This window comes from uncultured Campylobacter sp. (assembly GCF_938030145.1).
Lineage (GTDB): Bacteria > Campylobacterota > Campylobacteria > Campylobacterales > Campylobacteraceae > Campylobacter_B.
The window spans coordinates 115344-171876 of record NZ_CALHGM010000008.1 but is presented as its reverse complement, the minus strand read 5'-3'; the positions used below and the strand labels follow the sequence as shown (position 1 = coordinate 171876).

At 47.9% G+C, this 56533-nt stretch carries 59 protein-coding genes, 1 tRNA gene and 2 pseudogenes (2 of these 62 only partly in view); 46 read left to right on the top strand and 16 right to left on the bottom strand.

The window, feature by feature from the left end; all coding sequences use genetic code 11:
* From gltX to Q0323_RS02060, 7 genes are all read left to right on the top strand, one after another.
* Positions 1-684, top strand: the final stretch of a protein-coding gene (gltX, locus tag Q0323_RS02090) for a glutamate--tRNA ligase (protein WP_298051002.1). The gene continues 696 nt to the left of window position 1, outside the view; the window shows 684 of its 1380 coding nt (coding positions 697-1380); the start codon falls outside the window, past its left edge; it ends in the stop codon at positions 682-684.
* A 1-nt stretch (position 685) separates the two neighbouring features.
* The gene (locus Q0323_RS02085) at positions 686-1942 is read left to right on the top strand and encodes a malic enzyme-like NAD(P)-binding protein (RefSeq protein ID WP_298051000.1); all 1257 of its coding nucleotides are present in this window, start codon (positions 686-688) and stop codon (positions 1940-1942) included.
* Positions 1943-1987: 45 nt separating this feature from the next.
* The gene (locus Q0323_RS02080; protein ID WP_298050997.1) at positions 1988-3436 is read left to right on the top strand and encodes a nicotinate phosphoribosyltransferase; all 1449 of its coding nucleotides are present in this window, start codon (positions 1988-1990) and stop codon (positions 3434-3436) included.
* The gene (locus Q0323_RS02075; RefSeq protein WP_298050995.1) at positions 3429-3800 is read left to right on the top strand and encodes a hypothetical protein; all 372 of its coding nucleotides are present in this window, start codon (positions 3429-3431) and stop codon (positions 3798-3800) included. Before Q0323_RS02080 ends, Q0323_RS02075 begins: the two co-directional genes overlap by 8 nt.
* A gap of 76 nt (positions 3801-3876) precedes the next feature.
* Complete coding sequence (locus tag Q0323_RS02070; protein WP_298050992.1) at positions 3877-4569, top strand: MqnA/MqnD/SBP family protein; 693 nt, start codon at positions 3877-3879, stop codon at positions 4567-4569.
* Positions 4566-5924 (top strand): NADP-specific glutamate dehydrogenase, encoded by a 1359-nt coding sequence (gene gdhA, locus Q0323_RS02065; RefSeq protein ID WP_298050990.1) that lies wholly within the window; start codon positions 4566-4568, stop codon positions 5922-5924. Before Q0323_RS02070 ends, gdhA begins: the two co-directional genes overlap by 4 nt.
* Positions 5925-6304: 380 nt before the next feature.
* Positions 6305-7036, top strand: a complete 732-nt coding sequence (locus Q0323_RS02060) for a DUF4197 domain-containing protein (RefSeq protein ID WP_298050989.1) — start codon at positions 6305-6307, stop codon at positions 7034-7036.
* A 464-nt stretch (positions 7037-7500) separates the two neighbouring features.
* Here Q0323_RS02060 and Q0323_RS02055 read toward each other — a convergent pair whose 3' ends face one another.
* From Q0323_RS02055 to Q0323_RS02010, 10 genes are all read right to left on the bottom strand, one after another.
* Positions 7501-7773 carry a hypothetical protein gene (locus tag Q0323_RS02055; protein WP_298050987.1) on the bottom strand — a complete coding sequence of 91 codons (273 nt, stop codon included), beginning with the start codon at positions 7771-7773 and terminating at the stop codon, positions 7501-7503.
* Between the two features lie 64 nt (positions 7774-7837).
* A complete protein-coding gene (gene imm45 / locus Q0323_RS02050; protein WP_298050985.1) occupies positions 7838-8635 on the bottom strand; it encodes an Imm45 family immunity protein in 798 nt (265 codons plus the stop codon).
* Between the two features lie 187 nt (positions 8636-8822).
* Entirely contained in the window at positions 8823-9338 is a 516-nt protein-coding gene (locus Q0323_RS02045; RefSeq protein WP_298050982.1) for a hypothetical protein, read from the bottom strand.
* Between the two features lie 281 nt (positions 9339-9619).
* Entirely contained in the window at positions 9620-9943 is a 324-nt protein-coding gene (locus Q0323_RS02040; protein WP_298050979.1) for a hypothetical protein, read from the bottom strand.
* Between the two features lie 29 nt (positions 9944-9972).
* Positions 9973-10248 (bottom strand): Imm53 family immunity protein, encoded by a 276-nt coding sequence (locus tag Q0323_RS02035; protein WP_297900395.1) that lies wholly within the window; start codon positions 10246-10248, stop codon positions 9973-9975.
* Positions 10249-10338: 90 nt separating this feature from the next.
* Complete coding sequence (locus Q0323_RS02030) at positions 10339-10680, bottom strand: hypothetical protein (protein WP_298050976.1); 342 nt, start codon at positions 10678-10680, stop codon at positions 10339-10341.
* Between the two features lie 128 nt (positions 10681-10808).
* Entirely contained in the window at positions 10809-12161 is a 1353-nt protein-coding gene (locus Q0323_RS02025; RefSeq protein WP_298050974.1) for a coproporphyrinogen III oxidase family protein, read from the bottom strand.
* A 69-nt stretch (positions 12162-12230) separates the two neighbouring features.
* Positions 12231-12578 carry an AzlD domain-containing protein gene (locus Q0323_RS02020; protein WP_298050972.1) on the bottom strand — a complete coding sequence of 116 codons (348 nt, stop codon included), beginning with the start codon at positions 12576-12578 and terminating at the stop codon, positions 12231-12233.
* Positions 12578-13336, bottom strand: a complete 759-nt coding sequence (locus Q0323_RS02015) for an AzlC family ABC transporter permease (protein WP_298050969.1) — start codon at positions 13334-13336, stop codon at positions 12578-12580. Before Q0323_RS02015 ends, Q0323_RS02020 begins: the two co-directional genes overlap by 1 nt.
* Before the next feature lie 221 nt (positions 13337-13557).
* The gene (locus Q0323_RS02010) at positions 13558-15120 is read right to left on the bottom strand and encodes an inorganic phosphate transporter (protein WP_298050966.1); all 1563 of its coding nucleotides are present in this window, start codon (positions 15118-15120) and stop codon (positions 13558-13560) included.
* Positions 15121-15293: 173 nt separating this feature from the next.
* On the opposite strand from Q0323_RS02010, the gene Q0323_RS02005 reads away from it, so the two are divergent.
* The 15 genes and pseudogenes from Q0323_RS02005 (at position 15294) to Q0323_RS01935 (ending at position 30673) form a co-directional block, all read left to right on the top strand.
* Entirely contained in the window at positions 15294-15683 is a 390-nt protein-coding gene (locus tag Q0323_RS02005; protein WP_298050963.1) for an NAD(P)H-quinone oxidoreductase subunit 3, read from the top strand.
* On the top strand, positions 15665-16174 hold the full coding sequence (locus Q0323_RS02000) for an NADH-quinone oxidoreductase subunit B family protein (protein WP_298050960.1): 510 nt from the start codon (positions 15665-15667) through the stop codon (positions 16172-16174). Before Q0323_RS02005 ends, Q0323_RS02000 begins: the two co-directional genes overlap by 19 nt.
* Entirely contained in the window at positions 16174-16962 is a 789-nt protein-coding gene (locus Q0323_RS01995; RefSeq protein ID WP_298050958.1) for an NADH-quinone oxidoreductase subunit C, read from the top strand. Before Q0323_RS02000 ends, Q0323_RS01995 begins: the two co-directional genes overlap by 1 nt.
* Positions 16962-18188 (top strand): NADH dehydrogenase (quinone) subunit D, encoded by a 1227-nt coding sequence (nuoD, locus tag Q0323_RS01990; protein WP_298050955.1) that lies wholly within the window; start codon positions 16962-16964, stop codon positions 18186-18188. Before Q0323_RS01995 ends, nuoD begins: the two co-directional genes overlap by 1 nt.
* Positions 18185-18415 (top strand): NADH-ubiquinone oxidoreductase subunit E family protein, encoded by a 231-nt coding sequence (locus Q0323_RS01985; RefSeq protein WP_295151097.1) that lies wholly within the window; start codon positions 18185-18187, stop codon positions 18413-18415. The genes nuoD and Q0323_RS01985 overlap by 4 nt, the downstream gene beginning before the upstream one ends.
* Positions 18412-19119, top strand: a complete 708-nt coding sequence (locus Q0323_RS01980) for a hypothetical protein (protein ID WP_298050953.1) — start codon at positions 18412-18414, stop codon at positions 19117-19119. The genes Q0323_RS01985 and Q0323_RS01980 overlap by 4 nt, the downstream gene beginning before the upstream one ends.
* 1 nt (position 19120) lies before the next feature.
* Positions 19121-21829 carry an NADH-quinone oxidoreductase subunit G gene (locus Q0323_RS01975; RefSeq protein ID WP_298050951.1) on the top strand — a complete coding sequence of 903 codons (2709 nt, stop codon included), beginning with the start codon at positions 19121-19123 and terminating at the stop codon, positions 21827-21829.
* A complete protein-coding gene (gene nuoH, locus Q0323_RS01970) occupies positions 21826-22821 on the top strand; it encodes an NADH-quinone oxidoreductase subunit NuoH (RefSeq protein WP_298050948.1) in 996 nt (331 codons plus the stop codon). Before Q0323_RS01975 ends, nuoH begins: the two co-directional genes overlap by 4 nt.
* Positions 22822-22831: 10 nt before the next feature.
* Positions 22832-23416, top strand: a pseudogene (gene nuoI, locus Q0323_RS01965) (NADH-quinone oxidoreductase subunit NuoI); the annotation flags it as partial.
* 596 nt (positions 23417-24012) lie between these two features.
* Complete coding sequence (locus Q0323_RS01960) at positions 24013-24540, top strand: NADH-quinone oxidoreductase subunit J (RefSeq protein WP_298050945.1); 528 nt, start codon at positions 24013-24015, stop codon at positions 24538-24540.
* A 1-nt stretch (position 24541) separates the two neighbouring features.
* The gene (nuoK, locus tag Q0323_RS01955; protein WP_005869753.1) at positions 24542-24865 is read left to right on the top strand and encodes an NADH-quinone oxidoreductase subunit NuoK; all 324 of its coding nucleotides are present in this window, start codon (positions 24542-24544) and stop codon (positions 24863-24865) included.
* Positions 24858-26705 (top strand): NADH-quinone oxidoreductase subunit L, encoded by a 1848-nt coding sequence (nuoL, locus tag Q0323_RS01950; RefSeq protein ID WP_298050943.1) that lies wholly within the window; start codon positions 24858-24860, stop codon positions 26703-26705. The genes nuoK and nuoL overlap by 8 nt, the downstream gene beginning before the upstream one ends.
* A gap of 7 nt (positions 26706-26712) precedes the next feature.
* Complete coding sequence (locus Q0323_RS01945; RefSeq protein ID WP_298050941.1) at positions 26713-28242, top strand: NADH-quinone oxidoreductase subunit M; 1530 nt, start codon at positions 26713-26715, stop codon at positions 28240-28242.
* Positions 28232-30016, top strand: coding sequence for an NADH-quinone oxidoreductase subunit N (locus tag Q0323_RS01940; protein WP_298050939.1), 1785 nt, complete (start codon positions 28232-28234; stop codon positions 30014-30016). Before Q0323_RS01945 ends, Q0323_RS01940 begins: the two co-directional genes overlap by 11 nt.
* A 54-nt stretch (positions 30017-30070) precedes the next feature.
* Positions 30071-30673 (top strand): hypothetical protein, encoded by a 603-nt coding sequence (locus Q0323_RS01935; protein WP_298050936.1) that lies wholly within the window; start codon positions 30071-30073, stop codon positions 30671-30673.
* Positions 30674-30820: 147 nt separating this feature from the next.
* Here the strand turns inward: Q0323_RS01935 and miaA are convergent, their stop codons facing one another.
* Positions 30821-31726 (bottom strand): tRNA (adenosine(37)-N6)-dimethylallyltransferase MiaA, encoded by a 906-nt coding sequence (miaA, locus tag Q0323_RS01930; protein ID WP_298050934.1) that lies wholly within the window; start codon positions 31724-31726, stop codon positions 30821-30823.
* Positions 31727-31822: 96 nt separating this feature from the next.
* Between miaA and mqnP the strand changes: the two genes are divergently transcribed.
* The 18 genes and pseudogenes from mqnP (at position 31823) to trxB (ending at position 45225) form a co-directional block, all read left to right on the top strand.
* Positions 31823-32692 (top strand): menaquinone biosynthesis prenyltransferase MqnP, encoded by an 870-nt coding sequence (gene mqnP / locus Q0323_RS01925; RefSeq protein WP_298050932.1) that lies wholly within the window; start codon positions 31823-31825, stop codon positions 32690-32692.
* A 9-nt stretch (positions 32693-32701) separates the two neighbouring features.
* Entirely contained in the window at positions 32702-33061 is a 360-nt protein-coding gene (locus Q0323_RS01920; RefSeq protein ID WP_298050929.1) for a hypothetical protein, read from the top strand.
* Positions 33062-33141: 80 nt separating this feature from the next.
* Positions 33142-34107 (top strand): GTP 3',8-cyclase MoaA, encoded by a 966-nt coding sequence (moaA, locus tag Q0323_RS01915; RefSeq protein ID WP_298050926.1) that lies wholly within the window; start codon positions 33142-33144, stop codon positions 34105-34107.
* A pseudogene (locus tag Q0323_RS01910) lies at positions 34104-34337 on the top strand (7-carboxy-7-deazaguanine synthase QueE); the annotation flags it as partial. The gene moaA and the pseudogene Q0323_RS01910, both read left to right, overlap by 4 nt.
* A 33-nt stretch (positions 34338-34370) precedes the next feature.
* Positions 34371-35069: a 4Fe-4S cluster-binding domain-containing protein gene (locus tag Q0323_RS01905; protein WP_298051023.1), complete on the top strand. Its 699-nt coding sequence runs from the start codon at positions 34371-34373 to the stop codon at positions 35067-35069.
* On the top strand, positions 35066-35647 hold the full coding sequence (locus Q0323_RS01900; RefSeq protein WP_297893577.1) for a 6-carboxytetrahydropterin synthase: 582 nt from the start codon (positions 35066-35068) through the stop codon (positions 35645-35647). The genes Q0323_RS01905 and Q0323_RS01900 overlap by 4 nt, the downstream gene beginning before the upstream one ends.
* The gene (locus Q0323_RS01895; protein ID WP_298050924.1) at positions 35647-35868 is read left to right on the top strand and encodes a hypothetical protein; all 222 of its coding nucleotides are present in this window, start codon (positions 35647-35649) and stop codon (positions 35866-35868) included. Before Q0323_RS01900 ends, Q0323_RS01895 begins: the two co-directional genes overlap by 1 nt.
* 377 nt (positions 35869-36245) lie before the next feature.
* Positions 36246-36728 (top strand): hypothetical protein, encoded by a 483-nt coding sequence (locus Q0323_RS01890; protein ID WP_298050921.1) that lies wholly within the window; start codon positions 36246-36248, stop codon positions 36726-36728.
* A complete protein-coding gene (locus Q0323_RS01885; RefSeq protein WP_298051020.1) occupies positions 36728-37384 on the top strand; it encodes a 16S rRNA (uracil(1498)-N(3))-methyltransferase in 657 nt (218 codons plus the stop codon). Before Q0323_RS01890 ends, Q0323_RS01885 begins: the two co-directional genes overlap by 1 nt.
* A gap of 353 nt (positions 37385-37737) precedes the next feature.
* Positions 37738-37938 carry a 50S ribosomal protein L31 gene (gene rpmE / locus Q0323_RS01880; protein WP_005869728.1) on the top strand — a complete coding sequence of 67 codons (201 nt, stop codon included), beginning with the start codon at positions 37738-37740 and terminating at the stop codon, positions 37936-37938.
* Complete coding sequence (gene rsmI, locus Q0323_RS01875) at positions 37939-38754, top strand: 16S rRNA (cytidine(1402)-2'-O)-methyltransferase (RefSeq protein WP_298050919.1); 816 nt, start codon at positions 37939-37941, stop codon at positions 38752-38754. It abuts the gene before it with no gap.
* A 35-nt stretch (positions 38755-38789) separates the two neighbouring features.
* Positions 38790-39491: a 23S rRNA (guanosine(2251)-2'-O)-methyltransferase RlmB gene (rlmB, locus tag Q0323_RS01870; RefSeq protein WP_298050917.1), complete on the top strand. Its 702-nt coding sequence runs from the start codon at positions 38790-38792 to the stop codon at positions 39489-39491.
* Positions 39463-40482 carry a hypothetical protein gene (locus Q0323_RS01865; protein WP_298050915.1) on the top strand — a complete coding sequence of 340 codons (1020 nt, stop codon included), beginning with the start codon at positions 39463-39465 and terminating at the stop codon, positions 40480-40482. The genes rlmB and Q0323_RS01865 overlap by 29 nt, the downstream gene beginning before the upstream one ends.
* Positions 40483-40971: 489 nt before the next feature.
* Positions 40972-42177: an LL-diaminopimelate aminotransferase gene (locus tag Q0323_RS01860; protein WP_298050913.1), complete on the top strand. Its 1206-nt coding sequence runs from the start codon at positions 40972-40974 to the stop codon at positions 42175-42177.
* Positions 42177-43445: a homoserine dehydrogenase gene (locus Q0323_RS01855; protein WP_298050910.1), complete on the top strand. Its 1269-nt coding sequence runs from the start codon at positions 42177-42179 to the stop codon at positions 43443-43445. The genes Q0323_RS01860 and Q0323_RS01855 overlap by 1 nt, the downstream gene beginning before the upstream one ends.
* A 1-nt stretch (position 43446) precedes the next feature.
* The gene (locus tag Q0323_RS01850; RefSeq protein ID WP_298050908.1) at positions 43447-43785 is read left to right on the top strand and encodes a YraN family protein; all 339 of its coding nucleotides are present in this window, start codon (positions 43447-43449) and stop codon (positions 43783-43785) included.
* Positions 43786-43855: 70 nt separating this feature from the next.
* Positions 43856-44170, top strand: coding sequence for a thioredoxin (gene trxA / locus Q0323_RS01845; RefSeq protein WP_297881795.1), 315 nt, complete (start codon positions 43856-43858; stop codon positions 44168-44170).
* A 110-nt stretch (positions 44171-44280) separates the two neighbouring features.
* The gene (trxB, locus tag Q0323_RS01840) at positions 44281-45225 is read left to right on the top strand and encodes a thioredoxin-disulfide reductase (RefSeq protein WP_298050905.1); all 945 of its coding nucleotides are present in this window, start codon (positions 44281-44283) and stop codon (positions 45223-45225) included.
* Between the two features lie 157 nt (positions 45226-45382).
* Here trxB and Q0323_RS01835 read toward each other — a convergent pair whose 3' ends face one another.
* From Q0323_RS01835 to Q0323_RS01815, 5 genes are all read right to left on the bottom strand, one after another.
* Positions 45383-46108: a hypothetical protein gene (locus tag Q0323_RS01835; RefSeq protein ID WP_298050903.1), complete on the bottom strand. Its 726-nt coding sequence runs from the start codon at positions 46106-46108 to the stop codon at positions 45383-45385.
* Between the two features lie 140 nt (positions 46109-46248).
* A tRNA-Sec gene (locus tag Q0323_RS01830) sits at positions 46249-46346 on the bottom strand.
* A gap of 28 nt (positions 46347-46374) precedes the next feature.
* Positions 46375-49209, bottom strand: a complete 2835-nt coding sequence (locus Q0323_RS01825; protein WP_298050901.1) for an MMPL family transporter — start codon at positions 49207-49209, stop codon at positions 46375-46377.
* Between the two features lie 23 nt (positions 49210-49232).
* Complete coding sequence (locus Q0323_RS01820) at positions 49233-49817, bottom strand: ABC transporter substrate-binding protein (RefSeq protein ID WP_298050899.1); 585 nt, start codon at positions 49815-49817, stop codon at positions 49233-49235.
* Positions 49818-49819: 2 nt separating this feature from the next.
* Positions 49820-50539 (bottom strand): VacJ family lipoprotein, encoded by a 720-nt coding sequence (locus Q0323_RS01815; RefSeq protein ID WP_298050896.1) that lies wholly within the window; start codon positions 50537-50539, stop codon positions 49820-49822.
* A gap of 183 nt (positions 50540-50722) precedes the next feature.
* Between Q0323_RS01815 and Q0323_RS01810 the strand changes: the two genes are divergently transcribed.
* The 6 genes from Q0323_RS01810 to Q0323_RS01785 form a co-directional block, all read left to right on the top strand.
* On the top strand, positions 50723-51511 hold the full coding sequence (locus Q0323_RS01810; protein ID WP_298050894.1) for a TOBE domain-containing protein: 789 nt from the start codon (positions 50723-50725) through the stop codon (positions 51509-51511).
* A 101-nt stretch (positions 51512-51612) separates the two neighbouring features.
* On the top strand, positions 51613-52380 hold the full coding sequence (gene modA, locus Q0323_RS01805) for a molybdate ABC transporter substrate-binding protein (protein ID WP_298050892.1): 768 nt from the start codon (positions 51613-51615) through the stop codon (positions 52378-52380).
* Positions 52380-52772, top strand: coding sequence for a hypothetical protein (locus Q0323_RS01800; protein WP_298050890.1), 393 nt, complete (start codon positions 52380-52382; stop codon positions 52770-52772). The genes modA and Q0323_RS01800 overlap by 1 nt, the downstream gene beginning before the upstream one ends.
* Positions 52759-53607, top strand: a complete 849-nt coding sequence (locus tag Q0323_RS01795; protein WP_298050888.1) for an ATP-binding cassette domain-containing protein — start codon at positions 52759-52761, stop codon at positions 53605-53607. The genes Q0323_RS01800 and Q0323_RS01795 overlap by 14 nt, the downstream gene beginning before the upstream one ends.
* 1039 nt (positions 53608-54646) lie before the next feature.
* Entirely contained in the window at positions 54647-55336 is a 690-nt protein-coding gene (gene modB / locus Q0323_RS01790) for a molybdate ABC transporter permease subunit (protein WP_298050885.1), read from the top strand.
* A 51-nt stretch (positions 55337-55387) separates the two neighbouring features.
* A protein-coding gene (locus tag Q0323_RS01785; RefSeq protein WP_298050882.1) for a diguanylate cyclase crosses the window boundary here: on the top strand, positions 55388-56533 show its 5' portion. 2922 nt of this gene lie beyond the right edge of the window; the window shows 1146 of its 4068 coding nt (coding positions 1-1146); it begins with the start codon at positions 55388-55390; its stop codon lies off the right edge, out of view.

The following is a 56533-nucleotide window of genomic DNA, read 5'->3' as shown; positions in this document are numbered from 1 at the left end:
GCCGACGGTAGCAAACTAAGCAAACGTCACGGCGCTACCGACGTGATGGAGTACAAGCGCATGGGCTATCTACCGCAAGCTTTGCTAAATTTCTTAGTACGTCTGGGCTGGAGCCACGGGGATGATGAAATTTTTAGCATGGAGGAGATGAAGCGATACTTTGATCCTAACCATATCAGCAAGAGCGCTAGCACTTTCAACCAAACCAAGCTTGAGTGGCTCAATGCGCATTATATTAAAAGTTCAAGCGACGACGAGCTTGCCACGCAGCTTGTGGAATTCGGCGTCGATATCCGCTCGCACGCGAAAAAACATCTCATCGCGCAGCAGTACAAACAGCGCGCAAAGACGCTAGTGGAGATGGCTGAGGGCATTAAAATTCTTCTAAATCGCCCGAGCTGCTACGACGAGAAGGCGTATAAGAAATTTGTAACCGAAAGTTCGCTAAGCTTACTCGCAAAATTTGCGGATACTCTAAGCGCAAATTTAAATGCAAAGGAGTGCGAGGAAAGGACGATGGAGTTTTTGGACGCAAACGGCGCCAAGCTGAAAGACCTGGCTCAGCCTCTGCGCGTTGCGATCACGGGAGGAAGCGTTAGTCCGTCGATTTTTGAAATTTGTGAAATTTTAGGAAGCGACGAAGTTAAAACGAGAATTTCAAATTTAATCAAAAAAGGATTATAAAATGGCTAAAGTAAACGTTGAAGCGGCTTTGAAGTACCACATAGGTGGTAAAATCGGAACGAATGTAAAAACACCATGTGCTACGGCGGAGGATTTGGCGCTTGCATATACGCCGGGCGTCGCGGAACCTTGTAAGGTGATCGAGAATGATCACGAAGCCGCATTTAAATACACTAATAAAGCCAATCTCGTAGCCGTCATCACCAACGGCACGGCAGTTTTAGGACTCGGAGATATCGGCGCTATCGCCGGAAAGCCCGTAATGGAGGGCAAGGCGGTTTTATTTAAAAAATTTGCGGGCGTAGATGCGTTTGATATCGAGATCGACGAGAAGGATCCAAAAAAGATAATTGAAATTTGCAAAGCGCTTGCGCCTACGTTCGGCGGTATAAATTTAGAGGATATCAAAGCTCCCGAGTGCTTCGAGATCGAGCGCGAGCTGCAAAAAGTCGTCGATATTCCCGTCATGCACGACGATCAACACGGCACCGCGATGATTACAGGCGCAGGGCTAATCAATGCAGCCCTCATCAGCGGCAAAAAGATCGAGGATATGAAGATCGTAGTTAGCGGCTCGGGCGCTGCTGGCATAGCGTGCGCAAAGATGTATCGTAATTTAGGCGCCAAACATATCATAATGCTCGATTCCAAAGGGGTGATCCACAAGGGCCGCACCGATCTTACCGAGCAAAAGAAAGAATTTGCCCTAGACACTGCAGATCGCACGCTAGAGGATGCGATGAAAGGCGCGGATATGTTTTTAGGACTTAGTAAGCCGGGCGTTTTAACCAAAGAGATGGTAAAGACTATGGCGCCGCATCCAATCATTTTTGCGCTTGCAAATCCGGTACCCGAAATTTATCCAAGCGAGGTCGAGGAAGTACGAAACGACGCGATCGTAGGTACGGGCAGAAGCGACTTTGCAAATCAGATCAATAACGTTTTGGGCTTTCCGTATATATTCCGCGGCGCGCTTGACGTAAGAGCCAAAAAGATCACCGAAAATATGAAGATTGCGGCCGCTCGCGCGATGGCGGATCTTGCTCGCGAAGAGGTTCCTGCAGAAATCCGCAAGATGCTGGGCAAGGATAACTTAAAATTCGGCAAAGACTACGTGATCCCAAATCCTTTTGATCCGCGCGTATTTGCCGTGATCTCGACGGCGGTCGCAAAAGCTGCGGTGGATGACGGCGTCGCTCGCGTCAAAGGCTTCGACGCTGCGGCTTATAAAAAGAGCCTGGAAGCAAAAAAGATATGATTTCTTGCTCCTGCACGAGGCGAGATTAAATTTTAAGAGGCGTAAATGAAAGATTTGGCTTTACTTACCGATTTTTATCAGCTTAGTATGATGCAGGGCTATTTTTTAACAAAGCCCGATCAGACAGCGGTTTTTGACGTTTTTTATCGTAAAAACCCAAGCGGCGGCGGTTACGTGATATTTTGCGGCTTAAACGAGGTTGTGGATTATATCGAAAACTTAAAATTTAGCGACGACGACATCGCATATCTAAAAAGTCTAAATTTCTTTAAGCCTGAATTTTTGGAATTTCTAAGAGGCTTTAAATTTAGCGGCGAAATTTACGCCATGGATGAGGGGCAGATCGTATTTCCGCACGAGCCGCTAATTCGCGTCAAGGCAAATATCATGGAGGCGCAGCTCATCGAGACTGCGATCTTAAATACTATAAATTTTCAAACTCTAATCGCCACGAAAAGCTCGCGCATCAATTTTAGCGCTAAGGGTGATTCGGTGATGGAGTTTGGCTTGCGCCGCGCTCAGGGGCGAAGTGCGGGCATCTACGGCGCAAAAGCTGCGATTATAGGGGGCTGCAGTGCCACGTCAAACGTGCTCGCCGCAAAGAAATTCGGCGTGCCCGCGATCGGCACCCACTCGCACTCTTGGATTCAGAGCTTTGATAGCGAGCTGGAGGCGTTTCGCGCCTACGCTAAAATTTATCCGAACAGCACGCTTTTGCTCGTCGATACCTACGATACTCTCGCAAGCGGCGTGCCGAATGCGATCAAGGTTTTTGAGGAGCTGCGCGCAAGCGGTTATGAGCCGCTTGGAATCCGCATCGATTCGGGCGATCTGGAGTATCTGACCAAGCAGGCGCGTAAGATGCTCGACGCTGCGGGCTTTGAGAACGCAAAGATCACCGCATCTAACGATCTGGACGAATACGCGATCGATCAACTCAAGCTTTTTGATGCCAAAATTGATAGCTGGGGGATCGGCACGAGGCTCATCACCGGCGGAGATAGTTCGAGTCTAGGTGGTGTGTATAAGCTAAGCGGTATCGAAAAAGATGGCGAGATCGTGGCTAAGATCAAAATTTCAAACGATCCGCGCAAGATCAACAACCCGGGCTATAAGCAGGTCTTTAGGCTCTTCGACAAGGATAACGGCATGGCGCTTGCCGATCTGATCGCGCTTGATGGAGAGAGCATAGACGATAGCGCGCCGCTTGAAATTTTTCACCCTCTTTACACCTACAAGCGTAAAATTTTAACGAATTTCAGCGCGCATAAGCTCTTACGTCCCGTTTTTAAGGAGGGTAAATTCGTAGGCGTGCGCCGCACGGTAAGCGAGATCGCGCGTTTTAGCAAGGAGCAGAAGAGTAAATTTTGGCTCGAGCACCTTCGCAACGTCCATCCGCAAAGCTATAAAGTGGATCTCTCTCAAAAGCTTTGGGATATCCGAAAATCACTCATCAACGAGTGCAACCTAAATTTAAAGGAAAAATATGTTTAAAGTTCTATCGTGCGCCGCTTTGGCGTTAGTTTTGCTAGGATGCGGCTCAAACCAGCTCCGCCAATCCCCGGATAGCGCTATGAATAAGCAAGCACAGAGCGAAAAAACCATAACCAAAGAGAACGCAAAGACCTTCTATTTCGTCGATGAGCAGGGCAAAAAACTATCGCTTAGTTCAAACGACGATTTCAATACCGCCGTGTTAAAGGACGATAGCGGCAAAAGTTACAACCTCAAGCGCGACCGAGCCGCCGACGGCATCTATATGGAGAACAAAGACGGAGTGAGCATCCACTTCAAAAAAGGTGAGGGCATAGTGGAGTTTAGCAAATACAAATCTATCCCGATCACCGAGGTCAAATAAACTTTAAAATTTTTGGTTAAATTCCGATTTAGCGCCGGAATTTAACCTCTTTCCTGCGCTAAATTCGGAGAAAGTCATGTTATTAGGCAAAATCGATTATCTAAATTTGCTCCCTTTTCACGTATTTTTAAAATCCCTTCCGCTGCCGTCTTATGTTAAAAAATCGATAGAATTTAAAAAAGGGGTGCCGAGCAAACTCTGCGTCGATCTTTATAATTGCAGGATAGATGCCGCGGTGATCTCAAGCATCGAAAGCCGCCGCGCAAAATACCGCAAGCTGCCTCTTGGAATCGTCGCAAAGCGCGAGGTGCTAAGCGTGCTCGTTCGCAAAAACTCGGCGCCCAGGCTTGATCCCGCGTCGATGAGCTCAAATATGCTAGCTCGCGTGCTGGATCTTAGCGGCGAGGTGCTAATCGGCGATAATGCTCTAAAGGCGCTGCTTGCGCAGGGCAGGGATAAATTTTACGATTTGGGCGAAATTTGGCAGCAGCGCACGGGCTTGCCCTTTGTTTTCGGGCGGCTGTGCTGCGTGAAAAACGAAAAAGCCTACTCACGCCTGGCGACGAAATTTTTGCGTTCGCGCATTAAAATTCCAAGATATATCCTGCAAAGCTACGCCCTTTCGCGCGGCATAAAAGAGCGCGAAATTTTAAATTATCTGAAATTTATAAGCTATAAAATCGGCGTCCGCGAGGAGCTGGCGCTGAAAAAATTTATCGCTAAAGCCAAAAAATTAAAATTTAATCCGGTTCAAAAGGAGGAACTATGAAATCTTACATCGACGGCTTGCTGCTAAATTTAAAGCGCGCCAATCCCGGTCAGGAGGTCTTTATCCAGGCATCGACCGAGATTTTATACTCGCTCATACCGCTTCTAAAGCGCGACGAGCGATACGTGAAAAATAAAATTTTAGAGCGTATTTTGGCGCCCGAGCGCACGATGATGTTTCGCGTCGTCTATATGAGCGACGGCGGCGAGCCCTGCGTGCATACTGGATATCGCATAGAGTTCAACTCCGCTCTGGGCCCTTACAAAGGCGGTCTGCGCTTTCATCCGAGCGTAAATTTGGGCGTTTTAAAATTTTTAGGGTTTGAGCAAATTTTTAAAAATTCCCTCACGGGCCTTAATATCGGCGGCGCAAAAGGCGGCGCGAATTTCGATCCCAAGGGCAAGAGCGACGGCGAGATTATGAGATTTTGTCAAGCTTTTATGTTAGAACTTCACCGCCTAATCAGCTCCAATACCGACGTGCCCGCGGGCGACATCGGCGTGGGCGGTCGCGAGATCGGCTATATGTACGGCGCGTATAAAAAGCTCACCCGCAGATTCGACGGCGCGCTTACGGGCAAAGGGCTAAGCTGGGGAGGCAGCCTCGCGCGCACCGAGGCTACGGGCTACGGATCGGTTTATTTTGCAAACGAGATGCTAGCTACCAGGGGCGATTCGCTGCACGGTAAAATTTGCACGATCTCGGGCGCCGGCAACGTCGCGATCTACACCGCCGAAAAGCTCTATCAGATGCAGGCTAAGCCCGTCACCGTAAGCGATTCCACGGGCTTTATCTATGATGCCGATGGGATAGACGTGGCGCTTCTTAAAAAGCTAAAAGAGCAGCTGCGCGTAGGGCTTTGCGAATATGCCAAGGAGCGTCCTAACGCAAAATTTATCCCAGTTAGCGCCTATCCCGCAGGCCGCAACGGCGTGTGGAGCGTGCCGTGCGACGCGGCATTTCCGAGCGCTACGCAAAATGAGCTTAATCTGCAAGACGTAAAGACTCTCTATGCCAACGGATGTCGCATGGTTTGCGAGGGCGCGAATATGCCAAGCACGCTTGAGGCGATCGATTTTATGCTCGCGCAAAAAGACTTTCTTTTCGGCCCTGCCAAAGCGGCGAATGCTGGCGGCGTGGCTACGAGCGGGCTTGAGATGGCGCAAAACGCGCAGATGGCGTCGTGGAGCTTCGAGGAGGTCGATAGCAAGCTGCGCGAGATCATGCGCCACATATTCCGCACCAGCTACGAGACCTCGAAGGAATTCGGCGCGGAGGGCAATCTCGTGCTAGGCTCAAACATCGCGGGCTTTCGCCGCGTAGCCGATGCGATGCTGGATCAAGGTCTAGTTTAAGCTCAACTCGCTTTATTTTGTCAAAAGCGGCAGCTCGCTTTTAAATTTAAACTCTTTCAATTTACGGCGAGCTTTTTGGCTGCTTTGATAAAATTTTAATCGTTTGCGCCGAGGATATAACCGCTCATCGCTATAATTTGCCTTATGTGCCTTACGCTGGCATCGTGTGCGCTGCGTAAATTTAAATAGCACCAAGCAGTGCGATTTTAAAATTTTAGCTCGTCGTAGCGCTGCTTTTAAAATTTAGCCTCGAATCCGCTTTTAAATTTAGCCTAAATTTTATCTTAAATCGTCCACGCAGCGCGTAAATTTACACCGCGCGAGCCTAGCGTTTACCGCAGTTCGGCATAATGGCGCAAATTTTATCCAAAGGTTGCAATATGAAAAAATTTATGATTTTGCTCGCCGCTGCGTCGCTGTCGCTTGCACATGCGGACGTAACGGATATCCTAAAGCAGGGCGCGGACGTGCTCGGTGCGACTCAGAGCGGAAACTACAAAGACCTGCTTGCCTCGGCTACGAATCGCGCCGTAGCCGAGCTCGCCAAGGGCTACATCCACAGCAAGACCGCTAAAGTCGAGCTTCCTCCTTCGCTGAAGGCGGCTGCGAAGCTTGCGAGAAAGGTAGGCGGCGATAAATGGGAACGCGAGCTCGTCGTGAGTATGAACGATGCCGCTACCAAGGCGGTGAGCGGTGCGAGCAAGATATTTTTGCAAGATCTGAAATCTATGAGCGATGCCGACGTTAAAAAGCTCATCGGCGGCGGCGACACCGCGCTTAGCGAGTATTTACAGGGCAAATCGGGCGCGAAGCTGCGGGCGGTTTTTAGGCCGATTGTAAGCGATATGATGAGCAAAAACAGCTTCGCGACGGCGTATAATGGGCTAAATTCCTTCGCGCAAAATAAGATCGCCGGCAATGAAGCGGTGCAAAACATCGCGCGCGGGCTGGGTGCGAGCGAGTATCTGCCTAAGCAGGGCGAGGATCTGAATGATTACATAACGCAAAAGACGCTGGACGGGCTATTTGCGGTGATGAGGGAAAAAGAAAGCGCGCTTCGCAGCAGCGCCGTCGGCAAAGGTGCGGGGATTTTGGGTAAGGTGCTTAAATAAAGCTTGCGGCGAGACTTTGGCGTAAATTTCGTCGTATAGCTGCTTATAATTGCTTTGCGCCGCCGGTTTGAGTAGCTTAAAGCCTGCGCGCGAAGTTGCCCGCTCGCGCGAGCAGCTGCTTGAGTCAAAGTAGGCGCGCGGCGGAATTTAGAGGTTCGTTTGTCGCGCGTTTTCGCGCGATCGATTTTATACGATAATCTTGTACGGAGTTTAGTCTGCGAAATTAGAAACTGTAAAATTTAGAAATTTAGCAAGACGTAAAGGATTTGAAATTTTAAAATTTCACGCGGAGTTTTAGAATTTCATGCGGTGTTTAGATGCGCGCATAAATTAGCGCCTATATCTGAAATTTTGCAAAGCGGCGAAGTATCGGGATAGCAGAGCGGTAACAGATAAGCGCGTAAAAGTAAAGCAAGAAAGCTATCTTGTAAATTTCATCTCTCTATTGTTCCGCAAAAACCGGTTTACTCATTAGTCCTATTATTTTCCGATTCCATTTTTCTTAATTCTTTAAGCGCTCTATTATAGACATTGGCTTGCTTGCAAACTCTACCTTCAGCAGCAATATATCTTACTAAATTTATATCATTTGTATCGATTGCTATCAATAATCTACCCATAAGCCTTTCCTCTACAAAAAACGTATAATCGCACTTTGCACACAAAGTACTTTCATAAATTATAAATAATAACAAAATTACTACGGCGTAAATTATAAATTTTAATGCTTTAACCATATTTTCTCCTTGTGTGTATTCTTGCCTGTATATATTGATAATGTCGATTGGCGAGGCAATTATATCACTTCTTATTTTTAAATTTTAATCTCTTTCGCTTTATTTTTATAAAATTTTCCAACTCTTTATCGGTAAAATTTAAAATTTCTTTTCGGTTTTGTAAATTTACATAAGTGTGCCTTATATCGCAGCATCTATAAAAAATATATTTCCAATTTTTAATTAGCCAGTCTGCCTCTATCATATTTTTATCTGTTTTAAACAAAGACGGCAGAACCCATAAGCCTGCTTTGTAGCCGCTAATTACGACCAATTTTATAAAATTTACTCCATCATCGTCTTTTGCTTTTACTACGATAAAGCTTACATTTTTCTCATATGGATAGCTGGATTTTCTACACTCGATAATATCTCCAACCTCGATCTTTCCGCGAAATTTTAAGAGAGGAATGCTAAATTTTTTCATTAGATTTCTCTTTATGCGTCTATTGCGTCCGAATTTATCCCTAGGTTTTGTCAGTCTGAAACCGGGGATTGTTTCGTCGCAGTCTTCTTTGTAATCTTTCAGTTCATCGCTACTAAGGTAATTATCGGAGCATATAAATACCTCCTGGGGGCTCGCATTGATGCCGAAATTTGCTAAATTACGAATCAATTGCTCCTTATCCACGACAAACCCCGCTTTGCTTGATAGCATCTCGCTAGGAAGCTCAAAATATCTGGTATTTTTTAAATTTAAAAGGCAAGGATTTTCTGTCCAGAAACAGCGCTCATCGCAGACCATAAGCTCATCGTCGTTAAATTTTATAATATCGCCTCTTTGTAAATCATTGTCGAAGGTTGATATTGGTAAGATGGTCATTTAAAGTCCTTTTTTGCTTGCTAGATTAAACATGTTCATAATAAATTTTCGTTATTTGTAATCGCTAAATTACACCTCGATAACCACATCCTTATACTTTTCATAAAGCCTCGGCTTTAAAATTTTATCACGATACTCTTTGCCCGCATTAGTCATACATATCCAATGGCTAAATCTGCTCCATGTGTTAGGGTCTTTCCAAGTTATCTCTGCTTGGGGGAGTTATTTTGTCCTCCTCTAAAAATTTATACCCAAAAAAGAAATTATCTCTAAAATAGATCCACTTCTCATAAAGCGACATACCCAGATCGATCTTGGATAAATTCGTATCGAAGTCAGCCCATTTCTTTCTTAAATTTCCGCGCTCTATGCCGAAGTCTATCATACCCCCTAAAAATAGCTGTCCCATTACTCCGAAGTATTCTCCCGCGTATGTCGGATAGGCTGAAATTTCAGGATTATCTTCGTCCGCTAGCTTATAGTCGCTTTGGATAATCCCATATAGTTCAAACCATTCGTACCAATCAAAGATTTCATATTCAAGGTAATCCAAAATATCTTTTTTCCTGGCACCCGGAATTTTAGCTAATATGCGAACAAACGAATCCATCCAACAATCAAATCCTAAAGCCTTATAAAGTTCTTCATCATAGTTAAAACTCCAATCATCTGGCTCATTCGGTTTCAAAATTTTAAATTTCATAGTATCTCCTTTTTAAATTTAATCGGTTGGCGATATAAAATTTACCTCATCGATCTGTTTAATCGATCTCATATAAACTCGCTAATATAAAAATTATTTGATTCCGAGAGTTTAGGCATACTTTTTAGTATTTCATCTAAATCGGCGCTCTTTATTTCGGCGCAATTTTTTACATCGCCGCAGATGCCGATAAAAACAAGATCATCGCTGTTTTTGCCTATAAATTTACCCTTTGCGTAATAACCGCCTTCAAATCTTTCATAGGCTATATAATATAATATTTACTTTAAAATTTCACTTTGATCCAGCTTGAAATAGGTGCAGAATTTCGCGCCCTCTATATCTTGCGATATGTCGGTGGCGCCCAAGGAGCTTTTTTCATATTTTTTAAGATCTATTTTTCCGATATTGTTTTCATCTCCTTCGCTGATTACTCCAAGCACGCGAAAATTCCTATCTATCTCGCCGTAAATATCAAAAAACAGATAACTGCCCTTAAAGCTTTTATAGGCGAATTCCTTTACGGCGTCCTTAACAATTTCGATATTTGCAAGCGTAACTTCGGTCTTTTTGCAAGATTCGTTTTTTATCTCGACTTCGATCATCTAGGCTCCTTTATTTGTCTTGCTAAATTTTAATCCGTTAGCCATTTTACCACATACTCCAATAATTCCTCTAAATTTTCGGCTCCGCAACTTCCTTTGAGTTCGTTTTCCGTGGCATTGATGAAAAACCAATCCTCGTCATCTCTATCGATATTTATTTTGATCGGCTTTTTCCCGCTCTCGCCATCGATTTTAATCAACCAACCGGGATTATCGACCGTTTCCAGCGTAAGGCCATATTCATGCTCCCATTCTCCGTCGCATTTGGAAGCGTACCAGTTTTGTATGAGTTTTAGATTATTCATTGCTCCTCCTTTAATTTTATAAATTTTAAAATTCTCGATTTGTTAGGCTTTGATATTGCAATTGAAGCAGGGCTTCTTTGCTATTTAAATTTAATCGCTTATTAAAAATTTCTTTTCCACGCCATCTTTATTTATGGTGATTATCTTCGAGTTCGGAATATTTAAAAATTTTATAGCTTTTTCATCCAGTTCGGACAATGGCTCCTCAAGATTAAATTTAGTTTTATAGTAATATAGCGAAAGATCTCTTTTGTTGCCCTGCTCCATAAGTTGCATTATGCACCTATCGTTTGAATCACCGGTTATATGGCGGTTTATCATCATAAACGGCTCGCAGCTCTTATGAAATGGGAAGCGACCGAAGTTAAAAAGATTGCCGACGAGCTCAAATACAAGGACAAAAAACAGAAACAAAATGAATAGTTTGACCATTCTGCCTTTCACAGCGGCGCTCCTAAATTTTGAAATCAAAAATTCGTTTGTGTTTTAAATGCCAGACGGTATTTGCGCTCAAGTCGCGGGTGTGCCCAAGCGCTAGTAGCGGTGGCAGGGCGCAAAATTTACGACGCTATCTCGCCTTTTGCCGCGCCAGCTGCGGCGGATTCGCTTTCGTCCATAATGATGAGCTGTTTTGCACGCTTAATCTTGGCATCGTCGCGAAACGCTGCGCGCACCTTGTCCATGCCGGTGTAAAATTCCTTCATCAAAACAAGGCACAGATACGCGCCGAATTCCGTCGTGTAGATGATCTCGCCCTCGATCCGCACGGCTCCTGCAAGCCTTAGTAGGCTAAGCTCTCTGCCCAGTTCGCGGCGCAAATTTAGATCGTTTGCAGCGTTAAATTTAGCGATGTCGATCTCGCCGTTGAAAAGCTCGGTCAAAAACAGATATTTTGCGCGCTCGGATCTGCTAAAATCGCAAGTGGCGATGACGGTGCTTTCGTTTTTGCGCACCCTGCTTGCGTACTCTTCGAGATTGAACGCATTTACGAGCAGCCTGCCGTCTAGGAAACTAAATGCGCCGCTTCCGATGCCCACGTATTCGTGGTTTGTGCCTACATACTCGTCGTTGATGTTTGATTTTTCGCGAGCAAAGGCCCATGCGTTGCTGCGGTGCCAGCTAGAAAATTCTTTGCAGATGATGGAGTAAAATTCCTCTTCGTGATCTACATTGCTAACGCCGAGGCTTCGCGCTATTTGATCGCGCATCAAAGGCGATTTCATCAGCGGATACAGCGTGATCTGCTCCGGTTTTACCGCTTTTGCCGCTTCGATGTCGCGCAGTAAAATTTCGCGCGTTTGAAACGGAAAGTTAAAGATCAGATCCAGGCTTAAAATCGGTAAAATTCCGACTGCTCGGGATAGCTTTTCTTGCAGAATTTCGCCCGAGCCGAATTTGTCGTAGCGCGACGCTTTGCGTAAAATATCATCATCAAAGCTCTGCACCCCCACGCTTAGGCGGTCTATCAGCCCGCGAAATCGCAGCAAGCTCTCAGGCTCAATGTGGTTGGGATCGCTCTCGCACGAGACCTCTTTGATGCTAAAAAGCGACTTGGCAAGCTCCAGCGTGCGTGCTAGCTCATCCTCGTCGATGAGCGTCGTGCCGCCGCCTACGTAAAGCGTCTCAAAGTCGTAGCCTGCGTCCTTTGTGCGCTGCATCTCGGTGCGTAGCGCGCTAAAATACTCCTTGCACGCACCACGCTCGTAAGCGTATTTATGAAAGGAGCAGTACGGGCAAAACGTGTGGCAGAAGGGCACGTGCATGTAGAGCATATATTTTTTATCAGGATTTGGAATTTTAGCGATATTTTCCTGCGTGATGTCGATTCTAAGGGAGTTGTATAGGGATTTCTGCATAGTTTCGGCGGCGTATTTTTTAGCGAAGCTATGCACCATTTGACTGATAAAATTCATAAAACTTTAACCTTTTTTAAATTTAAAAATTAACTTTTGAAGTTTATCGAAAACTAACTTATAAATTTATCAATAATTTAATAAAAAGCGTAGCGCCGCCATATATATTAGCGTAGGAAGCGCTATCGTAACGAGGGAATTGCGAAATTTAGCATGCACGACAAACGCCATAATTAGGCAAAATAGCAGCATCGTCGTTTGCGGCGCGTCCGCGCTAAAAGCTCGCTCGCCAGAAAAGCTAGGCAGCATCGTCTTAAGCGCATAGATCGTCAAAACGACCATTATCAAAAGGCCCGAGTTTTTTTGCAGATACGATAAGCTTGGACTCGCGGTCTTTTTCTTAAAAAGCAGCAGCGGCAAAAATCGCGTCAAAATCGTAGCGAGCGAGGTCAGAAAGATATAGGGTAAAATTTCCACTACCTGCTCCTTTTTAGGAATTTTCGCAGCCTGCGTCCCGTACGCGAAGGTCGCTCGAAGTATTTACGAAAGAGCAGCAAAACCGCAGTGCCAAAAATCAGAGTACCGAATAAAAAGTATTTTGTAGGAAAGATAAAAAGCCCCGCAAATGCGCAGGCAAATCCTAGCAATAGCACTTTGTATTGCGGATTTGCTTTAAAAACCTCATAGGTTAGCATCGCAAAAAGCGCCGTCAGGCTAAACTCGACTCCGCTAAAATCAAGCTTCAAGCTTGCTCCCAAAACAGCCCCTACGACGACGCCCGCGACCCAGTAGGAATGATTTAAGACCGCGGTTAGATTATAAAGCAGATCAAGCTCTTTTAGCCTTTGCGGCGTTACGAGCTGTTCGCCGCTAAGCTCCTCGGGGCGCAAAAACGCGCGCGCTTTTAGCAGAGCAAAGGTTTCATCCGTAAGGGCATATACGGCGTAAATTTTATGACGCACGAAGCGCAGCTCGTCCAGCAGCGACATCGTGTAGAAAAAATGGCGGAAATTTAGCAAAAACGCCACGACGAAGGTATCTACGAGCGAGGCGTGAGTTACGATGAAGGCGATCAGCACAAACTCCACGCTGCCTGCGTATATAAGCAGCGAGGTTAGCGCCAGCGCCCATACGGGCAGGTCTTGGCTGATGCCGTAGATGCCAAACGCCAGCCCCAGCGGCACGTAGCCCATCATCACGGCGAGGGTGGATCTGAAAATTTCAAATTTACTCATAGCTTTCCTAAATTTAAAAGCGCGATTTTAGCTAAAATTTTATTAAATTTTCAAAGGCGTGCGGGCGAGATCTGTGTCGCCGCTAGCGAGTTTTATGCGGTGATGCGCCGCAAGAAGAGCTGTAAAATTTACTCGCTTCGGCGCCGTAAAATTTTAAAATTTAGCCTGCGTAGAATTTTGCGAAATTTTAAAATTTAAGAGAGCGGATCTTTAAATTTAGCCTAAAATACGTGGCGCAAAAGCACGAATGCAAACGCCGAAAGCAGCGCCGAAACGGGCAGAGTGATGATCCATGCTAGCCCGATCGGCTTCATCAGCGACCAGTTTGTGCTGCGATTTACCAAGCCGATTCCCAAAATCGCGCCTATTAGCACGTGGGTCGAGGAGATCGGAAGCCCCAGCACCGATGCCGCCATGACGACGACGGCGCTTGCGAGCTCGGCGCTAAAGCCCGAGGCTGGGTGGATTTTTGTAAGATTTGTGCCTACGGTGGCGATCACCTCTTTGCCGATGAACCAAAGCCCCGCTATGAGGGCTACTGCGAACATTATCATAATCTGCTGCGGCACGGGAGTGGAAGGATTGATACTATTCGTAGCCATCGTATCGATGATGGCGGCGAACGGACCCACGGCGTTTGCGATGTCGTTGCTGCCGTGAGAAAATGCAAATCCGCTAGCGGTGAGCACCTGCAGCCAGCTAAACATCAAAAACGCAGATTTGTTTAAATTTGAGCGGCGCAGGGTTTTAGCGAAAATAAACATCAAAAGCCAGGTAATTAGCGTCGACATACCGATGATGAGGTAGTTGTAAAAATTCGTAAGCCCGAAATTTAGATTATGCAGCCCCTTAAATATCAGCATCGCAGAGATTACGAAGGCTCCGATACCGGCTACGGCAGGGATCCCGTACTCTAGGGCCTTGTGGGATTTGAGCTTCTCTTTTTTCGCATCAAGCTCGATCACTTTTTTATAATACTCGCTATCAAGCTCGCTTGGGTCGAAATCTGGATCGCGCATCGCGTAGATATCGTGATTTAGCGCCTCTGCGTAGGCGATCTTTTGAATGTCGTCCAGAGTCTCGAAGGTCTTTTTATGCAGCTTGCGGAGGGATTTTTTTTCGCGCTTTATGCGGTCGATCTTTATTTGAGCGTAGCGGTTGTAATCCAAAATGTAATGTTTGATGAGCCAGAAAATTCCAAAGGAGATCACTCCGCCCAAAATCGGCGAGAGTACCCAAGAGATCGCTATTTTGCCGATCTTATCCCACTGCACTAGCCAGAATGCGGAAGTCTCTGCGGTATTAAGCAGCGCTCCGAGAGTAAGTCCCGAACCCACGATACCGCCGATGATAGCGTGCGTAGTAGATACAGGCAAACCCTTTCTACTGGCAAAAAGCAACCATGCCCCCGCCGCAAAAAGCGCGCTCATCATTACATAGATAAAATCCCTAGGATGCACGTCCATTTTGCTAAGATCGATTATGCCGCTGCGGATCGTCGAGGTTACTTCGCCGCCTGCGATTACCGCGCCGCTTGCTTCAAATACCGCCGCGATACAAAGGGCTTGCGCGATGCTAAGAGTGCCGCTTCCGACGCTAGTGCCGAAGGAATTTGCCACGTCGTTTCCGCCGATATTAAAGGCCATAAAGATGCCCAAAAATACCGAAACTAAAAATAGCATTTTATCGCCGCTTCCTATAAAACCGAATCCCCAGATAAGAAAATAGATTGTTACGCCGCAGAATATGCCGTAGAAAATGAGACTTATCTTGCTAGATTTCATAGCTCTCCCTTAAAATCCGCGAAATTTTACCACACGCGCCTTAATCCCCACTAAATCGCACGAGCGAGGTATATTAAATTTTACTTTTAAAAGCGAATTTAGTGGCGCGCGCTAAGCTTTATTAAATCAATACTTCGTTACAATCATCGCTAAATTTAAAACCAAGGTAAAAAATGTCTAGGATACCGATGGAGCACCCGTATTTCGGAATTTTCGTGATGCTTATTTTGGCTTTTTGCATATTTTCTTTGATCGTAAAGCTCTCCTCGGTAGTGGGCTCAAAGCTCGCAGACAGGCGCGACGAGCGGCTAAAGGGCGAAATTTACGAAAGCGGACCCGAGGCCGTCAAACAGCCCAACCGCATGAACTCTCACTTCTTTTTAACGGCGGTACTTTTTATACTTTTCGACGTCGAGATTATCTTTATGTTTCCATGGGCGGTAAATTTTAAAATTTTAGGTGCGTTTGGGCTGGCGGAAATGGTGTTTTTCATCGTACTGCTAGGTGTAGGCTTCATTTACGCATGGAAAAAAGGAGCGCTTGATTGGCAGAGCATAAGATAAACTACGCGCGCGAAAACGGGCTTCCCGTAGTTCTCACCACCGTCGATAAGCTGATTGCGTGGGGCAGAAGTAACTCTTTGTGGGCGATTACGTACGGGCTTGCTTGCTGTGCGATCGAGATGATGGCGGCGGGCGCGGGCAGATTTGACTTTGACCGCTTCGGTACGATATTTCGCGCAAGCGCCAAGCAATCGGATGTGATGATAATCGCAGGCACGCTTAGCAAAAAGCACGCCGAGTTTACGCGCCGCCTATACGACGCGATGCCCGAACCCAAATGGGTCATCAGTATGGGTAGCTGCGCCAATACCGGAGGGATGTTTAATACCTACGCTACGGTGCAGGGCTGCGACCGCATAGTGCCTGTGGATATTTATCTCCCCGGATGCGCGCCGCGCCCCGAGACGCTGCAGTTTGCGCTGATGGTGCTACAAAAAAAGATCCGCACCCAAACTCCGCGCCGCGCGCAGAAAGCAAAAAGGCTGATCTGATGAGAAAGTATAGCCCAAAAAACGATGCGAGCCAGAAAAATTACTATAAAGACAGATTTTTCATCCCCGAGGAGACGCAGAAGCTAGACGCAAGCGCGAGCGATTTCAAAGACGATCTTGACGCGCTTGAAGGCGTTAAAATTTTAAACTCATATGTGGAATTTAACACCCTCGTGCTCTATGTGGAGTCTGCGCAAAATTTAGCGGCGCTGCGTGCGCTTAAGAGCGCGGGATATGAAATTTTATGCGAGCTAAGCGGTGTGGATTTTACCGAGGCTCGCGGCGGCATCGAGGTTTTTTATCAGCTTTTGGATATCAAAAGAGCGCGCCGCGCGCGGCTAAAGTGCTTCGTGCCGAATGAGAGCTTTTTGCAAAGCGCTGCGGGCATCTACAAAAGCGCGAACTGGGCGGAGCGCGAGCTATACGATATGATGGGCGTTTGGATTGAAAATCATCCAAATTTGGCGCGCCTAATAATGCCCGATGATTGGTTCGGACACCCGCTTTTGAAGTCCTATCCGCTGCAAGGAGACGAGTTTGCCAAGTGGTACGAGGTGGATAAAATTTTTGGGGTCGGCGCGCGCGAGCGGATCGGCAAAGAGAACCGAAATTCCGCATTCGTGAACGAAAAAGATACCTTTAACTTTACGCGGCTCTATCACGAGGGTGCTAGAGGCGAGCCGCGCCCGCAAGATAAAATTTTACAAGAATATCAAGAAGAGGGCGGTGTGCGCTTTGTAAAACGCGCTAAACGCGGAATTTACAAGATCATCACAAAGAGAAAATAATGCAAAATCCAAGCAAGCTAAGACCTTTTTTCGAAAACATCGAGTATGAGCGTGAGGGCGCGAATATGATCTTAAATTTCGGTCCGCAGCATCCAAGCGCGCACGGCCAGTTAAAGCTCGTGTTGGAGCTTGACGGCGAGCGTATCGTGCGAGCCCGCCCCGGCGTAGGTTACATGCACCGAGGCATCGAAAAGATGGCCGAAAATATGATCTACGCAGAGTTCGTCCCCGTAACAGACCGCATCGATTACATTGCATCAGGCTCGAACAACTACGGCTTTTGCGCCGCGGTCGAGAAGCTCTGCGGCATCGAAGTGCCGCGCCGCGCGCAGATCATCCGCACGATCTTGCTGGAGCTTAATCGCATCAGCTCGCACCTTCTGTTTTTGGGTACGCACGCGCTTGATATCGGCGCGATGACGGTGTTTCTCTACTGCTTTCGCTCGCGCGAATACATACTTGATCTCATAGAAAAATACTGCGGCGCGCGCCTTACGCACAATAACGTCAAAATCGGCGGCGTATTTTTGGATCTACCTAACGGCTGGCTAGAAGAGATGTTGAAATTTTGCGACGAATTCCCAAGCGACATTAAAGAATTTGAAGATATGCTCGATATGAATAGAATTTGGCTAATGCGAACCGAGGGCGTGGGCGTGATCTCGCACGAAGATGCCCTTAGCTGCGGCTGTAGCGGAGTGACGCTGCGCGCTAGCGGGCATGCGTGGGATATCCGAAAAGAAGAGCCCTATCTCATCTACGAGGAGCTTGATTTCGACGTGCCGTATGCGAGCGAGGGCGACTGCTACGCGCGTTATAAATGCTATATGGCGGAGATGCGAGAGAGCCTTAAAATTTTGCGTCAGTGCGCGAAGCTCTATCCGCTGAGCGATCCGCAAATTTTAGCGATCGATCCCGCTTACGTAAATCCTAGCAAAGAGCAGATCATGACGCAAAACTACTCGCTGATGCAACATTTCGTGTTGGTTACGCAGGGCTTACGCCCGCCCGTGGGCGAAATTTACGCCGCGAGCGAGAGTCCTAAGGGCGAACTTGGATTTTATATCCGCTCGATGGGCGAAAGCCGCCCGTACCGCCTTAAGATCCGCACGCCGAGCTTTTGGCACTGCGCGGTCTATGAAGAAATTTTACCCGGGCAGTATCTTGCCGACGCCGCGGCGATCATCGGCAGCACGAATATCATTTTAGGCGAGGTGGATCGATGAAACGCTACGATTTGAGGCATCTGGGCGATAAATTTTTAAACCGTATGGGCGAGATTTTAAAAAATTCCGCTCACGGCGAGACGATGATCTTTATGTTTGAGATGGGCGATTTCAGCGCGGTTCAAAAGAGCGCCGATCTGGTGGAGGGGTTAAATTCCACGCTTTTAAGCTCGATCCGCTATAACCAAGTCGATTGGATGGTTGTCGCCAAAAAGGGGAGAGGATGAAAATTTTAAATTTCGCGTCGCTGCTTAGCTTGCAAAATCCCGCGCTTGCAGAAGGTTTTAAGAGCGCTGAAATTTTAAGCGTATCGCCGCTGCAAGATCCGCATCTTCCGGGCGAGCTGATAAAATGCGAGATCGGCGCGCAAAGCTTCGTGCTGGCGCTAATCTGCGCTAGTTTTTGCGACGAGCCCTATTTTGCGGATCTGGATCTGGAGTATCTAAGCGGCGAAAGCAGCGTGGGCGAGGAGGAGATCGAGCAGATCGCGGAGTTTCTGCAAAGCGGCTGCGATGCGATTTTGATCGACGATGCGCTTATTAAAACTCATCCCGATGCGGGGAATATCAAAGCTTTTCTGTCTCTCATAGCGGCGAAGTTCGGGGTTAAAATTTTAAGCTTATGCGGCGAGCGAGCTGATTTGGGCGCGCAAGGGCGGGCAAATTTAAGACCCCTTAAAGAGCCTAAGAATTTCGACGGCGCCGTGGTTTTCAAACACGATGCGAACGATAAACTCATCGGCGGAAGGTATTTTTGTATGGTCGCAAAGATCAAGGACGGCGATCGCGTCCGCATCAAAACGCCGCATCTAAATTTAGAAAAAGAATTTATTTTGGATGAGGAGCTAAAGGGCACGATCGCGCTTTTAGGCTCGGGCGGACGGGGCTTTAGCGGCTATAATTTCGAACTCGCAGAAATTTCTAAGGTTTAAAATGGCAAAAATCACGATCGACGGTAAAGCTTGCGAGTGCGACGAGGGCGAGTACATCTTGCAGGTCGCGCGTCGCTGCGGCGTTTTTATCCCTGCGCTTTGTTATCTAAGCGGCGGTACGCCGACGCTTGCATGCAGGCTTTGTATGGTCGAAGCGGACAGCAAGCGCGTCTATAGCTGCAACGCCAAGGCTAAGGACGGCATGGTCGTTTACAGCCGCAGCCCCGAGATCGACGCCGAGCGCGAGGCGATCACGCAGGTTTATTGCATCAACCATCCGATGGCGTGCGGGGTTTGCGATCAAAGCGGCGAATGTGAACTTCAAAATTTAGCCCATTTGATGCGCACAAATGCCCAAAGCTACGCTATCCGCGATACGGCGCGCGAGGTGCAGGATTGGGGATATTTGAGCTATGATCCTAGCCTTTGCATCGTTTGCGAGCGCTGTATCACCGCCGCGAAAGACCGCCTGGGCGTAGATGCGTTTAAGCTCGTTCCGCGCGGCGGAGACGCGCCGAGTAAGGAGCAAAAGGACGCGATGCCCAAAGACGCCTACGCCGTGTGGAACAAACTTCAAAAAAGCCTAATCGCGCGGGTAAATGAAAATGATGATTGCGTAAACTACGGCGAGAGCGCGGCGGTCTGCCCGACGGGAGCTCTGGTAGAGAGCGCGTTTAAATATGTTTCAAACGCTTGGGAGCTGCGCCAAATTCCCGCTTCTAATCCGCACAGCAGCGACTGCGAACTGCTTTATTACGAGGTCAAGCGCCGCGGCATAGGCGAGCCGCGTGAAAGAATTTATCGCGTTAGTAGCGACATAAACTTTAGCGTCCTGCATGCAGGAGCGCGCTTCGGCTGGGATTTTTCAAACGAGCGGGCGAGCAAAAACGATGCGGTTTTTAACCGCATCGTGCGCGACATCGAGGACGGCGAGATTAAAAATATCAAATTTAATAGCTTCATCACCAACGAAGAAGCGCAGATTTTAGAGCTTTTGCGGCAAAAATTTAAGCTCGCTCTGATTAACGATGAAGCGCTTGCGTATCAAAAATTTCTGCGCGAATTTTCTAAACTTAGCGGCACGAAATTTTATAATGCGGATTCGCAGACGGTTAAAAACAGCGATTTTATCGTAGTTTGCGGCACGTTTTTACGCAGCGACGCTCCAAATATGGGCTATGCGGTAAATAGCGCCTGCAAGTTAAATAAGGCAAGCGGGATCTATTTTCATCCGTTTTGCGACGAGGGCATTAAGGGCTTTGGTAAAAATTTCATCCATCAGCCGCACGCCGCGGGCTTGGAGGCACAGATCCTGCTTTGGATCTTGCAAAAGTTCGGGCGCAATCTGCCTGAGTGGCTGGATGCGAAACTCGCGGCGGAATTTAAAATTTCGCGCGCCGCGGCGAAGCAAAATTTAGACGAGAAACCCGCAGATTCGCAAAATTCCAAGAATTCTACGGAGGCTAATGGCGCCGAGAATGTTGCGAGTGAGAGCGGTGCCAAAAATTCCGCAAGCGCGGACGGTGGCACTGAAAATCCCGCAAAAAATTCCGCGCAGAATTCCGAAAATGTTACGGAAAGTAAAATTTCAAATTTTGCCCGCACGCTCGGGCTGGACGAGCAGAAAGTGGATGATCTTTTGGCTAAAAAGGAGAGTTTTTCGCTCATCATCGGCGAGGATTTTATCCGCACGCCAAATAGCGCCACGCTCGCGCGCCTAGCGGGCTTGGTGCAGCGCTACACGCCATTTAAGGTGCTATTGGTGCCGCCGCGCACGAACAGTCTGGGCGTCGCGCTCATCTGCGAGCTTAGCGCGCAAGAAAATGCGGGCGAGACGCTAGGCTACAACGAAGCGGGCGATATAAGCTTCGGCGTGCTGGAAGCGGATCTGGACGCGCCTAGCTTGGTGCAGCAGGAGGGCACGTTTACGAACTACGACAAGCGCGTAGTGCCTACGAATGCGGCGCTTGATTACGGCGGATACGAGCTAAACGACATCGCCTGTGCGCTGGGAGTTTGCGCGGAGCATGCGATCAGTTATACGTCAAACTTGGGCGCGGATTTTGAGCAGGTTAAATTTGACGATTTAGAAAATTTTTACGACAACGGCGGCGCAAATCACCGCGGATATGAGCTGCGAAATGAGGAGTTTGTCGCTAGCGAGGAGGAGTTTGAAATTTCTCCTTCCGCGCCGCTTAGAGCAGGCGAGGGCGAAATTTTAATCTATGAGGCGAATCCGCTGCATCAATTCAATAAATTTAGCGGCGCAAGCAGCGCTCTGGGCGAAGCGGGCGCACTGTATCTAAACCCTAGCATCGCCGAAGCTCTGGGCGTAAGCGCGGGCGATGTCGTTAAAATTTACCAAGCAGACGATGCGGGCCATAGTGAAAAAACTAGCGGCGCGGGCAAAACGGGCGCTGCTGATAATGAAAGCGACAAGGACGGCGCTAGCCATGTAAAAAAAGCGGATCGTGCAAGGGGTGCTCGCAAAGCCGATGCCGCCGGTAATGAAAATGGAGAAAGCGGCGCAACTGGGCTCGTAAGCTTAAAGCGCGAAATCGTCGCTAGCGTAAAGATCGATAGGGGCTTTAGCGGCGCGTATCTGCCGTATTTTGATGAGAAATTAGGCGGCAAGATATTTTTCAAAACCTCACGCTACGCAAGCGTAAAAATCGAGAAAATTTCAAATTCTAAAGGAGAGGGCAGATGAGCGATAGTGCATTTTATTTCGTAGCCACCGTCTTAAAGGCGCTCGTGATTTTAGCCGTCATCGCGCTGCTCTCGGGGCTTGCGACCTATGCCGAGCGCAAGGTACTTGCCTTTATGCAGCGCAGGATCGGGCCCTCTATGGTCGGGCCTGCGGGACTTTTGCAGGTGGGCGCGGATATGATAAAGCTTTTTACAAAAGAGGATGCGATCCCTGCGCGGGCAAATAAGTTTCTTTTTAAGATCGCGCCGATCATATCGGCTACGGGAGCTTTCGTGGCGCTTTCGGTAGTGCCGCTGCTGCCTGAGTTTACTATCGGCGGGCGGACGATACAGCCGATTTTAAGCGATATAAATGTGGGAATTTTGTTCCTATTCGGAGCTAGTGGCACCTGCGTTTACGGACTGCTGATCGGAGGGCTTGCGAGCTACAATAAATGGGGCACGATAGGCGCGTTTCGCGCGTTTTTGCAGATAACCTGCTTTGAGGTGATAAACGGGCTTAGCCTGATCCCTATCGTGATGATCACGGGCTCGCTCTCGCTTATAGACATCGTAAGCGCGCAAAGCGGTGGTATTGATAAGTGGTTTATCTGGAAAGAGCCCGTCTGCTTCGCGCTATTTCTGATCGCCGCCTTCGTAGAGTGCAACCGCACGCCGCTGTGCCTTACCGAAAACGAAACCGAGATCGTAGCGGGTGCGGGGACGGCGTATTCTGGCATGCGCTGGGGTATGTTTTTTATCGGCGAATACGCCAATATCATAACCTACTCCGTCGTTACGACGCTACTGTTTTTGGGCGGATTTAACGCGTTTTGGTTTATCCCCGGCGGCATTATGATGGTATTAAAATCAAGCCTCGTGTTTTTCTGCTTTCTATGGGCGCGCGCGGCGTGGCCGCATCTGCGCCCCGATCAGCTGATGGGGCTTTGTTGGAAAGTCTGCATGCCGTTAGCTCTTGCTTGCGTGCTAATTACCGCGCTAGTGATCGTTTAAGGAGGGTGTGATGGCAAGATACGTCCAGATCGATAAACGAGCCCCTATTAAATCCGGCGGCGATAAGTTTCGTAGATTCCTCTCCCGCACCTTTAACGGCGAGCTTTTCGTGGGGCTGTGGGTGGTGCTAAAAAATATGTTTAAGCGCGGCGGCTCGCACACGCTTCGATATCCTATGGAAAAATTTGTCATGCCGCCTAGATACCGCGGGGTGCATAAGCTCATGCGCTTGCTTGAAAGCGGCAGCGAACGCTGCATCGGATGCGGTTTGTGCGAGAAGATCTGCGTGGCGAACTGCATCGCGATGGAGACAAGCCTCGGTAGCGACGGTCGCAAAAAGGTAGATAACTACTCGATAAATTTAGGGCGCTGCGTCTATTGCGGGCTCTGCACGGACGTCTGCCCCGAGATCGCTATCGTGCACGGCTGTGAATACGAGCTTGCGAGCGAACAGCGCGCGTATTACGGCTTTAAAGAGGATCTTTTAATTCGCGGCGAAAATTTATGCTTAAACGGCGCGGCGCAGGAGTTTGCAGGCTACGGCAGCCTAGATGAAAACGCAGGCGCGCGGATCAAGGTGACGCCGAACGCTTATATAAAAAGCGACGCCGCAAGCGACGAGCCAAGCTTAAAGAGCGCGGATTTAAATTTAAAAAGCGCCGCGGAAAGCTCTAAAAAAGAGGGTGCCTCTAGCGATAAAATTCTATTTTCAAAGGACGCAGGCTTAAGCGGCGAAATTTTAGCCGAGCGACAAGACGCCAAGCGGGCAAGCTTAAAGGAAAGCTCCGCCACGGACGCTAAAAATTCTAAAGAAAATTCTGTTACGGACGCTCGAAATTCTACGCTTGATTCGCAGCAAAATTCCAAAGAAAATTCTGCTTCGCAAAGCGCCGAAGATTCCGCTATGGATAGTAAAAATTTGGCGGAAAATTCTAAAGAGAGCTCCGCCGTTCAAAGTAAAAATTTTAAAGAGAATTCGGTTGTGCCGCACGTCGAGAATTCCACGGGCGGTCTTGCTACGAACGACGATTCCGGGGAAAATTCTAAAGAAAATTCCGCTATGCAAGACGCGGGGAGTTCCGCCGCGCGAGGTAAAAAATCTAAGGCAAATTCCAAAAAGAATTCCGCCGCGGACGCTGAGAATTCTACGCAAAGCTCCGCGCCGGATTCCGCCGTGCAGGGGGAAGAACAATGATACAAACGCTTGCATTTTATTTTTTCAGCGCGATTTGCCTGGCGCTTTTCGGTATCAGCGTTTTTAGCAAAAACGTCCTTTACGCCCTTAGCGCGCTGGCCGGCGGCATGGTCTTTATGAGCGGATTTTTCTTTTTGCTGGATGCGGAGTTTTTGGGCGTAGTGCAGATCATAGTCTACACTGGCGCCGTGATCGTGCTTTACGGCTTTGCGCTGATGTTTTTGGGCGCGGATAAAAACGTAAGCGAGCCGAAAAAGGGGGCAAGGCTATTTTTTGCGCTTAGCGGCGTGATTGCATTTTTGCTCGTGATTATCGTGCTCGGCGCGGTGGTCGCAAACAACGTAGAAACGCTTAAAATTTTAAACACCGACGATACCGAGGCGCTTGGGATGATTATCTTTACGAAATATCTGGCGATTTTCGAGCTTGCCGCCGTGATGCTGCTCGTGGCGATGATCTGCGCTATCGTGCTTGCGCATAAGCAGATGGACGCGAGCCTGACATACGAAGAGAGCGAGGGGTAAAATGGGTCTAAATCACTATCTGATCGTCGCTGCGATGATGTTTGGGCTCGGGCTTGCGGGTATGATGAAGCGAAGAAATTTGATCATGCTCTTTTTTTCGAGCGAAATTTTATTAAACGCCGCAAATTTAGCCCTCGTCGCCGTGGCGAAATTTTACGACAACATAAACGGCGAAATTTTTGCGCTTTTCATCGTCGCGATCGCCGCGAGCGAGATGGCCGTGGGGCTTGGGCTGCTCATCTTGTGGTATAAGAAAACGGGCAGCATCGAACTTGACAGCTTCGTAAATTTTAAAAATCCTTCTAAGGACGGGCCGGATGCTTGATACCGTTTTTGTATGGCTTTTAATCGCCCTTTTTGCACCGCTTGCCTCGGCGATCTTCGCAGGCGTTTTCATTCGCGCCAAAGATAAGATGTTTATTGGCGTAGTCTGCTCAGCGCTGGTGATTTTAAGTACTATCGCATCGCTTGCTTTGATGGAGCTCGTCTCTGACAACCGCCTAATCAGCGTAAGCTTAGCCGATTTCATAAGCACCGGATTTTTGGACGCAAAATTTAGCTTTCTCATAGATAGTGTAAGTGCGGTGATGATGGTAGTCGTAGGCATCGTTTCCAGCGTCGTGCACGTGTATTCGATCTACTATATGTGGGATGATGAAAACTTCGCTAAATTTTTCAGCTTCCTGGGGCTTTTCGTTTTTTCGATGCTGGTTTTGGTAACGAGCGATAATTTTTTAGGACTTTTCATCGGCTGGGAGGGGGTCGGACTCTGCTCGTGGCTGCTAATAGGCTTTTGGTATGATAGGAGCAATTACAGCTGGTGCGCCAATGAAGCTTTCATAATGAACCGCATCGCAGATCTTGGGATGTTGCTTGGAATTTTTCTAATATATTTAAATTTCGGCTCGTTGCGCTACGAGGTAGTATTTGCGAACGCGGCGGGCTTGGAGCCTGAAATTTTAACTCTGATCGCCACGCTTTTATTTATCGGTGCGATGGGCAAAAGCGCGCAGTTTCCATTCCATACCTGGCTTGCCGACGCGATGGCGGGTCCGACGCCCGTGTCTGCGCTCATTCACGCAGCGACGATGGTTACGGCGGGCGTTTATCTTGTGATCCGCGCAAACGCTATTTTCGCGCTCGCGCCAGAAGTAAGCGGCTTTATCGTTTGCCTAGGCGCTTTCGTGGCGGTTTTTGCGGCGTCGATGGCGCTGATTCATAACGATCTTAAAAAAATCATCGCCTATTCTACGCTCTCGCAGCTTGGCTATATGTTTGTAGCTGCGGGGCTCGGGGCGTATTGGATCGCGCTATTTCATCTAGCGACGCATGCGTTTTTCAAAGCGCTTCTATTTTTGGGCGCAGGCAATGTAATGCACGCGATGAAGGACGATCTAAACATCCAAAATATGGGCGGATTATATAAGTTTATGCGACCTACGGCAATTTTAATGTGTATAGGCTCGCTTGCGCTTTGCGGATTTTATCCGTTCGCGGGCTTTTTCTCAAAAGATAAAATTTTAGAAGCGGCGTGGAGCGCGGACGCGTATTTTATCTGGGCGCTGCTGTTTGCGGGCGCTGCGATGACGACATTTTACAGCGTGCGTCTAATAATGCTCGTGTTTTTCGGCAAGCAAAAATTTACCCACCATCCGCACGAGGCGAAAGGCTTCGCTCTCATCGCGATGGGCGTGTTAGCCGTGCCTGCGGTGATAGCGGGCTTTTTCGAGCACGATTTCGCGGAATTCGTGCTTAGCATACTTCCGGGCTTTAAAGCTTCGATCCCGCACGGCGTAGAGGTAATTTTGATCGCTCTAACGCTAGCGATGATAAGCGCGGTAGCGATCGGAACGATTTGGACATACGGCAAGGGTAAATTTAGCCAAAATTTAAAGAACTGCAAATTTTATAAAATTTTGATCGCGCAGTATTTTATCCCGCGAATTTACGAGCGCGTGATCGTGCGCGGATACGCTAAGCTTAGCGAAATCTGCGCTAAATGCGACGGCGCGATCATAGACGCCAGCGTCGATCTGATCGCTCGCATCGCGGTAAAAAGCGGCGAAGGAGCGGATCGCGTAAGCAATAGCGGAGATTTGAGCGCAAATTTAAGGTGGATGGTTTTGGGATCTTTCATTTTGCTGATTTTGGCGTTTGCGCTGTGAGGTGGGCATGGAATACTTTTTAAGTTTGGTTATATTTTTTCCGGCGGTAGCTGCGGTTTTGGGCTTTTTGATCGACGAAGCGAGCATTAAGACCTACGCCGTTACGATGAGCTTTATAGAGTTCGTGCTCTCGCTTGTTTTGTGGATACTCTACGAGCCGGTGGACGGCATCGCGTTTAGCGTGCTGCACCCTTTCATAAGCGAATACGGCATCAACTACTTCATCGGCGTGGACGGAATTTCGCTGTTTTTAGTGATCCTAAGCACGCTGGTTACATTTTTGGCGCTGCTTAGTCTAAGCATTAAAGAGCGCGCCAAAAATTTAATCATCTGCATTCTGTTTTTAGAGATGACGATGGTGGGCGTTTTCGTGGCGCTGGATGCGATTTTGTTTTACATATTTTGGGAGCTTTCGCTCATTCCGATGCTCTACATCATCGGCGCGTGGGGCAGCGGCAAAAGAATTTACGCTGCCGTGAAATTTTTCATCTACACCTTTCTAGGTTCGATGTTTCTGCTCGTAGGACTCGTAGCGATGAGCTATTTCTATCACGAGGCTACGGGCGAGTATAGCTTTAATATCCTAAACTGGCAGAGCTTGTCGCTACCGCTTAGCACGCAAATTCCTCTGTTTTTGGCATTTTCGGTAGCTTTTGCGATCAAGACGCCTTGCTTTCCTTTTCATACCTGGCTGCCGTACGCGCACGGGCAGGCTCCTACGATAGGCTCGGTTCTGCTTGCCGCGGTGCTTCTTAAGATGGGCACATACGGCTTCGTGCGATTTTCGCTGCCGCTGTTTCCGGATGCGAGCGTCTATTTTAGCGGGATAATGTGCGTCGTAGCGATCGTTATGATCATCTACGCGAGTTTCATCGCCTTTGCGCAAAAGGACATCAAACAGGTAATCGCGTATAGCTCGATCGCGCATATGGGCGTCATAATGCTTGGAATTTTTTCAATGAGCCGCGAAGGAATGAGCGGCGCGGTATTTTTGATGATAAGCCACGGTATCGTAAGCGGAGGGCTCTTTATGCTCGTAGGCTTTTTGTACGACCGCAAGCACACGAAGCTTTTTGGCGAGTTCGGCGGGCTTGCGCGGGTGATGCCGCTTTATGCGTTTTGTTTTTGCGTCGTGCTACTAGGCTCGATAGGCCTTCCGCTTACGATCGGCTTCGTGGGAGAATTCCTAAGCCTTGCGGGGATTTTTAAAATAAGCTTTAGCTACGCGCTTTTGGGCGGACTCGGCATCATAATGGGCGCGATCTATTCGATGAATCTTTATAAAAAGACCTTCTTCGGCGCTCTCGTGCATGATGAGAATAAAAAGCTAAGAGATCTAAACAGAACCGAGCTTTGCTCTATCATCCCGATCTGCGTGTTGGTGGTAGTGCTGGGCGTCGCGCCGAATCTGATGTTAAAGAGCATCGAGCCTAGTGTGACGCAAATCCTTGAGCTGATGTTTAACAAAGCCTCTCAGACCGCGACTCGCGCCTATATGGAAAAAGCAAATTTTAAGGTAAGAAGCGATGCAAAATAATCTTTTAAATTTAGCCTCGATCGCGCCTATGGCGATACTCGGAGGATTTGCCCTGCTGATGCTCGCGGTTTCGCTTTTTGCGCGCACGTTATCGTATAAATTTTACGCCGTCATCACGATACTGGCGCTGGCGCTGGGCTTTGGGCTCGTTTTTGGATACAACAGCGGCATACGCGGGCTTTTCGACGTGATGCTGGTGGACGGAATCGCGACGCTATCGATGCTTATCATGCTCGCAGGCTCGATATTTTTCATATTTCTATCTTTGGGCGCAAGAAGCGCGCACGAGTACCACACGGCGGAGTTTTTCGTGCTGTTTTTATTCGTGCTCGTGGGGTATGAGTTTATGGTCGCGAGCGAAAGCTTAATGATGATCCTCGTTGGGCTTGAGACAGGCTCGCTGGCGCTTTATACGCTAATCGCGCTTCACAACCGCGCCAGATCGGTCGAAGCGGCGCTAAAATACTTCATAATGGGCGCGCTGGCATCGGGCTTTTTCGCATTCGGCGCGGCGATGTTTTTTCTATCGACCGGCTCTATGGAAATTTCAAATATCGCGCAGATCGCCAAGAGTTCAAATTTACAAACCAGCGTCCTACTTTTCGCCGCCTGCTCGTTTATGATCGTCTCGATAGGATTTAAGCTCTCGCTGATCCCGTTTCACACCTGGACGCCCGACGTTTACGAGGGCGCGAGCTCCGCTATGGCGGGCTTTTTGTCCGTCGTGCCCAAGATCGCGGGCTTTGTCGTGGCGATCAGGCTATTTGAAGCGCTGCAAAGCATCGGCGTGCAGTGGCTAAACATCGTGCTCTACGCCGTAGCGGTGCTTACGATGAGCTTAGCGAACCTCATGGCGCTCGTACAGCGCGACGTCAAGCGGATGCTGGCTTTCAGCTCCATTTCGCACGCAGGCTTCGTGCTCTGCGCGATCGTGATCGGCTCGACGCAGGCAAACGCCGCACTTCTCACCTACTGGATCCTATATGCCTCGGCAAATCTCGGCGCGTTTGCCTTCATCTGGTGCGTGCGGCAAAGGCGTGCGCGCTCGTTAAATTTAAAATTTAAAACCCAAAGTCCGGCTTTAAATTTAAACGTAAACGGCGAGGGGAGCGAGAGCTCTATCTCAAACCCAAAGCCCGCTTTTTCGCAAAATCGCGAGCCGAGCTTTGCCGGCAAGTTAAATTTAGGCTCAAGCGGGCAAGATTCAGTCTGCGCCGAGCAAAATTTTAAAACGACCGAGCAAAATTCTAAAGCAGGCGGGTCAAATTTGAAAGCGACTGAGCCCGGCGTGGAAGCGAGCCTTTTCGGCACTAAAACTTGCGAGCCCGGCGCCAAAATTTGCGAGCAAAGCTCCAAGTTCGCGGCTCGCTTCGAGCATCCGTTTGAGAAATTTGACGGTCTGATCCGCACCCATCCGCTCTTTGCGCTATGCGCGGCGATCTTTATGCTCTCGCTTGCGGGCATTCCGCCGTTTAGCGTGTTTTGGGGCAAGATGTATCTGCTAAGCGCAGCGGTCAATTCGGGCTACTTCGCCCTCGCCGTCATCATGGCGGTAAATAGCGCGCTCGCACTGTATTACTATCTGCGCCTCATCGTGCGTATGTTTTTGCACGAGCCGCGAAAGGACGCGGAGCTTGACGGCTCGCTGAGCGCGGTCTCGGTGCAGATAAAATTCGCCGTCGTGATAGCTAGCGTGGCGTGCGTGCTGGCGCCGTTTTTGGTAAAATTCCTAACCGGCGCGGTAAATAATTTCGTCTTTTTAAGCGGGTATTGAGCTAAAATTTTAAGCGCGAATTGAACCCATCGCGCTTTGCTGGCAAGGAGAGATATGTTTTTGGGCGAGCTAAGTGCTGACGCCTACGGTTTTGCGCTGCTTGATGTGCGCGATTTGAGTGAGTTTTTAAAGGAGCGAAAATGCAGAGCAAAAAAGCTTCTAAGCTGCTGGGACGCGCACAAGCAGCTGTTTTATGACGCCGTAAAGGGTGCTAAAGCTTTACCCTTCTACCCGCTTACGGTGCGCAGCTATGAGATCTTCGTTTGCACAGACGGGGATTTTGCGCCGCCTGCGGGCTACGAAGTAGCTTTCAAGCGCGATAGGCTGTATTTCGCCCCGCAAAGCGACTCCGTGATCCTGGCGAGCTTCGATACTTTGCAGTATCGCGCTGGTACGCTAAAAAGCGGCGAACTCGAGCTAGGCTATGAGTGTCAAAGCGGCGCTGCGGGCAAGATGCGAAAATTTAATTCCACGCTCAAGCTTGGCTTGCAAAGCGGCACTTACGAGCTTTGCATCGTTGGGCTAAAAAACAGCTCGCAGCACTTCGAGAAATACGGCTACGCCTTTATTTTCAAGCGCAACGCAAGCGCGGAAAATCAAAATTTTAGTAGGCTTGATAACTATAAATTTAGCTTTAATATTTGCGAAGGTGATTAAATTTAACCTGAGCTTCGCGCCGCACAAGATCTCGGCGCGACCCGCAAAATTTTAAAGACGCGATTCAGCGCGGTAAATTAAATCTAAATTTTACTCCCTTACTACGTTGTTTTTTAGCAAACGCGCAAATTTTGATAAATTTCGATTTTAAATCTCGCGGCGAAGAAATTTTAAAATTTCAGAATATAAGCTTTTGAGCGGCGCTGAAATTTTATCCGCAAACTGCGAGCGGTTGAAGGTGCGCTGGCGCTTTGCAAGCTGTACCGTGTGCAGACTTACGAGCTGCTCGCACTGCGCCCGCGAGATCTGCCCGCGCAAAAGCTGCCCGCACTCCTTTAGCCCGATGCAGCCTAACGCCCTGCACTCCGCGCCGTAGCGAGCGAATAAAAACTCCGCCTCCTCTAAAAGCCCACGCTCAAACATCGCCTTCGTGCGCGCTTCGATGCGCTGCGCAAGCCACTGCTTGGGCGCGTCGATCTCAAAAATTTTAATATCCGAAATGACGGGCAGAGCGGTATTTTCGCGCAGAAATTTACTCGGCGCCTCGCCGCAAAATTTATAGATGCTTAGCCATTTTTTTAACCGAAAACTGTCCGCCGCGCTAAATTTCGCGGCAAATTCCGGATCGATCCGCTGCGCTAGGGCGTAAATTTCATCGTTTGAAATTTCGCTTTTAAAATCGGGAACCTTCGGCGCCAGCCCGCTTAGCATAGCTTTGAGATAAAACCCGCTGCCGCCCGTGATTATCAAAGGCGCGCCGCTACGCCCTGCAAAAGCCCGCGCGTAGGCGTATTCTTTGATAAACTCGCCGACGCTGAAGTATTCGTTTGGATAGATTAAATTTACGCCGAAGTGCCTGATCTCGCGTAGCTCCTCTTCGCTTGGCTTGGCGCTTGCGATGTTGATCTGCCGGTAAATACAGAGCGAATCAAGGCTCAAAATCACGGCGCCGGTCTCGCGCGCGATACTTAGCGCAAGATTGCTTTTGCCGCTTGCTGTGGTGCCGATGATCGCGATCTGCGGGCTTGCGTGCGAGTTTTGATTTTGGCTCAAGGCGTTTCCTTCCGTAAATTTTTCGTTCAAATTATATCAAATTTAGAGCTATTCTTACTTTTTTTTGATACAATGGTGCCCAAAATAAGGGGCAAAATGGCTAAATTTAAAGAAATTTTATCCGACATCAACGAATTAATAGTTTTTAAACACTCGGTTTTTGCGCTGCCGTTTATCTTTACGGCGATGATTACTGCGAGCAAGCTGCAAAACGGCTCGGTATGGTTCGGCTGGAAGTTGCTTTTTTTGGGAATTTTATGCGCGGTAAGCGCGAGAAGCTTCGCAATGGCGCTAAATCGTTACTTGGACGAGGATATCGACCGCGCCAATCCGCGCTGCGCTTCGCGTCCTAGCGTGGACGGACGGATCGGGCGCGGGAATTTACTGCTTTTCATAATCGCGAACGCGGTGGTTTTCATAACGGTTTCGGCGTTTATAAATCCTTTGGCGCTTAAGCTTTCGGTGCCGATTTTAGCGGCATTGGGTGGGTATTCATATTTTAAGCGCTTTAGCGAAACCGCGCATTTAATGCTGGGCTTTTGCTTGGGGCTTGCGCCGATTGCGGGGGCGATCGCCGTTAGCGGCGGAATTCCGCTGTGGTCGGTGCTGCTATGCCTCGGGGTAGTGTTTTGGGTGGGCGGCTTTGACGTGCTGTATTCGCTTCAAGATATGGAATTTGACCGTAGCAACGGGCTTTACAGTATCCCTGCGCTTTATGGCAAGGAAGCTTCGATGTTTATCTCTAAAATTTTTCACGCCGTAGCAGTGCTTTTTTGGCTACTGTTTTGCGCAGCGGCAAATTTAGGCTTTTTTGCCTATTTAGGCGTGGCTGCGTGCGCGACGATCCTGTACTTCGAGCATAGGATCGTACGTAGTGATTTTAGCAAGATTGATCGTGCGTTTTTTACGCTGAATGGCTACTTGGGCATTGCGTTTTTCGCTTTTATTTTTGTAAATTTATTTTAAGGAACCCCTATGGATCTTAACACTCTCATCATTTTAGGACTCTGCGTCGTTATATTTTTGATGTTTTTCGTCATATATTTTAAGGATAAGCAAGCGGATAAAAAATTCGAACGCTTCGATCAGGTGCTGACTGACGCTATGCAGGAAAACTATCTGCTTAAAAAGAAGGTCGAGGAGCTAAAAGAGATGATCGATTCGGGCGGTAAAGTCGCTCCAAATATCGATATAAACGCGATTGCAGACGTGATCGACGAGACGATAGAGCAGAGACTAGATGTAGTGCCTACGATGATCGACGAGCGGGTAGAAAAGCAGATCAGACCGCTACTAGATCAGCTTAAAGAGCTCATCGGCTCGGTAAGAAAATAGCCAGAGCAATATAAAAATAAAATTTTGCAAAATCGCTTTGTTTTTTATATAATCGCCGCAAATTGATATTAAGGCAAAATATGCTAATTGATAAATTTGGACGAACGATCGATTATTTGCGCATTTCGGTTACGCAGCGGTGTAATTTCAGATGCAGATATTGCATGCCTGCTACGCCGTTTAATTGGGTGCCGCGAGAGAATATTTTAAGCTTTGAGGAGATGTTTTTATTCGTCAAAGTTGCGATTGACGGCGGCGTAAAAAAGATCCGTATCACCGGCGGCGAACCGCTGGTGCGAAAGGGGATCGAGGATTTTATAAAGATGATCGCGGATTACGCTCCGGGTATCGATCTTGCGCTTACTACCAACGGATATTATCTCAAAAACTACGCGCGCGCCCTGAAAGACGCCGGGCTAAAGCGAATTAATATGTCGCTTGACTCGCTGCGACCGGAGCGAGCTAAATTTATAGCTCAGCGCGGCGTGCTTTATAACGTCCTGGAGGGCCTTGACGCCGCACTTGAAGCGGGACTAAAAGTCAAGCTAAACACCGTCGCTCTAAAAGGGATCAACGACGACGAGCTTATTTATTTGCTGGAATTTGCCCGCGAGAAGGATTGTCAGATCCGCTTTATAGAATTTATGGAAAACACCCATGCCGGCGATCTTGCGGGATTAAAATCAAATGAAATTTTAGATATTTTAAGGCGTAAATTTATCTTTACCGCTCTGCCGAAATCGCAAAGCTCGCCCGCGTCGCTTTACGCGCTCGGGGACGGCTACACCTTCGGTATCATCGATCCGCACAAGCACGATTTTTGCGAGAGTTGCAACCGCATCAGACTAAGCGCCGAGGGGCTTTTGATCCCGTGTCTTTACTTCGAGGATGCGCTAAGTATCAAAAAGGCGGTCAAAGAGGGCGACATCGCCGCAGCCGCCGAAATTTTGGCTAAAATTTTAGCGAATAAGCCCGAAAAAAATCGCTGGCAAACGGACGCTTCGAATGAAATTTCAAGCCGCGCATTTTACGAGACGGGCGGATGAGGCTCGTAGAGAGCTTTTTAAGTATCCAGGGCGAGGGCAAGTATGCGGGCAGGCTCGCATATTTCTTTCGCTTTGCGGGCTGCAATCTGCGCTGCGAGGGCTTCGGCGGCGAGCGCATTTCGCCAAAGACCGGCGAGATCTTGCGCGGTTGCGATACGATCCGCGCGGTGTTTGCAAACCACTTCGAACACGAAGAAATTTTAAATTTAGCGCAGCTTTTGAATAAAATTCCAAATTTATCAGATCCGTCCTGTTCCGCACCCGTGTGCTCTGCGCTAGGTTTTTGCGACGCCGAGCCTTTTTCTGAAAGCGATACGTTAAATTCCGCCGCCGCGCAAACACTTCTCCGCCCAGGCAAGAGCGCAGAAAATTCTTTAAATTTAACAAGTGAAAATTCTTTAAATTCCGCGGCGAAAAATTCCTCAAATTTAAAGTCGCAAAGCTCCGCCTCGCCGCAGAGCGCTAAGCTTTATCAAAAGCCCATCATCGTTATCACTGGCGGCGAGCCGCTACTGCACTATAAAGAGGTGCTATTTTACGAGTTCGTCTGCGAGCTGCTCGCGTGCAGACACGCGGTGCACTTCGAAACCAACGGCACGATTTTCGTGGATTTTGAAAAATTTCCCGCCTACAAAAGCTGCGTCTTTGCGGTCTCGCCTAAGCTTTCAAACTCCGCCGAGCCGCGCGAACGCAGGTTAAACTTCGCCGCGCTGCGAAGCTTAAAGCAAAACGCAAAAGATAGCTTTTACAAGTTCGTTGTCTCGCCCGAGTTTGACGCGCAGCCCGAGATCAGAGAAATTTTAGCGGCGTGCGAGAGCGAGGTTTATTGCATGCCGCGCGGCACAGATCGTCGCGAGCTGGAAAACGGCGCGCAATTTTGCGTGGATTTTTGCCTAAAAAACGGATATAATTACTCTGATCGCCTGCATATTAGAATTTGGGGCGAGAAGGACGGGGTATGATAATCAGGAAATTATACGAATTCGAAAACGCTCACATCGTGCGCCTGTGCGGCTCGAAGCGGTGCCGCACGAGCATTCACGGCCACTCCTACAGATGCGAAATTTTGCTTAGCTCAAATTTTTTGGATGAAGCGGGGATGGTTTACGACTTTGGCTATATGAAGCTCGGTATCCGCGAGCTTATCGATAGTTTCGATCACGCCACGACGATCTACGCGCGCGATGATGCCAGCTACATCGCGGATCTGAAAAAACACAGCGCGCGCTGGGTGCAGATACCGCTAAATCCGAGCGCGGAACAGTTTTGTAGAATTTTTTTCGTTCTAATCGACCGACTTTTGAGCCTAACTCAGATGCAAAACGGCGAGCGCGAAGTAAAGCTTCACAGCGTCATCGTGCACGAAACGGCCACCGGCTACGCACAGTGCTTCCGTGAGGATGCCTATAACGCGCAGATGGGCGAGATCGCGCTGGATGAGATAGAATTCTCGCCCGCCGTGCGCGAGGAGTGGAGGCAGCCGGAGCTTTGGCAAAAGCTACTGCGCGGCGAAAAAATCATCTATCCAAAGGACTGCTGATGAGAAATTTCTTTAAATTTGGCGCGGGGTTCGTGCGCGTTTTTGCCGCGTGCGCGATCTTTGCCTGCGCGCTTGCCTTGGGCGGTTGCAACGATGAGAAAAAGGACACCTTGCAAAAGCCGCCGGTAGATAGCGAGGTGCCGAAGGACGTGCCTATCGCGCCTAGCGAGCCTAAAGTCGATATAAATGCCGATATGCCGCCTCTTCCGGTGACCGAATAGGACGGAGCGTTGAAAAATCGGCGGCTAAATTTGAAAATTTTTAAAATTTGCGTAGTTTGTATGCGGCGTGCGAGCGCGATTTTAGCGTCATTTTTGTCCGTGCGATCTGCGCAGAGAAATTTTAAATTCTATAAAGCTCTATCTGCGAAATTTCATTCTTGGCGCGAGAGATACGGCGCGAAATCGGGGTTGAACGCGCACGCGGTAAATTTTGGCGCAATAAATAGCTGCGGTCGCTTTGAAGGGTTTTTAAAATTTCAAAGGCGCGGAGCAGGTCTGCTTTATCTCGCGCCGAAAAAATTTGCGTTAAAATTCGGTCGTTTCGGCTCTAGCCGCGTAAAATTTTATCCTGCGAATTTAACCCCCTGGCGGAAGTGATGGATTATCTGTATCAAAGCGCCCTGGGTTTTCATAAATTTTTCGCGCTAGCTGCGGCGATTTTAACGATAATTTATCTGATTTTTACCCAGCTTAAGATCGATGCGGCGGCAGAATTTTGTCCGCGCAAAGAGGCTTTAAATTCCGCCGCCTCCGCGCCGCAAGCTAAAAATTTAAAGCAAAAGAGTAGATCAGGGCTTAGATTTCTTAGGCGCATCAGGCTGTTTTTGCCGATCTATTATGCGACTCTCGCGGCGCTGATAATTAGCGGAAGCGTGATGCTGCCGGTGCTGCGCTTTGATCTGAGCTTTAAAATTTACTTTATGGCGGTCGGATCGCTAGCGATGATCGCGCTTAGCGCGGTATCGTACAAACGGCTGAAAATCGCGTATCTAAGCCAGAATTTTGCGCCGTATCAGCGCAAAATGCGGGTGATTTTGGGGCTAAACTTAGCGATAATTTTGATAGCGAGCGTTATTTGATGGTATATTTTTACGATAAGTTTGCAGGCGAACAGAGCCTGATTTTGCAGAATGATCAGTTTTTGCACCTAAAGGCGAGGCGAGCAAGGGCGGGCGAGCGCATAGACGTGCGAAATCTAAAGGACGGGGCGAGTTATCTATATGAGATCGCCGAAATTTCGCGCAAGGGCGCAGCTCTGAATTTAGTTTTTAAAAGCTCGGTTTTTACGCCGCCACACGATTTTTGCGTCGCTTGGGCGGTCGTCGAGAGCGCCGTGATCGAAAAGAGCCTGCCTGCGCTAAACGAGATGGGCGTCTGGCGGCTTGTTTTGGTCTATGCCGATCTGTCGCAGAAAAACGTGCGGCTCGATCCGCAGAGGATGGAGCGGATTTTGATCAACTCATCTCAACAATGCGGGCGAAATTCCATCATGCAGATCGAGGTTTTGGGCGGCTCGGACGAGCTAGCGCAAAGATATGAAAACGTAAGTCTGATCGATTTTGGCGGCAAGAACATCGACATTTTCGGCGGCGATGAGATCGCCTTCATCGGCCCTGAGGGCGGATTTTCGCTGCGCGAAAGGGAGAAATTTAAAAACGCCTATGCGCTTAATAGCCCCTATATTTTGCGCTCAAACACCGCGCTGATCGCAACTTGCGCGAAGCTGATGTTTTAAGCGCTCGGCAAATTTTAAAATTTAAAAAGATCATGCGCTTTAAAATTTGTAATTTAAAATTTGCTCTGCGCGATCCGCTATGTTTATCTGCGGCTTGACGCGCGACGCGTATTTGCCGCGGCGCATCTTTGCACGCTGTATTTTGCACGCCGCCGCAGGTCGCGGTAAATCAAAATTTTTACCAGCAAATCGGGCTAAATTTTAAAATTTCGCGTCTAAAAAGCATACAAAAAGCATATTTGAGAAGAAAATTCCCCACTTCGCCGAGAGTTTTAAAAAACCCTTTAAATTTGCTTTTTAGATAAAAAAGTTGTATAATCGCAACCTTTTAAAATCATCAAAAAGGATCAAAAATGAAAAAAGATATCCATCCTAACTTTGTCGAAACGACCGTTACCTGCGCTTGCGGCAATACTTTTAAAACGCGCTCGAACAAGGCCGAGATCCGCGTCGATATCTGCTCTAATTGCCATCCGTTTTTCACCGGCAGCGAGAAGATCGTAGATAGCGCGGGCCGCGTCGAGAAATTTAAGCAAAAATACGGAATGAAATAGTTGCTATATCTCATTCCTACGCCGATAGGAAATCTAAGCGATATCTCGAGCCGCGCGCTTGAGGTATTGCAAAGCTGCGAAATCCTAATCTGCGAGGATACGAGGGTTTCAAAAAAACTTCTAAACTTATTATCCGATAAATTTCAAATTTCATTTAAAATTTTACAGTTTTACTCTCTGCACACGCACAATGAAGCGGAGTTTTTCGCGGGCCTTGATCCGGCGCTTTTGCGCGAAAAAGCTTGCGCATACGTAAGCGACGCCGGCATGCCCTGCATCAGCGATCCTGGAATTGCGCTCGTTAAATTTGCGCAACGAAGCGGCGTGCCTTACGAAGTGCTTAGCGGCGCAAACGCTCTGCTACTCGCAGCCGCCGCAAGCGGGCTGGTGCAGAAAGAATTTAGCTTTTTAGGTTTTTTGAATAATGACGGCGCGCAGCGCAAAGCTCAGATCCTAAATTTAATGCAAAGTCCATATCCATGCGTACTTTACGAATCTCCAAAGCGCGTGATAAAGCTAATTGAGCAGATCGCGGGGATCGACGCACAGCGCAAAATTTTTGCGATCAAAGAAGCTACTAAAAAATTTGAAACCAAATTTTTCGGTAGCGCCGCGGAGCTCTTGCTGGAGCTGAAAAGCGCAAATTTAAACGGCGAATGGTGCGTCGTGATTGACGGCGCAGGCGAGAAAAGCTTTGAAAAAATCACGCAAGAAGATATTCTCTCGCTTGAGATCGCGCCGAAAATAAAAGCAAAACTACTCTCAAAAATAAACGGCGAACCCGCCAAAGAAATATATAAAAATTTGATACGCTAAGTCATATTTTAACCGTTTTTCGCTAAAATCCCAAAATGATTATTTACGGCAAGCAGCTGTTTTTGCACCTTTTAAACCGGCATCCGCAGAAATTTATCCGCATCATCCTTGCTAAGGAGTGCGAGAAAGAAATTTTTAAAAAGATCGCCGCGATCGGTGTAAAGATCGAGCGCGCCGATGCGAAAAAAGCTCAAGCCCTCGCTCGCAGCGGCAACCATCAAGGCTTCTTGGCTGAGGTGGAGGAGTTTAGCTTCGGCGATCTAGCTAGCGTCAAAGACGATAAATTCGTGCCGATCCTTTACGGGCTTACCGACGTCGGAAACATCGGCGCGATAATGCGTAGCGCCTATGCTTTGGGCGCGGACAGCGTGATCGTCGTCGCAAATAGTCTAAATATGGCGGGCGTAGTGCGCGCAAGCTCGGGCGCGGCGTATGAGCTAAACGTCGTTAAGGTTACAGACGGACTTAGCGTGTTAAACGAGCTTAAACAAAGCGGCTTTGAAATTTACGCCGCGAGTGCGGACGGGACGAACTTTAAGGAGTTAAAGCTCGGCGCAAAAAACGCACTCGTAATGGGGAACGAAGAAGAGGGGATACCTGCTAGGGCGCTTAAAAAATGCGACTGCGCGGTATCGATAAAGATGCGCGAAGGCTGGGACTCGCTTAACGTAAGCGCGGCATTTGCGATACTATGCGATGGAATTTTAAATGGAAGAAGTAAAAGAGAAGTTAAATAATACGGACGAGCAGGCGGAACAAACCGAGAAGCTGGAGCAAACACAGCAGCCAAAAAATAGCGATCTGGATAAATTAAAATCTATGGATCTGATCGAGATAGCGCGCACGACGCGTATCGACGCGCAAAATTTAGAATACATCATCAACAAAGACTTCGAGAAGCTAGCGAATTTTAACGTTAGGGGCTATATTAAAATTTTAGAGCGCGAGTTCGGGCTGGATCTATCGGACTGGCTTAGCGAGTTTGAGAGCGCCAAAGCGAGCTTCGCGCCCGTTAAAAAGGCTAAAGTCGAGCAGGTTTATGGTCAAAGGGTTAGCCCTAACAAAAGCGGCAGCGGTTGGCTTATGTGGCTGCTTGCGATGGTATTAATCATAGGCGCAATCTTTTATTTCGGACTTTATAAAAGCTTCGGCGAATTTTTGGGCTCGCTTTTATGGGAACAAAACAAAACCACCTACTCGGACGCTCCAATCGTAAATAACACTCAAAAAAAGCTTGAAAACATCGGTATCGACGTCGTTTCGCACAACGCTACAGATGAAAAATTCGCACTAAAATCGGATATTAATGCAGCCGCTGCTGCGGATGAAAATTTAAGCTCGCTAAACGCGCTGGACCGCTCTATTAGGATCGAACGCGCGAGCATTAAGACTGAGGAAAATTCTACCGATGAAAACGCCACGCAAAGCGCGCCCGCACCCAGCAAAGATATCGTGCTTAGCCCGCGCGGTAAGATGTGGATAGGCATTATCGATCTAAAAAGTGGCAAGAAGCGCGAGATGGTCATCAATACCCCTTACGTCGTCGCTTCGCAAGGAGATGAGGAGCTACTAATCTCTACCGGTCACGGGATGTTTGAGCTCGGTAAAGCCGATGGCAACGTAACTTTCAGCGAAAGAAACACTCAAAAATTCCACGTCAAAGATGGCAATATCACTAAAATTTCAGCCGATGAGTTTCTGCGCCTAAACAAGGGCAAAAAGTGGTAAAGCTCTCGCTCGTAGGGCTTTTGCCGCCACCGAGAGTAAAATTTTGGCTTTCTGCGGCGAGTGCGACCTAAATTAAACCTAGGAGCGTAAATTTAAAGAGTTTTAAAATGCGCTGCCTTGGATAAAATTTCAAGTGGTGTATATAAAATTTTAAGCGTTGTGGGCGCCTGAGTGTTAAATTTAAGAGGCGTCGTCCACGGCGCCGTGCAAAACGGCAGCTTTAATCGTTATCGTTTTGATCGGACGTAAATTTAAACAGCGCCGCAAAGGGTCGTGATGCTCTAAATTTAAACAATCAATGCCCCCGCGGTTTTAAAATTTTAGCGAGGTAAAAGTTTAAATTGCTCGAGCAATATAAAAAGCGCCGCCGCATCGACGCTAAGGCTTGAAATTTTAGCCTCCGTGCAGCGCGAGCAGATCGCGGCGTTAAGGCGCAAAATTTTAAATTTAAATAAAGCTTGAAAATTACTTTAAGATAAGAGGTTTGAGATGTTTGACGAAATCCGTTTTTCAAAAATCGAGCGTTTGCCCAATTACGTTTTTGCCGAGGTCAATGCCATAAAAATGGCGGCGCGCAGAGCCGGCGAGGATATAATCGATTTTTCGATGGGCAATCCCGACGGCAGGACGCCGCAGCATATAATCGACAAGCTTTGCGAAAGCGCGCAAAAGGACAAGACGCACGGCTACTCCGTAAGTCAAGGTATCTACAAACTGCGACTTGCGTGCGCGAATTGGTACAAGCGCAAATACGGCGTGATCTTGGACCCAGAAAGTGAGATCGTCGCCGTGATGGGCTCTAAGGAAGGCTTCGTGCATCTAACTAGCGCGATCGTAAATTCGGGTGATGTCGCAGTGGTGCCCGATCCCGCGTATCCGATCCATACTCAAGCCTTCATCATCGCGGGCGGCAACGTCGTTAAAATCCCGCTTGCCTATGATGAGAATTTAAATTTTAACGAGAATAAATTTTTCATCGATCTGCAAAAAACTTTCGACGAGAGCATTCCGCGCCCAAAATACGTCATCGTAAATTTCCCTCATAACCCTACCACCGTCGTCGTACAAAAGAGCTTCTACGAGCGGCTCGTGGCGATGGCGCGACAGGAGCGGTTTTATATCATCAGCGATATCGCTTACGCAGAGATCGCTTTTGAGGGTTACAAAACGCCCTCGATCTTTGAGGTTCAGGGCGCAAAAGACGTCGCAGTCGAGGCATACACTCTCTCTAAAACCTACAACATGGCGGGCTGGCGCGTGGGTTTTGTTAGCGGTAATAAAAAGCTCGTCGCCGCGCTTAAAAAGATCAAATCTTGGTTTGATTACGGCATGTTTACGCCGATACAAGTAGCCGCAACGATCGCGCTAGACGGGCCGCAAGAGTGCGTAGAGGATATCCGCGCGAGCTATGAGAAGCGTAGGAATTTTTTGATCGATGCTTTTGCGGATGCGGGCTGGGTAATCGCTAAACCTAGCGCGTCGATGTTTGCGTGGGCGAAATTGCCGCCAGCGGCGGCTCATCTAAGGAGTATGGAGTTTTCCAAGCAACTTCTTACCAAAGCGCGCGTCGCCGTAAGTCCGGGCGTTGGCTTTGGCGCGGCGGGAGACGATTATGTGCGGATCGCTTTTATCGAAAACGAAAACAGGATCCGCCAGGCCGCTAGAAATATAAAAAAATATTTGAAAGAGATTTGATGAAAGTAGCTATTTTAGGCGTCGGTACCGTAGGTAGCGAAGTTGCAAATATTTTGATAAAAAACAAAGATATCATCCTTGCGCGCGCGGGCGTTAGCATAGAGCCCGTAATCGGGCTCGTGCGCGATACGAGCAAAAAGCGCGACGTGAAAATTCCGCTTAGCAGCGACGCAAAAAGCATTATCGAGCGCGACGACATCGACGTTTTTGTAGAGCTTATGGGCGGGGTAGAAAAGCCCTATGAGATCGTAAGTGAAATTTTAAAGCGCAAAAAGGCGGTCGTTACCGCAAATAAGGCGCTTTTGGCTTATCATCGCTACAAGCTCCAGGCTCTAGCGGGCGATACGCCTTTTGGCTTTGAGGCGAGCGTGGCGGGCGGAATTCCGATCATCAAAACCCTGCGCGAGGGGCTAAGCGCCAATCGTATCGAAAAAATAATCGGCATTGTAAACGGCACGAGCAACTTCATCCTTACGAATATGATGCAAAAAAATGAGAAATTTGAGGACGCGCTAAAGCGAGCTCAAGAGCTCGGTTACGCCGAAGCCGATCCTAGCTTTGACATCGGCGGATTCGACGCGGCGCATAAGCTCTTGATATTAGCTAGCATCGCATACGGCGTGCACGGAGACCCCGAAGATATCCTAATCGAGGGGATCGAGGAGATCACGCAGGAGGATATCTATTTTGCGCGCGAATTTGACTTCATAATCAAGCTGCTTGCGGTAGCTAAGCGCGCGAGCGACAACAAAGTCGAGCTGCGCGTCCATCCTGCGCTCATTTCAAAGGATCAAATGCTCTCAAAAGTCGATGGCGTAATGAACGGCGTGAGCATCTACGGAGACTGCGTCGGCGAGAGTATGTATTACGGACCGGGCGCGGGCGGCAGCGCTACGGCAAGTGCGGTTATAAGCGATCTCATCGATATTGCGCGCGATAACAAAAATCCGATGCTCGGCTATAAAATTTTGCCGAGCGAAAATTTTATGCAAATTTTGCCTAGCGAGCAGATCCGCACGAAGTATTATTTTAGGCTGCGCGTGCGCGACGAGAAAGGCGTACTTGCGAAGCTTACGAACATTATGAGCTTAAACGATCTTTCGATCGACAGCTTTTTGCAAAAGCCTAAGCTCAAAACGGATGAGGAGGTGACGCTGTTTTTCACGACGCATACGTGCTGCGAGAAGGACATAAAGCGCGCCATAAGCGTGATCGGCGGTGAAAATTTCATCACGCAGAAGCCTTTTATGATCAGGATCGAAAGCTAAGTTGAGCTTAAAAGAATACATTTTCGGCTTTGCCTGCGAGGACCGTGCGGCGGAATTTTTACGCGGCGAAGGATTTGAAATTTTAAAACGAAATTTCCGCTGCCGCTTCGGCGAGATCGACATCGTCGCGCGTAAAGACGGTATTTTGCACTTTATAGAGGTGAAGGCTACGAGCGGCGATTATGACGCCGCAGAGCGCGTGACGGGCGCTAAGATGGCTAAAATTTTAAAGGCGGCGGAATTTTATCTGATGAGCTGTGATACGGACGAGCCGTGGCAGATCGACGTCGTGGAAGTTTATCCAAAGCAGATAAAATTTATCGCCAACATATCTTTTTAAATTAGAATTTTTATTATTTATTTAAGATAATAAACTATAATTCGCGGAATTTTAACACAAGGAGAACATTATGGGAAAGTATATAGAGCTTACTTCGGAGAATTTCGACGTTATTAAAGAGGGTGTCGCGCTAGTCGATTTTTGGGCACCTTGGTGCGGGCCGTGCCGTATGATCGCCCCGATCATCGAGGAGCTTGCGAACGATTACGAGGGCAAGGCTAAAATTTGCAAAGTAAATACCGACGAAGCGCAGGATCTTGCGGTGCAATTCGGCGTTCGCTCGATCCCTACGATACTATTTTTCAAAGACGGCGAGCTAAAAGCTCAGCTCATCGGCGCGCAATCTAAGCAGATCATAGCCGACAAGTTAAACTCGCTTCTGTAGATTTTAAAAGGGCGGCTTTCGCCCTTTTTTCTTCCACTCATCGTTTTATTAATTAAATTCGTAAATTTAACGCCTGCGGCTTTACTTAATAAAATAATTAAGGAGAAAAAATGTTAGATTTAGCAATTATCGGCGGCGGTCCTGCGGGGCTAGCGGCAGGGCTTTATGCTACAAGAGGCGGTTTAAAGGACGTCGTGATGTTTGAGATGGGGATGCCCGGCGGGCAGATCACTTCAAGCTCCGAGATGGAAAACTATCCGGGCGTCGCCGCGGTAACCGACGGGATGAGCTTTATGGCGCCTTGGCAGGAGCAGTGCTTCCGCTTTGGCTTAAAGCATGAGATGGTGCGCGTGCTGCGCGTCTCAAAAGACGGCGATGGAAATTTTACGATCTATCTCGAGGGCGATCAAACACGACGCGCGCGTGCCGTTATCGTCGCTACGGGCTCTACTCCGCGCCGCGCGGGGATCGAGGGCGAGGATGAGTTTTTCGGTCGCGGCGTCAGTACCTGCGCGACCTGCGACGGGTTTTTTTACAAGGGCAAAGAGGTTGCCGTCCTCGGCGGCGGCGATACGGCGCTAGAGGAGGCGCTGTATCTGGCTAAAATTTGCTCTAAAGTCTATTTGATTCACCGTCGCGATGAGTTTCGCGCTGCGCCTTCGACCGTGCAAAAGGTGCGCGAAAGTGAGAATATCGAGCTCATCACAAACACGCTCGTAGAGCAGATAAAGGGCGATGCAAGCGGGGTAACTGGCGTCGTAGTCAAGGATAAAACAAGTGACGCCACGCGCGAGCTGCAGCTGCCTGGGATCTTCGTATTCGTGGGGCTTGACGTGCGAAACGAGGTACTAAAGGGCGATGATGGCAAGTTCATCTGCGACGTCACACCGGGCGGACAGGTCGCGGTAAATTTAAAGATGCAAACAAGCGTGCACGGGCTATTTGCGGCGGGCGATATGAGACAGGATGCGCCTAAACAGGTCGTCTGCGCGGCGGGCGACGGTGCGGTTGCCGCACTTAGCGCGATTGCGTATCTGCAAGGACACGATAAATAAACCTACCTTCGGCGTAAAATTTCACGGCGCGGCGGGCGAAGCTACTTCCGTCGCGCTTTAAATTTAAAATCACGCCTGAAATTTTGAATGAAATTTTGATACAAAAAAGGCGGCTAAATTTTAAAATTTCATCAAATTTAGCCGCGAGATAGGGCGCTTATTGTCTTTCGTAGAAGCCCGCTATAACATCTTTTGACTTCATTTTATTTACGGGATCTTCTTTGCCGTTCGTGATGAGTTTAAATTTATCGGACAGACTTACGCTTTTATCAGCATTTACGATAAAATTTAGCTCGATAGCAAGCTTTGATGATCCGCCTTCTTTATGTCCGAAGCTTGCGTCCAATTGCTCTGCCGTTATTTGCGAGTAATAAGCGGCTGCTTTTAAGCGCTCCACAATAGAGTCTATGTAGATTTCGGTATTGCTTTCTTTTAGTATCTCCCCTTTTAATTTGTCGTCGCAATCGACCGACTTCCATTCTTCTTCAAATTCTATTTTGCCTTTGGTTTTAAGCGCTTCTTGAAATTTGACTTCGTTTAACTTGCAGTATTCCTTTGCCAGCTTAAGCAAACCCTGCGCGTCGTAAGCCTTGCCCTCATAAAAAGTCATAACCCTTTTTAAAGACGAGTCCAACATCTCTTGTTTATATGATTTAAGCCTCTGCTCTACATCCACATCGCAGACCATCTTAACCGTCTTTAATCCGTCGTTTTCCTCTTTGCTCCACGTGATATTTTTACAGATTTTTGAACCCTCGATCGCCGCGCCGATACTCATAGATTTAAAATCGGGCAGGGTGTAGTTTTTGACAAGCTCCACATCGTTATCGCCGCATCCTGCAAAAATCAACGCCGCAAGCGCAGCGCCCAATACGTATTTCATACTCGCTCCTTCAAGAAAAGTTAACGAGCAATGCTACCCGCCTCTGTTTAATAATGGATAAATTTAGAGCTAAAACTTGAAATAAATTCGCAAAGCGCTAGAGATCAAGAATCGTAAAAGTGAAATTTTATGAAAGAATTTGGCGAGAGAGGGAGGGAATCGAACCCCCCGGAAAACGGTCAACCGCCCTCCTATCGGATTTGAAGTCCGCAGACGCCACCAGGTCGCCATCCTCTCCAAATGCGGGAATTATAGCGAGATAAAATTTATTTAGCTTTAAAGAGGCTAAATTTTAATCCCTTTCGGCTCATTATTAGCGACGGCAGGATTATGAGCGCGCCCAAAAGTAGAAGGCTCATCACTAGACATATCAGTAGCCCAAAGTAGATCGTAGGCCAGAAATTACTCATCATCATCACGCTGAATCCCAAAATGATCGCAAACGACGTATAATACATCGCGTATCCGATACTTGCGTGGCTCGCGCGGATCGCCGCAGCCTCGTCGCCGCTGCGCGCAAACTCCCGCTTGTAGCGGTAGATGTAGTGGATGACGTCGTCCACGCCGATACCGATGCTAATCGCCGCTATCGTGATGCTCATGATATCCAGTGGAATGCCCGCAACCCCCATGATGCCGAAGCAGGCGCAAAGCGGGATCAAATTTACGACGATCGCGATAAGCGCATATGACAGCGAGCGAAAGATGATCACGAAAAGCACGAAAAGCACGAGCACGGTGATACCCAGGGTGTCTATCTGCGAGCTCATCAGGCTTTGAAGCATATTGTTATAAAGCACCATTATGCCGCTGATCTGCGCCGTGACGTTATCTTTGGCGAGCAGGGAGTTCAGATCGTGCTTAAGATCGGCTAGGAATTGCGCCCTGCGAAGATTTGGATCGCTATCTATCGTGCGGATGCTAAAGTGCGCCTCGTTCGCTTCGATATTAACAAAGGGCGAAAGTACCAATTCGCGGTAGTTTGCGGGCATTTCAGAGTAGATCAAAGCAAGGCTCAGATCGTCCAGATCGCGCCCCTGATTAATCTGTTTGCCGAGCTTTAAAAGTGATGCGAGCGAGCTTACGTTGCCGATAAACTCGTGCCCCGTAATGTTTTTGTCCTTCAAAAAATCATCTATTTTGCCGATGATACGCATCTTTTCGGAGGTGAACCAATACTGCGGCTTGTTTTCGTTGGCGGCGTATTCGGCTTCGAAATCGCCAAAATCGTCGCTCGCGGTGGAATTTTGCTCTAAATTTGCGGCGTGGGTTTGATCTGAATTTACGGCTTCGCTTGGTTGCGATGTCGTAACGGAGCTTTGCACGATAAAATTTTGATCATTTAAATTTTGCACCGCGGCGACGGAATTTTGAGGTATGGAATTTTCTGCAATAGAATTTTGTATCGTGGCGGTAGAATTCTGAGTGGCGGAATTTTGCGCGATAGAATTTTGCCGAGTAAAATTTGCCGCAAAATTTTTCCCAGCGGGATTGGAATTTTCGCCGTTCTTAGAATTCGCGCTGCCGCTTGCGGAATTTTCACTCTCGCTAGCGGGATTTGCGCCGCTCGCACTTTTAAATTTAACGACGATATCAAGCGGGATCGTTCCTCCGAGATTTGTGTCTATGACTTCCATACCTGCGCGGATGTCGGTGCTTTTTTTGAAGTAGCCGATGAAGCTGTTTTCGACGCGCAGCTGTGAGATACCGTAAAGCCCGAAGATCACCGCCGCAGCGCAAATGCCATAGACTGCGCCTCTGCTACGTAGTGCCGTTTCGGCGCACCAAAGCGTAAATTTAAAGTGCTGCTCGAAGCTGCGGTTATTGTGCGTGCGCGGCAGAAGCGACATAACTGCGCCGAATACTCCAAACGCCGTAACTAGCGAGATACTGATGCCTACGCTCATCATAATTCCCAGAGAAATTACGGGTTTTATATCGCAAAAAATTAGCGACATAAAGCCGATAACGGTCGTAAAGATTGCGAAAAAGCAGGGTCTTGCGCGCTCGCACAGCACCGCATAAACGAGCTGGCGCTGTGAAAAGGCGTGAAAGTGCGCGCTAAACTCGCGGTAGGCGACGATTAGGTGGATACAGACCGAAACCGTGATGATGAGCTGAAGCGCTATGAAATTTGAGCTAATCACCGTGACCTCAAAGCTCAAAAAGCCGAATAATCCCGCTGCAAGCACGACCGAATACGCGCAGATGATGAGCGGCAGCAGGATAAATTTCGCCTGTCTAAAAAAGAGCCAAAAGCAAGCTAGCAGAAGCACCAAGGCGCCGAGTCCGTAGGTCGCCAGATCCGAGCGGACGTAGCCTACCATGTCGTCGGCGATCATATTTAGTCCGCCCAAAAATAATTGGTCGCCCGCAAATTCCTTCTCAAAGCCCGCGATCAGCGAACGCAAAGCCACAATGTCGCGGTGATCCTTTTCGCGTAGTTCGTCGCGGTAGGATTTGAAATTTTGCTCCGCAACTTTAAGCGCGTCTTTAAGCTGTGAAATTTGGGCATTGGAGCGGTTGCCTTCATGCTCCGCTTGCTTTAGAGCGCTTTTGGCTCCGTCTCTTAGGCGCAGAAGCTCCTCGTAGCGGGTCTGCGGCTTTAAATTTATTAAAATTGCGGTAGTGCGAAAATCGGCGCTTACTAAATTTGATGCGTAAAAGGGGCTTGTGGCGAACTCGTGCCTAGCCGCAGTTAAATTTACGTCCGCGTCGGTAAGGGTGGGTATGTGCTTAAGCAGCTCGCTCATGCCGCCACCTTTGTTTAGTAAAAGCGGTACGTTCGTGATGTCCGTGACGCTGGCGACGAAATCCAGCTTAGAAAAAGCGGCATCCATCTGCGCTATCTTGCGGATCGTCTCGGGCGCTAAAAGATCGCCCGCGGGAGTGTATGCAAGCACCAAGAAATTCGGCGTTTCGTAGCGCTTGGATACTTCGCGCCAAATTTGAAGGTCTTTGTCGTTATCGAGCAGTAGCGTCTGGCTCGAAGCGTCGATCTCAAGCTTGGTGGAGTAGTAGCCGAAAAACAGCGCCAGCGCCGTAAATAGCGCAAGCGTGCTTTTTGGAAATGCGACGATTAGGCGAAAAATTTTTTTCAAATACCGCTCTTTCGGGCGCGTCGCTATTCGCCGCTTTTGATGACGGTGGAATTTAATCGCTTTATGAGCTCGTCAAAGCCCAGGCTCTGCGCGACGTCGCCTAGCTGCGAGCGGTATGTTTGAATGAGGCTAACGCCCACGATATCGACGTCGTAGATGCGCCAGTCCGCGCCGTTAGGATAAAATTTGAAATCTATGGCATAGTTTTTTTGCTCGCCGATGATCTGCGTTTTTAGCACGCGGCGCTTATCGCTCGGGCTTTGTTTGCCGAGCACCTTCATGTCTTGATCGGTGTAAAGCGAGAGCTTTTCGATAAACGAGCGCTTAAGATGCGCTTCGAAAGCTTTGTTAAATTCCTCGATCTGCGCGGGGCTCAAGTTTGCGTAGTGTTTGGCCAAAGAGAGCTTTGCCATCATCTTGTAATCGAAGTAGCCGTCAAAAAGCGCGAAAATTTTCGCAGGTTTTGCGTCTTTGGGAGTGCTGCTTCGCATGACGCTCACGGCCTCGGCGACCTTTTGGCTCATCACGGACTCAATGTCCGCGTCGCTAATGGCGTGCGCCGAAATCAAAAGCGCTCCGCAAAGCGCTAGAACTTTTAAAATTTTCATTTTTATTCCTTTATTAATTTCTCGCGATTTTGCTCGTAAGCATCGCGTAAAAATGGGTATAGATCCACCGCATCTTTGGTCATTTTTTCATAAAATTTCGGATCGCGCGAGTAGTCGTTAAATATTCTAAATCCATTGACGGAGTTTCGAACAGTGCCGTCTTTAATATAATTTATCGGGTTTGAAAAATAATCTCCTACAAGCCCCACTGTATCGCGTAGATTGCTTTGCCCCAAGATCGGCCAGACGATGTGCGGACCTGCCGGCACGCCCCAATACCCGAGCGTTTGCCCGAAATCCTCGTCGTGGCGCGGAATCCCGTAGTATTTGCCTGCCATATCGTTAAGCCCGCCGAAGCCGACGGTCGAATTGATTAAAAATCGCTTCGTCTCGTCCCAAGAATTTTCAAATTTACCCTGCAATAGGTTATTTACGAGCCTCATCGGATATAAAATATTATAGAAAAAATTTGAAAACGCGCCCTGGATCGGATCGGGCATTACGTAATCGTAGCCGCTGGCTACGGGAGTTAATATGTATGAGTAAAATACGTCGTTAAAGCCCGTCATTACGCGGTTATAGCCGCTAAGCGGATCGAAAACCTCACGCTTGGCAAACTCCTCATCAAAACCATCCGTATCGCTAGGCGCTACGTCTTGCTTTTGCGAGCAACCGCAAAATGCCAATGCCGCGGCTAAGAATAGAATTTTTATAAATTTCAAATGCGACCCTTCTTTATAAATCAAAGTGGCGATTTTACAAATTTAAAGAAATTTTGTCAATAAGGGTAAAATTTCGTATAGAATTTCCCTCTTTATATCGTAGAATAAAGCCTGCGGCTCTTTAAGAAATATATCAGAGGATATATTATAAAATCACGCGAAAGTAAATAAGAAAGGATGAAAATGGACGCAAAATTTGCTTTGGAATTCCTACTTGGTAAGGAAACATCGCTTCTAGCCAAGCATATTAAGCTACTTAAGGCTGTGGACGAGACTAAAAGTATTACAAAGGCCGCAGAGATCGTAGGAGTGTCGTATAAAAACGGCTGGGATGCGTTAAATTTAATCAACAACGCGAGCAAAAAGCCGCTCATCGTCCGCACTCAAGGCACTAAGAAAAATAGCGGCTCGGAGCTCACTCCATACGCTCACAAGCTGATTCGCGCTTATGATGCTATCAGCCACGCGGGCGAGACGTTTTTGAGTGAAATTTTAAAGCTTGACGAGATCACCGAAGAGAGCCTTTTAAGCTTAGAGAAGATCGGTATGAAGCTTTCTGCGCGCAATCAGCTAAGTGTTGAGATTACGGATGTTCAAACAGGCGCTGTAAATTCTCAAATCACGGCTAAACTCGCAGGTGGCGAAATTTTATGCGCGACGGTAACCGTAGAGAGCGAAAAAAATTTAGAGCTAAAGGTGGGCAAGGATGTGCTGTTTTTATTTAAGGCTCTAAGCGTCATCATTGCCAAAGGAAGCTCGGAGAAGCTAAAACTTAGTACGACGAATCAAATCAAGGGCACGATTAGCGAGGTCAAAATCGGCGCGGTAAACGCAGAGATCTGTCTAGGCACAAGCTCGCATCAAAACATCACCGCGATCATCACGCGAGAATCTGCCACCGCGATGGCTCTAGGAGTAGGAGATGAGGTAACGGCGATCATCGAGCCTAGCGAGATCATTATTGGCGCGTAATAGGGTGAAATTGGGTGCGCAAAATTTTAAAATTTAAGGCGTAAATTTAAAATTTTAGATACAATTCAATTCTCGGTGAGAGCCGAAGCGAAAGGCATAAAATGAAGTTAAAAGCAGTGCTTTTAGGAATTTTAACCGCAGGCGTGCTAGGCGCCGGAGAGGTCAGCGTCGCAGCCGCTGCGAACACGACGTATGCGTTTGACGAGATCAAGGCAGAATTTGCCAAGCTGCATCCGCAAACCACGCTAAACGTGAGCTTGGGTGCCAGCGGTGCGCTTAGCACGCAGATCAAAAACGGCGCGCCGTTTGATATTTTTATGGCGGCGGATATGAAATTTGCAGACGATCTGCATAAAGAGGGCTTTGCGACGGCGCCTGCCAAAACTTACGCCAAAGGCAAAGTGGCGATGTTTAGCGTGCGCGGCGTAGATCTTAGCAAGGGGCTTGAAATTTTAAAAGACCCTAGCGTTAAAACGATTTCCATAGCAAATCCAAAGACCGCTCCTTACGGCACCGCAAGCGTACAGGCCTTCCAAAAAGCGGGAGTTTACGATGAGATTAAAGGTAAAATCGTAGAAGCAAAATCGATCGGCGAGGCTCTTTCGCAAGCGCTTAAAGCTTCCGACGTCGGATTTATCGTGGCTAGCGCGATGTATGCGCCTAAGATGGCAAAGGACGGCTGCAACGGCAAGCCTTGCAAGCAGGGCGAAAATTTCGTCTTGGTCGGTACCGACCTCTACGAGCCGATAGCTCAAGGTATGGTCATGCTAAACCGCGCCAAAGACAATGCCGAAGCCAAGGCGTTTTATGATTTTATCCTAAGCGATAAGGGCAGGGCGATCTTTGCTAAATACGGATACGAGTTTTAATGATTAGAGCGAGAATCAACGAAATTTTACAAAAAGACGGCATCCATTCTGTAGGATTTATCGCGGGCGGCATCAAGCTACGTGGCGTATTTCTGCAGCTAAGTAGCGAGCTTAAGGTGGGTAGCGAAGTTTACGTGGGTTTTAAAAGCACCGATGTGCTTTTATCTCGCGAAGCCCTAAGTGGTGTATCTAGCGAAAATGAAATTCACGGCAAGATTATGAGCCTAAGCTTAGGTGAAATTCTATGCACGCTCAGGTTTGAAGGCAAGATAAGCTTTGATGTGCTCATTAGCGCGCATTGCGCGCAGGAGCTTGCTTTACGCGAGGGCGACGAGGTTTTCGCATACATTAGCGCCACTGCGATATATATAGAAAAATATGATAACGATTGATTGTAAGAAAAAAATCAGTGATGATTTCTCGATTGATGCTCGCTTAGAGATTAACAAAGGCTCGTTTGTGTGCCTATATGGGCGCAGCGGCAGCGGTAAGACTACACTGCTGCGCATTTTAGCGGGGTTTTTGCGCGCAGATAGCGGTAGCATAAAAGACGGCGATCGTGTGCTGCAAGAAGGCAATGAATTCTTAAGCGCAGGCAAGCGTAGAATCGGCTTTTTATTTCAAGACTACGCACTTTTTGAGAATATGAGTGTGACGGGCAATCTACTTTTTGCTAGAAACGATCCGCAAAAAGCTGCGATGCTACTTGAAATTTTAGAGCTTAGTGAGTTTGCAAAATCCGGCGTCGAGGGTCTTAGCGGCGGACAGAAGCAGCGCGTGGCGCTTGCTCGCGCACTGATGCAAGAGCCTGAAATTTTACTACTTGACGAGCCGCTTTCGGCGCTTGATTTTACGATGCGCGAAAAAATCCAAGAATATCTGCTAAAAATCCACGAGCAGTTTCATCAGACCGTGATTTTAGTAAGCCACGACGTAAGCGAGATCTATAGACTTTGCAAGCGAGTTTATGAGATGAAGGACGGCAGGATCGTCCGCACTGGTACGCCGGAGGAAATTTTTCTTAAAACTAGCGGCTCACAGAAGTTTTCTTTCGTGGGCAAGGTTGTCGATTTGCAAGCTCGCGACGGGATCAAAGTAGCTGTCGTAGCGATCGGTAGCCAGCTGTGCGAAGTGGTGTTAAGTGGTGCAGAAGCCGAGGGCTTGCAAGTAGGCGATGAGGTTAAAACAGGCGCTAAAGCCTTTAATATCACTCTGCGTAAAATTTAAACTTGCAGGCAAGCTTGGGCGCGCCTGGGTGAGAAATTTCAACTGGATTAGAGATTTAAATGTAGACTCTTATGGAATTTTACGTAGAATTTAGAAGAGGAATTTTGCAAAATTTTAGCTAGATTTGTCCGTAAAATACGGGGATGTTTTAAAATTTCATTCGCATCGCGCTTAGATTTTCATGAAACACAAAATTTAAACGCAGGCTAGAGCAAAATTGCAATGCGAGCCTAGATAGCGTGGGGAAATTAAGCTTTAAATTTTAGATTTTGCGCAGACAGGCATCGTTAAATTTCTCCTTTGAATTTATTAATTAGCGTGGTGGGTTTATCTTTAAATTTAGCGACTTTTGACTTACTTTTTTGGCAGGAGTTACGCGAATTCTATCATGCGATCTTGGTAAAAATTTAATGTAAAGCTTCGCAAAAACTTAAAATTTTTAGATTTGGAATTTTGCCCGAATTTTGTGGCTTTGAAATTTGAAAAGCTCTAACGGCTCGAAGCTTGCGCGTTAAACTCGCTTAATGAGCTATGACAGGTTTTCATTAACCCGGTTTTTTAGATTTATGCGAAATTTTAATTTCGTCTTGTCGGACTCAATGAAATTTCGCTAGGTCGTTCGGAGGGCGTCGTTTAGCCTATCTTGCGTGAAATTTGCGCTCAGATGAATCCTGCCCGCTCAAGTTTTCAAGCCTATTGAAGCTTTTTGAAATTTGGCTAGGCAAAATTCGTGGTCTTAAAAATTTGCCAGCTTGGTAGAGCTTAAAGGTTCAGCAGGATTTGAACGCTTGAAGGAATTTGTTAGCTAAGCAATTTATAAAATTCCGTTCGCTTTAGCTTGCGCGAAATTTTAAAATTTCATTTCGCTAAAGCTCTTGTGCAGCTAGGTCTGCGCAGAAATTTTTAAAATTTCATTTTGCAAAGCCTTATGACTATGAGGTTTGCGTAAATTCTATCCAGCTTTGCCTCTAAATTTTAAAGCAGAGCTAGGCTTTTAAAATTTTATAGTTTGGGCCCAGCGGCTCGGCTCGGAGGATAAATGTTTGAAATTCTAAAGGGGCTCGATTACACGCCGTTTCTCGTCTCCTTAAAGCTTGCGAGCTTAACGACATTTGCGTTGTTTATCATCTGCGTGCCGCTCGCGTTTTTTATGGCGAGAAAAAATTTTCGCGGCAAAAGCGTGATCGAATCGATTATCTCGCTTCCGCTCGTGCTTCCGCCATCGGTGCTAGGGTTTTACCTGCTCGTTTTTCTATCGCCGTATTCGGTGCTAGGGGAGTTTTTTGACAAACACTTCGGGCTTCGGCTCGTATTTAATTTCAGCGGGCTCGTGATCGCGAGCTGTATCTACTCGCTGCCGTTTATGTTTTCGCCGCTAGTTTCGGGCTTTCGCTCGCTTCCGCGCTCGCTTTTTTGGGCGTGCGATTCGCTGGATAAGAGCTATTTTTCCAAGCTTTTTCGCGTCGCGTTGCCCGCGATTCGACATTCCCTGCTTAGCGCGCTAGTGATCTGTTTCGCGCACACGATGGGCGAGTTTGGCGTCGTGCTAATGATCGGCGGCAGCGTAAGCGAGCAGACCAAGGTTGCCTCCATTGCGATTTATGAAGCGACTGAGACGCTGGATTTTGCGCAGGCTCACGCATATTCGGCGCTGATGCTTATTTTTAGCTTTGCAGTGCTTTTGATTATGCATTTTTTGGGCGCGCGCGGAGCAAAAATCAAAGCTTAAATAGGCTTTAAAACGAAATTTGCTAAAATCCTGCAAAATTTGGAATTTGGCATGAAAAACAAAAAAGACTTCGTTACCGAAAGATTTAACGCCGCCTTGATTCTAGGCGCTGCGCTGCTTACGCTTGTAGTAGTTTGCGAGATTAGCTTTTTGCGCACTAGGATCGCTACGCAGCTTGATTTGCGGACGCGCACGGCGATTACTTTACTTAAAAATACCGACGAGTCGCTTTTTAGCGAGCTTGAAATTCTAAAAGAAACTATCCTTTCTTTAGACGCAAGGCACGAAGCTGCGCAAAGCGAGCTTTACGCGGATTTGATCCGCAATGTCGTAAAATCTTCTCATAGATTTGACGCTATTTTTTATCTGCGCGCCCGCGGCGCGGAGCAGGAGAGCTTGGCGCATTTTTCATCAGATGTGCGTATTTCGGATCTTGGCGAGATACGGCTTGCGGATATCGCAAGCGAGCTAAAAAAGGATGAATGGGTATCGCGCTATATGATGATGGATGGGGCGTGGCGGTATTTTTTAATCAAGCGCGTAAACGCTGATTCATATCTGCTAGGTTTTGCCAACACCGCTAGGCCGATTGCCAGGCTCTCTTCGCTGGGAGATATTTTGGTCTTTAACGCCGAAGGTAAATTTTTTAACGCTCCTGGCAGCGTAACCGATATATTAGGGCAGGATTTTGATTTTTCGCGCCTAGGCGAAGTGGTAAGCTTTGAAGACGAATCTGGGCTAAGCTTTGCATATCTTGCGAAATTTGGGGATAATTTCGTAATGGCTCGCGAACGAGCCGGCTATTTTTTAGGCGCGGACGATTTTATCGTCGTAGCGCTAGCGGCGGCTATTTTAGCTTATTTAATCCTTCTAATTTCAAATTTTACGTTTTTAAAAAAGCGCGTTTTTATTCCGCTTGCGGCAGTTCAAAACGCTCTGCGCCAAGGGGATTACCACTCCAAAATTCGCGATATAGAAGCGCTAAGTCCGCTGAACTCTGTCTTAGAAATTTCTAAATCCATAGACGAGGTCTTGAAGTCTAATTTGCGCCACGGAGATTTTAGCCTCAGCTTTAAAGATGCGCTAAAATACAGCTCCCTTTCAGTGCTTAGCATCGATAACGTCGCAGGCACGATCGAAAGCGCTAGCAACGGCGCACGCGAGCTTTACGGCGATGACGTCGTAGGACGGAATATA

Bases quoted from the DNA above. Each gene is read 5' to 3' on its own strand.
- Q0323_RS02085 (WP_298051000.1), top strand. From the start codon at position 686: ATGGCTAAAGTAAACGTTGAAGCGGCTTTGAAGTACCACATAGGTGGT.
- Q0323_RS02080 (WP_298050997.1), top strand. From the start codon at position 1,988: ATGAAAGATTTGGCTTTACTTACCGATTTTTATCAGCTTAGTATGATG.
- Q0323_RS02075 (WP_298050995.1), top strand. From the start codon at position 3,429: ATGTTTAAAGTTCTATCGTGCGCCGCTTTGGCGTTAGTTTTGCTAGGA.
- Q0323_RS02070 (WP_298050992.1), top strand. From the start codon at position 3,877: ATGTTATTAGGCAAAATCGATTATCTAAATTTGCTCCCTTTTCACGTA.
- gdhA (WP_298050990.1), top strand. From the start codon at position 4,566: ATGAAATCTTACATCGACGGCTTGCTGCTAAATTTAAAGCGCGCCAAT.
- Q0323_RS02060 (WP_298050989.1), top strand. From the start codon at position 6,305: ATGAAAAAATTTATGATTTTGCTCGCCGCTGCGTCGCTGTCGCTTGCA.
- Q0323_RS02055 (WP_298050987.1), bottom strand. From the start codon at position 7,773: ATGGTTAAAGCATTAAAATTTATAATTTACGCCGTAGTAATTTTGTTA.
- imm45 (WP_298050985.1), bottom strand. From the start codon at position 8,635: ATGACCATCTTACCAATATCAACCTTCGACAATGATTTACAAAGAGGC.
- Q0323_RS02045 (WP_298050982.1), bottom strand. From the start codon at position 9,338: ATGAAATTTAAAATTTTGAAACCGAATGAGCCAGATGATTGGAGTTTT.
- Q0323_RS02040 (WP_298050979.1), bottom strand. From the start codon at position 9,943: ATGATCGAAGTCGAGATAAAAAACGAATCTTGCAAAAAGACCGAAGTT.
- Q0323_RS02035 (WP_297900395.1), bottom strand. From the start codon at position 10,248: ATGAATAATCTAAAACTCATACAAAACTGGTACGCTTCCAAATGCGAC.
- Q0323_RS02030 (WP_298050976.1), bottom strand. From the start codon at position 10,680: ATGGTCAAACTATTCATTTTGTTTCTGTTTTTTGTCCTTGTATTTGAG.
- Q0323_RS02025 (WP_298050974.1), bottom strand. From the start codon at position 12,161: ATGAATTTTATCAGTCAAATGGTGCATAGCTTCGCTAAAAAATACGCC.
- Q0323_RS02015 (WP_298050969.1), bottom strand. From the start codon at position 13,336: ATGAGTAAATTTGAAATTTTCAGATCCACCCTCGCCGTGATGATGGGC.
- Q0323_RS02010 (WP_298050966.1), bottom strand. From the start codon at position 15,120: ATGAAATCTAGCAAGATAAGTCTCATTTTCTACGGCATATTCTGCGGC.
- Q0323_RS02005 (WP_298050963.1), top strand. From the start codon at position 15,294: ATGTCTAGGATACCGATGGAGCACCCGTATTTCGGAATTTTCGTGATG.
- Q0323_RS01995 (WP_298050958.1), top strand. From the start codon at position 16,174: ATGAGAAAGTATAGCCCAAAAAACGATGCGAGCCAGAAAAATTACTAT.
- nuoD (WP_298050955.1), top strand. From the start codon at position 16,962: ATGCAAAATCCAAGCAAGCTAAGACCTTTTTTCGAAAACATCGAGTAT.
- Q0323_RS01985 (WP_295151097.1), top strand. From the start codon at position 18,185: ATGAAACGCTACGATTTGAGGCATCTGGGCGATAAATTTTTAAACCGT.
- Q0323_RS01980 (WP_298050953.1), top strand. From the start codon at position 18,412: ATGAAAATTTTAAATTTCGCGTCGCTGCTTAGCTTGCAAAATCCCGCG.
- Q0323_RS01975 (WP_298050951.1), top strand. From the start codon at position 19,121: ATGGCAAAAATCACGATCGACGGTAAAGCTTGCGAGTGCGACGAGGGC.
- nuoH (WP_298050948.1), top strand. From the start codon at position 21,826: ATGAGCGATAGTGCATTTTATTTCGTAGCCACCGTCTTAAAGGCGCTC.
- Q0323_RS01960 (WP_298050945.1), top strand. From the start codon at position 24,013: ATGATACAAACGCTTGCATTTTATTTTTTCAGCGCGATTTGCCTGGCG.
- nuoK (WP_005869753.1), top strand. From the start codon at position 24,542: ATGGGTCTAAATCACTATCTGATCGTCGCTGCGATGATGTTTGGGCTC.
- nuoL (WP_298050943.1), top strand. From the start codon at position 24,858: ATGCTTGATACCGTTTTTGTATGGCTTTTAATCGCCCTTTTTGCACCG.
- Q0323_RS01945 (WP_298050941.1), top strand. From the start codon at position 26,713: ATGGAATACTTTTTAAGTTTGGTTATATTTTTTCCGGCGGTAGCTGCG.
- Q0323_RS01940 (WP_298050939.1), top strand. From the start codon at position 28,232: ATGCAAAATAATCTTTTAAATTTAGCCTCGATCGCGCCTATGGCGATA.
- Q0323_RS01935 (WP_298050936.1), top strand. From the start codon at position 30,071: ATGTTTTTGGGCGAGCTAAGTGCTGACGCCTACGGTTTTGCGCTGCTT.
- mqnP (WP_298050932.1), top strand. From the start codon at position 31,823: ATGGCTAAATTTAAAGAAATTTTATCCGACATCAACGAATTAATAGTT.
- Q0323_RS01920 (WP_298050929.1), top strand. From the start codon at position 32,702: ATGGATCTTAACACTCTCATCATTTTAGGACTCTGCGTCGTTATATTT.
- moaA (WP_298050926.1), top strand. From the start codon at position 33,142: ATGCTAATTGATAAATTTGGACGAACGATCGATTATTTGCGCATTTCG.
- Q0323_RS01900 (WP_297893577.1), top strand. From the start codon at position 35,066: ATGATAATCAGGAAATTATACGAATTCGAAAACGCTCACATCGTGCGC.
- Q0323_RS01895 (WP_298050924.1), top strand. From the start codon at position 35,647: ATGAGAAATTTCTTTAAATTTGGCGCGGGGTTCGTGCGCGTTTTTGCC.
- Q0323_RS01890 (WP_298050921.1), top strand. From the start codon at position 36,246: ATGGATTATCTGTATCAAAGCGCCCTGGGTTTTCATAAATTTTTCGCG.
- Q0323_RS01885 (WP_298051020.1), top strand. From the start codon at position 36,728: ATGGTATATTTTTACGATAAGTTTGCAGGCGAACAGAGCCTGATTTTG.
- rpmE (WP_005869728.1), top strand. From the start codon at position 37,738: ATGAAAAAAGATATCCATCCTAACTTTGTCGAAACGACCGTTACCTGC.
- rlmB (WP_298050917.1), top strand. From the start codon at position 38,790: ATGATTATTTACGGCAAGCAGCTGTTTTTGCACCTTTTAAACCGGCAT.
- Q0323_RS01865 (WP_298050915.1), top strand. From the start codon at position 39,463: ATGGAAGAAGTAAAAGAGAAGTTAAATAATACGGACGAGCAGGCGGAA.
- Q0323_RS01860 (WP_298050913.1), top strand. From the start codon at position 40,972: ATGTTTGACGAAATCCGTTTTTCAAAAATCGAGCGTTTGCCCAATTAC.
- Q0323_RS01855 (WP_298050910.1), top strand. From the start codon at position 42,177: ATGAAAGTAGCTATTTTAGGCGTCGGTACCGTAGGTAGCGAAGTTGCA.
- trxA (WP_297881795.1), top strand. From the start codon at position 43,856: ATGGGAAAGTATATAGAGCTTACTTCGGAGAATTTCGACGTTATTAAA.
- trxB (WP_298050905.1), top strand. From the start codon at position 44,281: ATGTTAGATTTAGCAATTATCGGCGGCGGTCCTGCGGGGCTAGCGGCA.
- Q0323_RS01835 (WP_298050903.1), bottom strand. From the start codon at position 46,108: ATGAAATACGTATTGGGCGCTGCGCTTGCGGCGTTGATTTTTGCAGGA.
- Q0323_RS01820 (WP_298050899.1), bottom strand. From the start codon at position 49,817: ATGAAAATTTTAAAAGTTCTAGCGCTTTGCGGAGCGCTTTTGATTTCG.
- Q0323_RS01810 (WP_298050894.1), top strand. From the start codon at position 50,723: ATGGACGCAAAATTTGCTTTGGAATTCCTACTTGGTAAGGAAACATCG.
- modA (WP_298050892.1), top strand. From the start codon at position 51,613: ATGAAGTTAAAAGCAGTGCTTTTAGGAATTTTAACCGCAGGCGTGCTA.
- Q0323_RS01800 (WP_298050890.1), top strand. From the start codon at position 52,380: ATGATTAGAGCGAGAATCAACGAAATTTTACAAAAAGACGGCATCCAT.
- Q0323_RS01795 (WP_298050888.1), top strand. From the start codon at position 52,759: ATGATAACGATTGATTGTAAGAAAAAAATCAGTGATGATTTCTCGATT.
- modB (WP_298050885.1), top strand. From the start codon at position 54,647: ATGTTTGAAATTCTAAAGGGGCTCGATTACACGCCGTTTCTCGTCTCC.